General features: G+C 60.3%; 51 protein-coding genes and 7 pseudogenes (2 of these 58 cut by a window edge). 31 read left to right on the forward strand and 27 right to left on the reverse strand.

Annotated features, from left to right (window positions below; translation table 11 throughout):
- The 14 genes and pseudogenes from LB543_RS08830 to LB543_RS08895 form a co-directional block, all read left to right on the forward strand.
- Window positions 1-125: the 3' end of a glycosyltransferase gene (locus LB543_RS08830; RefSeq protein ID WP_140810108.1), read on the forward strand. It extends 979 nt beyond the left edge of the window; 125 of the gene's 1,104 nt are visible here — the last part of the coding sequence; the start codon falls outside the window, past its left edge; it ends in the stop codon at window positions 123-125.
- A gap of 23 nt (window positions 126-148) precedes the next feature.
- Complete coding sequence (locus LB543_RS08835; RefSeq protein ID WP_140810107.1) at window positions 149-1,195, forward strand: UDP-glucuronic acid decarboxylase family protein; 1,047 nt, start codon at window positions 149-151, stop codon at window positions 1,193-1,195.
- A 77-nt stretch (window positions 1,196-1,272) separates the two neighbouring features.
- On the forward strand, window positions 1,273-1,470 hold the full coding sequence (locus tag LB543_RS08840; protein WP_224597712.1) for a hypothetical protein: 198 nt from the start codon (window positions 1,273-1,275) through the stop codon (window positions 1,468-1,470).
- 246 nt (window positions 1,471-1,716) lie between these two features.
- On the forward strand, window positions 1,717-2,820 hold the full coding sequence (locus LB543_RS08845; RefSeq protein ID WP_140764693.1) for an inositol-3-phosphate synthase: 1,104 nt from the start codon (window positions 1,717-1,719) through the stop codon (window positions 2,818-2,820).
- Window positions 2,817-3,413 carry a histidine phosphatase family protein gene (locus LB543_RS08850; RefSeq protein WP_140764690.1) on the forward strand — a complete coding sequence of 199 codons (597 nt, stop codon included), beginning with the start codon at window positions 2,817-2,819 and terminating at the stop codon, window positions 3,411-3,413. Before LB543_RS08845 ends, LB543_RS08850 begins: the two co-directional genes overlap by 4 nt.
- A 14-nt stretch (window positions 3,414-3,427) precedes the next feature.
- On the forward strand, window positions 3,428-4,528 hold the full coding sequence (locus LB543_RS08855; protein ID WP_140810106.1) for a glycosyltransferase: 1,101 nt from the start codon (window positions 3,428-3,430) through the stop codon (window positions 4,526-4,528).
- A complete protein-coding gene (locus tag LB543_RS08860) occupies window positions 4,528-5,331 on the forward strand; it encodes a sugar phosphate nucleotidyltransferase (protein WP_140810105.1) in 804 nt (267 codons plus the stop codon). The genes LB543_RS08855 and LB543_RS08860 overlap by 1 nt, the downstream gene beginning before the upstream one ends.
- 2 nt (window positions 5,332-5,333) lie before the next feature.
- Window positions 5,334-6,095 (forward strand): TIGR04290 family methyltransferase, encoded by a 762-nt coding sequence (locus LB543_RS08865; protein WP_140810104.1) that lies wholly within the window; start codon window positions 5,334-5,336, stop codon window positions 6,093-6,095.
- Window positions 6,088-7,020, forward strand: a complete 933-nt coding sequence (locus LB543_RS08870) for a beta-xylosidase (protein WP_140764678.1) — start codon at window positions 6,088-6,090, stop codon at window positions 7,018-7,020. The genes LB543_RS08865 and LB543_RS08870 overlap by 8 nt, the downstream gene beginning before the upstream one ends.
- A 159-nt stretch (window positions 7,021-7,179) precedes the next feature.
- Entirely contained in the window at window positions 7,180-8,244 is a 1,065-nt protein-coding gene (locus LB543_RS08875; RefSeq protein ID WP_140764675.1) for a glycosyltransferase family 4 protein, read from the forward strand.
- Window positions 8,241-9,233 carry a GNAT family N-acetyltransferase gene (locus LB543_RS08880; protein WP_140810103.1) on the forward strand — a complete coding sequence of 331 codons (993 nt, stop codon included), beginning with the start codon at window positions 8,241-8,243 and terminating at the stop codon, window positions 9,231-9,233. The genes LB543_RS08875 and LB543_RS08880 overlap by 4 nt, the downstream gene beginning before the upstream one ends.
- Before the next feature lie 70 nt (window positions 9,234-9,303).
- Window positions 9,304-10,011: pseudogene (locus LB543_RS08885) on the forward strand (class I SAM-dependent methyltransferase); the annotation flags it as partial.
- 222 nt (window positions 10,012-10,233) lie between these two features.
- On the forward strand, window positions 10,234-10,452 hold the full coding sequence (locus LB543_RS08890; RefSeq protein WP_027144326.1) for a hypothetical protein: 219 nt from the start codon (window positions 10,234-10,236) through the stop codon (window positions 10,450-10,452).
- Window positions 10,453-10,614: 162 nt separating this feature from the next.
- Window positions 10,615-10,791, forward strand: a complete 177-nt coding sequence (locus tag LB543_RS08895) for a hypothetical protein (RefSeq protein WP_181182874.1) — start codon at window positions 10,615-10,617, stop codon at window positions 10,789-10,791.
- On the opposite strand, the gene LB543_RS08900 is transcribed toward LB543_RS08895, so the two are convergent.
- Window positions 10,792-11,355 (reverse strand): sigma-70 family RNA polymerase sigma factor, encoded by a 564-nt coding sequence (locus tag LB543_RS08900; RefSeq protein WP_140764462.1) that lies wholly within the window; start codon window positions 11,353-11,355, stop codon window positions 10,792-10,794.
- Between the two features lie 394 nt (window positions 11,356-11,749).
- On the opposite strand from LB543_RS08900, the pseudogene LB543_RS08905 reads away from it, so the two are divergent.
- Window positions 11,750-12,074, forward strand: a pseudogene (locus LB543_RS08905) (pyruvate oxidase); the annotation flags it as partial.
- Window positions 12,075-12,630: 556 nt separating this feature from the next.
- Here the strand turns inward: LB543_RS08905 and LB543_RS08910 are convergent.
- From LB543_RS08910 to LB543_RS08950, 9 genes are all read right to left on the reverse strand, one after another.
- On the reverse strand, window positions 12,631-13,851 hold the full coding sequence (locus LB543_RS08910; RefSeq protein WP_140764464.1) for a cation:proton antiporter: 1,221 nt from the start codon (window positions 13,849-13,851) through the stop codon (window positions 12,631-12,633).
- A gap of 987 nt (window positions 13,852-14,838) precedes the next feature.
- Complete coding sequence (locus LB543_RS08915) at window positions 14,839-15,570, reverse strand: DUF4396 domain-containing protein (RefSeq protein ID WP_140764469.1); 732 nt, start codon at window positions 15,568-15,570, stop codon at window positions 14,839-14,841.
- Between the two features lie 109 nt (window positions 15,571-15,679).
- A complete protein-coding gene (gene cyoD / locus LB543_RS08920; RefSeq protein ID WP_140810101.1) occupies window positions 15,680-16,144 on the reverse strand; it encodes a cytochrome o ubiquinol oxidase subunit IV in 465 nt (154 codons plus the stop codon).
- Window positions 16,141-16,848, reverse strand: coding sequence for a cytochrome (ubi)quinol oxidase subunit III (locus tag LB543_RS08925; protein ID WP_140810099.1), 708 nt, complete (start codon window positions 16,846-16,848; stop codon window positions 16,141-16,143). The genes cyoD and LB543_RS08925 overlap by 4 nt, the downstream gene beginning before the upstream one ends.
- Complete coding sequence (gene cyoB / locus LB543_RS08930; protein WP_140764478.1) at window positions 16,845-18,848, reverse strand: cytochrome o ubiquinol oxidase subunit I; 2,004 nt, start codon at window positions 18,846-18,848, stop codon at window positions 16,845-16,847. Before cyoB ends, LB543_RS08925 begins: the two co-directional genes overlap by 4 nt.
- Window positions 18,838-19,797 carry a ubiquinol oxidase subunit II gene (cyoA, locus tag LB543_RS08935; RefSeq protein WP_224597697.1) on the reverse strand — a complete coding sequence of 320 codons (960 nt, stop codon included), beginning with the start codon at window positions 19,795-19,797 and terminating at the stop codon, window positions 18,838-18,840. The genes cyoB and cyoA overlap by 11 nt, the downstream gene beginning before the upstream one ends.
- Window positions 19,798-20,022: 225 nt before the next feature.
- Complete coding sequence (locus LB543_RS08940; protein WP_140810098.1) at window positions 20,023-22,119, reverse strand: pyrroloquinoline quinone-dependent dehydrogenase; 2,097 nt, start codon at window positions 22,117-22,119, stop codon at window positions 20,023-20,025.
- Between the two features lie 9 nt (window positions 22,120-22,128).
- Window positions 22,129-22,584: a hypothetical protein gene (locus LB543_RS08945; RefSeq protein ID WP_140764484.1), complete on the reverse strand. Its 456-nt coding sequence runs from the start codon at window positions 22,582-22,584 to the stop codon at window positions 22,129-22,131.
- A gap of 299 nt (window positions 22,585-22,883) precedes the next feature.
- The gene (locus tag LB543_RS08950; protein ID WP_181182873.1) at window positions 22,884-26,243 is read right to left on the reverse strand and encodes a DEAD/DEAH box helicase; all 3,360 of its coding nucleotides are present in this window, start codon (window positions 26,241-26,243) and stop codon (window positions 22,884-22,886) included.
- A 241-nt stretch (window positions 26,244-26,484) separates the two neighbouring features.
- On the opposite strand from LB543_RS08950, the gene LB543_RS08955 reads away from it, so the two are divergent.
- Together LB543_RS08955 and LB543_RS08960 are read left to right on the forward strand one after the other, a co-directional pair.
- Complete coding sequence (locus LB543_RS08955) at window positions 26,485-27,219, forward strand: Crp/Fnr family transcriptional regulator (RefSeq protein WP_140764551.1); 735 nt, start codon at window positions 26,485-26,487, stop codon at window positions 27,217-27,219.
- Window positions 27,220-27,237: 18 nt separating this feature from the next.
- The gene (locus LB543_RS08960) at window positions 27,238-27,474 is read left to right on the forward strand and encodes a DUF6894 family protein (RefSeq protein WP_140764490.1); all 237 of its coding nucleotides are present in this window, start codon (window positions 27,238-27,240) and stop codon (window positions 27,472-27,474) included.
- A gap of 1,400 nt (window positions 27,475-28,874) precedes the next feature.
- On the opposite strand, the gene LB543_RS08965 is transcribed toward LB543_RS08960, so the two are convergent.
- Both LB543_RS08965 and LB543_RS08970 read right to left on the reverse strand, forming a co-directional pair.
- Window positions 28,875-29,438, reverse strand: coding sequence for a DUF1003 domain-containing protein (locus LB543_RS08965; RefSeq protein WP_411908752.1), 564 nt, complete (start codon window positions 29,436-29,438; stop codon window positions 28,875-28,877).
- A 222-nt stretch (window positions 29,439-29,660) separates the two neighbouring features.
- Entirely contained in the window at window positions 29,661-30,092 is a 432-nt protein-coding gene (locus LB543_RS08970; RefSeq protein WP_224597684.1) for an FAD-dependent oxidoreductase, read from the reverse strand.
- A 135-nt stretch (window positions 30,093-30,227) separates the two neighbouring features.
- On the opposite strand from LB543_RS08970, the pseudogene LB543_RS08975 reads away from it, so the two are divergent.
- Window positions 30,228-30,374: pseudogene (locus LB543_RS08975) on the forward strand (endonuclease/exonuclease/phosphatase family protein); the annotation flags it as partial.
- 273 nt (window positions 30,375-30,647) lie between these two features.
- Here LB543_RS08975 and LB543_RS08980 read toward each other — a convergent pair.
- Window positions 30,648-30,890 (reverse strand): hypothetical protein, encoded by a 243-nt coding sequence (locus LB543_RS08980; RefSeq protein ID WP_140810096.1) that lies wholly within the window; start codon window positions 30,888-30,890, stop codon window positions 30,648-30,650.
- A 952-nt stretch (window positions 30,891-31,842) separates the two neighbouring features.
- Between LB543_RS08980 and LB543_RS08985 the strand changes: the two genes are divergently transcribed.
- Window positions 31,843-32,142 carry a DUF1236 domain-containing protein gene (locus tag LB543_RS08985; protein WP_140764496.1) on the forward strand — a complete coding sequence of 100 codons (300 nt, stop codon included), beginning with the start codon at window positions 31,843-31,845 and terminating at the stop codon, window positions 32,140-32,142.
- 311 nt (window positions 32,143-32,453) lie between these two features.
- Here the strand turns inward: LB543_RS08985 and LB543_RS08990 are convergent, their stop codons facing one another.
- From LB543_RS08990 to LB543_RS09000, 3 genes and pseudogenes are all read right to left on the reverse strand, one after another.
- Entirely contained in the window at window positions 32,454-32,951 is a 498-nt protein-coding gene (locus LB543_RS08990) for a response regulator (RefSeq protein WP_224613781.1), read from the reverse strand.
- A complete protein-coding gene (locus LB543_RS08995; protein WP_224613782.1) occupies window positions 32,948-35,626 on the reverse strand; it encodes a PAS domain S-box protein in 2,679 nt (892 codons plus the stop codon). The genes LB543_RS08990 and LB543_RS08995 overlap by 4 nt, the downstream gene beginning before the upstream one ends.
- Before the next feature lie 1,245 nt (window positions 35,627-36,871).
- Window positions 36,872-37,907 (reverse strand): annotated as a pseudogene (locus LB543_RS09000) (IS110 family transposase).
- Between the two features lie 154 nt (window positions 37,908-38,061).
- On the opposite strand from LB543_RS09000, the pseudogene LB543_RS09005 reads away from it, so the two are divergent.
- Window positions 38,062-38,752 (forward strand): annotated as a pseudogene (locus LB543_RS09005) (transposase); the annotation flags it as partial.
- Window positions 38,753-38,931: 179 nt separating this feature from the next.
- Window positions 38,932-39,063: a hypothetical protein gene (locus LB543_RS33880; protein ID WP_263498634.1), complete on the forward strand. Its 132-nt coding sequence runs from the start codon at window positions 38,932-38,934 to the stop codon at window positions 39,061-39,063.
- On the opposite strand, the gene LB543_RS09010 is transcribed toward LB543_RS33880, so the two are convergent.
- The gene (locus LB543_RS09010; protein ID WP_181182872.1) at window positions 39,049-39,192 is read right to left on the reverse strand and encodes a hypothetical protein; all 144 of its coding nucleotides are present in this window, start codon (window positions 39,190-39,192) and stop codon (window positions 39,049-39,051) included. The two genes, LB543_RS33880 and LB543_RS09010, sit on opposite strands and share 15 nt — an antisense overlap.
- A gap of 119 nt (window positions 39,193-39,311) precedes the next feature.
- On the opposite strand from LB543_RS09010, the gene ligD reads away from it, so the two are divergent.
- On the forward strand, window positions 39,312-41,084 hold the full coding sequence (gene ligD, locus LB543_RS09015) for a DNA ligase D (protein WP_140810094.1): 1,773 nt from the start codon (window positions 39,312-39,314) through the stop codon (window positions 41,082-41,084).
- Window positions 41,085-41,947: 863 nt separating this feature from the next.
- On the opposite strand, the gene LB543_RS09020 is transcribed toward ligD, so the two are convergent.
- Window positions 41,948-42,076, reverse strand: a complete 129-nt coding sequence (locus tag LB543_RS09020) for a DUF768 domain-containing protein (protein WP_140810093.1) — start codon at window positions 42,074-42,076, stop codon at window positions 41,948-41,950.
- Window positions 42,077-42,079: 3 nt separating this feature from the next.
- Complete coding sequence (locus LB543_RS09025; protein WP_140810092.1) at window positions 42,080-42,175, reverse strand: DUF768 domain-containing protein; 96 nt, start codon at window positions 42,173-42,175, stop codon at window positions 42,080-42,082.
- A gap of 74 nt (window positions 42,176-42,249) precedes the next feature.
- On the opposite strand from LB543_RS09025, the gene LB543_RS09030 reads away from it, so the two are divergent.
- Window positions 42,250-42,558, forward strand: coding sequence for a hypothetical protein (locus tag LB543_RS09030; RefSeq protein ID WP_140764508.1), 309 nt, complete (start codon window positions 42,250-42,252; stop codon window positions 42,556-42,558).
- A 24-nt stretch (window positions 42,559-42,582) separates the two neighbouring features.
- Here the strand turns inward: LB543_RS09030 and LB543_RS09035 are convergent, their stop codons facing one another.
- Window positions 42,583-42,768: a hypothetical protein gene (locus tag LB543_RS09035; protein ID WP_224613783.1), complete on the reverse strand. Its 186-nt coding sequence runs from the start codon at window positions 42,766-42,768 to the stop codon at window positions 42,583-42,585.
- Window positions 42,769-42,863: 95 nt separating this feature from the next.
- On the opposite strand from LB543_RS09035, the gene LB543_RS09040 reads away from it, so the two are divergent.
- Window positions 42,864-43,010 (forward strand): hypothetical protein, encoded by a 147-nt coding sequence (locus tag LB543_RS09040; protein WP_181178801.1) that lies wholly within the window; start codon window positions 42,864-42,866, stop codon window positions 43,008-43,010.
- Window positions 43,011-43,449: 439 nt separating this feature from the next.
- On the opposite strand, the pseudogene LB543_RS09045 reads toward LB543_RS09040, so the two are convergent.
- Window positions 43,450-43,649: pseudogene (locus LB543_RS09045) on the reverse strand (hypothetical protein); the annotation flags it as partial.
- 121 nt (window positions 43,650-43,770) lie between these two features.
- Here LB543_RS09045 and LB543_RS09050 point away from each other — a divergent pair.
- Complete coding sequence (locus LB543_RS09050; protein WP_140810090.1) at window positions 43,771-43,974, forward strand: hypothetical protein; 204 nt, start codon at window positions 43,771-43,773, stop codon at window positions 43,972-43,974.
- Between the two features lie 319 nt (window positions 43,975-44,293).
- Here LB543_RS09050 and LB543_RS09055 read toward each other — a convergent pair whose 3' ends face one another.
- The 3 genes from LB543_RS09055 to LB543_RS09065 form a co-directional block, all read right to left on the reverse strand.
- Window positions 44,294-44,440 carry a hypothetical protein gene (locus LB543_RS09055; protein WP_181182871.1) on the reverse strand — a complete coding sequence of 49 codons (147 nt, stop codon included), beginning with the start codon at window positions 44,438-44,440 and terminating at the stop codon, window positions 44,294-44,296.
- A gap of 1,907 nt (window positions 44,441-46,347) precedes the next feature.
- On the reverse strand, window positions 46,348-47,169 hold the full coding sequence (locus LB543_RS09060; protein ID WP_140810236.1) for a Ku protein: 822 nt from the start codon (window positions 47,167-47,169) through the stop codon (window positions 46,348-46,350).
- A 315-nt stretch (window positions 47,170-47,484) separates the two neighbouring features.
- Window positions 47,485-47,790, reverse strand: a complete 306-nt coding sequence (locus tag LB543_RS09065) for a preprotein translocase subunit YajC (protein ID WP_140764545.1) — start codon at window positions 47,788-47,790, stop codon at window positions 47,485-47,487.
- A 609-nt stretch (window positions 47,791-48,399) separates the two neighbouring features.
- Between LB543_RS09065 and LB543_RS09070 the strand changes: the two are divergent.
- Window positions 48,400-49,005: pseudogene (locus LB543_RS09070) on the forward strand (integrase core domain-containing protein); the annotation flags it as partial.
- A gap of 324 nt (window positions 49,006-49,329) precedes the next feature.
- Here LB543_RS09070 and LB543_RS09075 read toward each other — a convergent pair.
- Window positions 49,330-50,193 carry a plasmid partitioning protein RepB C-terminal domain-containing protein gene (locus tag LB543_RS09075; RefSeq protein WP_140810087.1) on the reverse strand — a complete coding sequence of 288 codons (864 nt, stop codon included), beginning with the start codon at window positions 50,191-50,193 and terminating at the stop codon, window positions 49,330-49,332.
- A complete protein-coding gene (locus tag LB543_RS09080; protein ID WP_140810086.1) occupies window positions 50,190-51,755 on the reverse strand; it encodes a recombinase family protein in 1,566 nt (521 codons plus the stop codon). The genes LB543_RS09075 and LB543_RS09080 overlap by 4 nt, the downstream gene beginning before the upstream one ends.
- A gap of 238 nt (window positions 51,756-51,993) precedes the next feature.
- Between LB543_RS09080 and LB543_RS09085 the strand changes: the two genes are divergently transcribed.
- From LB543_RS09085 to LB543_RS09095, 3 genes are all read left to right on the forward strand, one after another.
- A complete protein-coding gene (locus LB543_RS09085) occupies window positions 51,994-52,311 on the forward strand; it encodes a YMGG-like glycine zipper-containing protein (protein ID WP_140765768.1) in 318 nt (105 codons plus the stop codon).
- Window positions 52,312-52,443: 132 nt separating this feature from the next.
- On the forward strand, window positions 52,444-53,058 hold the full coding sequence (locus LB543_RS09090) for a class I SAM-dependent methyltransferase (RefSeq protein ID WP_140765769.1): 615 nt from the start codon (window positions 52,444-52,446) through the stop codon (window positions 53,056-53,058).
- A 220-nt stretch (window positions 53,059-53,278) separates the two neighbouring features.
- Window positions 53,279-53,485 (forward strand): hypothetical protein, encoded by a 207-nt coding sequence (locus LB543_RS09095; protein ID WP_181182870.1) that lies wholly within the window; start codon window positions 53,279-53,281, stop codon window positions 53,483-53,485.
- Window positions 53,486-54,038: 553 nt separating this feature from the next.
- Here LB543_RS09095 and LB543_RS09100 read toward each other — a convergent pair.
- Window positions 54,039-54,799 (reverse strand): IS5 family transposase gene (locus tag LB543_RS09100; RefSeq protein ID WP_224613784.1). Its coding sequence is split into 2 segments (ribosomal slippage): window positions 54,039-54,460 and window positions 54,460-54,799, totalling 762 coding nucleotides; the frame shifts between segments, so codons are not numbered across the junction.
- 425 nt (window positions 54,800-55,224) lie between these two features.
- On the opposite strand from LB543_RS09100, the gene LB543_RS09105 reads away from it, so the two are divergent.
- Both LB543_RS09105 and LB543_RS33885 read left to right on the forward strand, forming a co-directional pair.
- Window positions 55,225-55,836, forward strand: coding sequence for a hypothetical protein (locus LB543_RS09105; protein WP_224613785.1), 612 nt, complete (start codon window positions 55,225-55,227; stop codon window positions 55,834-55,836).
- 90 nt (window positions 55,837-55,926) lie between these two features.
- The coding region annotated (locus tag LB543_RS33885; protein WP_263498635.1) for a DUF4347 domain-containing protein crosses the window boundary (this coding region is incomplete at its 3' end): on the forward strand, window positions 55,927-57,671 show 1,745 of its 1,883 nt. 138 nt of the annotated region lie beyond the right edge of the window.

A 57,671-nucleotide genomic window follows, 5' to 3' on the forward strand; every position in this document is an offset into this window, starting at 1 on the left:
CAGACCGGGCACGCGAACTCGTCCTTGCCTCCCACACCGGTGTGGCCAGGGCTCGCGAATTCATCACGGCGCTTACGCAAAAAGGGGCGGTGGTCCTCGATCTCAATATCGGAAGTGCAGCATGACCGGCAGACAGGAGAAAATCGCGATGCGACAAACAAAAAAAGCGCCAAGGGCAAAGACGGTGCTCGTTGCCGGTGGCGCGGGCTTCCTCGGATCGCATCTTTGCGAAGCATTGTTACGCGATGACTGGCGCGTGATCTGCGCCGACAATTTTCTCACCGGGCGCATGGAGAACATCAACGCGATCATGGACCATCCGGGTTTCCGGTTGATCGAGCAGGATATCTGCCGTCCGTTGCACCTTGGTGAGCCGGTGGACCGCATCTTCAACCTGGCATGCGCCGCGTCGCCGCCGCGTTACCAGGCCGATCCGATCCACACCACACGAACCTGCGTCATCGGAACGTTGAACCTGCTTGAACTCGCCGCCCGCAAGGATGCCCGATTGCTGCAGGCCTCCACGAGTGAAGTGTATGGCGATCCGGAACAACATCCGCAGAGGGAGGATTATGTCGGCCACGTGAACTGCATCGGCCCACGCGCCTGCTACGACGAGGGCAAGCGCACTGCCGAAACACTTTGCTTCGACTATCTGAGAGCCGCCAACGCCGATGCTCGTGTCGCACGTATCTTCAATACCTACGGGCCGAGAATGGACCCGGCGGACGGCCGCATCGTCTCGAACCTCATCATGCAGGCCTTGGAGAAGCGCCCGCTGACGATCTTCGGCGACGGCTTGCAGACGCGATCTTTCTGCTACGTCTCCGATCTGATCGATGGGTTGATGCGTCTGATGGATATCGCTCCGAATCCGGGAAAGCCGATCAATCTGGGCAATCCCGGAGAATTCACCATTATGCAGCTGGCCGCATTGGTGAAGGCGATGACCGGCACCAAGTCGGACATGACGTTTCTGCCGCTGCCGCAGGACGATCCTCGACGTAGGCAGCCTGACATATCGCGCGCGAAAGAACTGCTCGGCTGGACGCCGAGAGTGCCTCTCAACCAGGGGCTCGCGCGGACGATCGACTATTTCGCTTCGCTCGAAGGCGGCCAGATCGGCGATGAAATACCCGGTCGCGCCACAAGGGCGAGGCCTATGTCAGGCGGGCTGCAGAACCTCCCTGCCTGATAGCCGGCACCGCGGCATCTGCCCATCGAACCGCGGGAACATCCGCTCCAGCTTGTGGTTTGACGACAGGACCAGATATGGAGGACGTCATGCAACCCAAGCGATCCGCGACGGACATCGACAAGATGGCGGAACGGGAAATGGCTGCTTATTTGCGGCGAGCCTCGATCACCTATCTGGAGTGCTGCGTCAGCCTGATGATGACGCATCTGCAGCGGGAAGAAGTGGCCGCTATTCTCGAGCAGGAAGCAGACATGCTGCGAAGGCTGGATTGATGGGCCACGCCCTGGCGTGATCCGGGCCAGATAGCGCGTGAACTCCGCGGCAGTCTCTGTCCGGGCAGCCGTGCATGATCCAGCGTGGTGCCGCGAGACATGCGCTCGGGTCGCTCCCTCCTTAAGCTGTCGTGCACTCTCGGTCCGCTTGTGGTCACAATTTTTCAGTCGAGCAAGGGAACATTCCGGCAGGGTGGCGGTTCGGCGCAAGGAACTTACCTTTGAACAGCATAGGGCGGCAGTTTCGTGGGATCGAAAAAGATTCGTGTTGGCATCGTTGGAGTCGGCAATTGCGCGTCGTCCTTGGTGCAGGGTCTCTCCTATTATCGTGATGCGAAAAGCAATGAACCGGTCCCGGGCCTGATGCATGTCGATCTCGGTGGCTATCACGTCGACGACATCGAAATTGTCTGTGCATTCGATGTCGCCAAGAGCAAGGTTGGTCGCGACGTCGCGGAGGCGATCTACGCCGCCCCGAACAACACATTCCGTTTTGCCGACGCACCGACGACCGGTGTTCGCGTCGAGCGCGGGCCGACGCTCGACGGGATCGGCAAATATCTGCGCAACGAGATCGAAGAGGCGCCAGAGCCGGTTGCCAACGTCAGCGGGATCTTGCGCGACAGCGGAGCCGATGTGCTGGTCTCATACCTGCCGGTGGGTTCGGAGGAGGCGACGCACTTCTATGCTGAATGCGCGCTCGAGGCCGGCTGCGCCTTCGTCAACTGCATACCGGTTTTCATCGCCTCGCGTCCGGAATGGCGGCGGCGCTTCGAGCAACGCGGGCTGCCACTGGTAGGCGACGACATCAAGAGCCAGGTCGGCGCGACGATCGTGCACCGGCTGCTGGCCAATGTCTTTCGCGAGCGCGGCGTGCGCATCGATCGCACTTATCAGCTGAATTTCGGCGGCAACACCGACTTTCTTAACATGTTGGAACGTGAGCGGCTGGAATCGAAGAAGATCTCCAAGACGCAAGCGGTGACCAGCCAGCTGGATGTTCCCCTGGAGCCCGGCAACATCCATGTGGGACCCAGCGACCATGTGCCTTGGCTCACCGACCGCAAATGGGCGTACATCCGTGTCGAAGGCACGACCTTCGGCGGCGTGCCGCTTAATGCCGAGCTCAAGCTGGAAGTGTGGGATTCGCCCAATTCAGCCGGCGTGGTGATCGACGCGGTGCGTTGCGCCAAGCTGGCGCTCGACCGCGGCATCGCCGGAGCGCTCACGGGTCCTTGCAGCTACTTCATGAAGTCACCTCCCGAACAGTTTACCGACGCCGAAGCCCGACAGCGGACGCTCGCCTTCATCGCCGGCAAGGACGAGCCTTTGCTGGATGCCGCGGAATGACGACGACGTTCTTCTTGATCCGCCATGCTGCGCACGACAATGTCGGCTCTTATCTTGCCGGGCGCATGGCCGGCGTTTGCCTTGGCGAGACCGGAAAAGCTCAAGCAGAGCACCTTGGCGGGCGCATGGCCCGAGAGACAATCGCCGCCGTCTTGTGCAGCCCACGCGAGCGCACGCAGGAGACGGCGCTACCGGTTGCTCTCGCCTGCGGTGTCGGTGAAATCGCGATCCGCGCCGAACTCGACGAAATCGACTTCGGCGACTGGTCTGGAAAGACCTTCGATGAATTGAATGACGACGCCGGTTGGCGGGCGTGGAACGACCAGCGGCAGGAGGCAAGGACACCGAGCGGCGAGACCATGCTGGACGTCCAGCAGCGCATCGTCTCGCTGATGAACGACGTCCGCGAGCTGCGTCAGAACCAATGCATCGCCCTGATCAGCCATGCCGACGTTATCAAGGCCGCCGTCTGCAAGGTGCTCGGCTTGTCAGTCGGCGATTGCTTTCGCTTCGACATAGATCCCGCCTCGATCACGACGATCGTGTCGGGCGACTGGGGCTCAAAGCTCCTGCGAATGAATGAAGTTGCCTGACGAGGAAATTCCCCATGCGGATGGTCATTTTCGGTCTCACCGTTACATCTTCATGGGGGAACGGCCATGCCACGTTATGGCGCGGGCTGATCCGCGCCCTCGCCCGGCTGGGCTGGTCCATCACCTTTTTCGAACGCGACACTCCCTACTATGCCGGGACCCGCGATCTGGATCAGCTCGACGGCGGCAACGTCGTCATCTATCCGGACTGGGAGGACATTCGCCGCGTCGCGGAACGGGCAATGAAGCAAGCGGATGTCGTTGTCGTCACCTCCTACTGCCCCGACGCCGTCGAAGCTTCCCGCCTTGCCCAGCAGGCAAGTCGCGGGCTGCGCGTCTTCTACGATCTCGACACTCCAGTCACGCTTGCCCGCGTCGAGCACGGCGAGCGTCCGCACTATTTCGGACCAGAGGGCCTTGCCGATTACCATCTCGTCCTGAGCTACACCGGCGGCTCGGCGATCGAGGCGCTGAAGACGGTTCTGGGTGCGCGTCACGTAATGCCGCTCTATGGGCATGTCGATCCGGACAGGCACCGGCCGGCAGAGAAGCGGGCCGAATTCGCCGGCGATCTGTCATATCTCGGGACCTACGCGGCAGATCGCCAGGCCGGCGTCGAAAAGCTGCTGGTCCGCCCGGCCATGCGCCTGCCTGATCAGCGCTTCATCATTGGCGGCGCGCAATATCCGCAGGAATTCCCGTGGAGCGACAACATCTTCTTCGTCAGGCATCTGCCGCCCGCCGACCATCCGGCGTTCTTCTCATCGTCGCGGCTGACGCTCAACGTCACGCGGGAAGCGATGGCGCAAAAAGGCTGGTGCCCGTCGGGACGGCTCTTCGAAGCGGCTGCGTGTGGGGCTGCCATCGTTACCGATGCATGGCCAGGCCTCGCGGACTTCTTCGAACCCGGCCGCGAAGTCCTGCTGGCGCATGACACGGATGATGTGGTCGCCGCGCTGCAATTGCCGGAGCTTGAACTCGACGGCATCCGAAGGCGTGCCCGCGAGCGGGTCTTGAGCGAGCACACTTCCGCCAAGCGTGCAGCGGAACTGGATAAAATCCTGGTCGACGCCTCGCAAAATCCGGTCGGCGAACCGATGGAGGAAGCAGTCTGATGTTGGGCATTGTGCCCGCTGCCGGACGTGGCAGCCGCATTCAACCGCTCGGTTTCTCGAAGGAGCTGCTGCCGGTTGGCAGCCGGATCGACGGCCAGACCGAACGTCCCTGCGCAGTAAGCGAGTATCTGGTGCGGCGCATGGTGCAGGCCGGCGTCGACAAGATCTGCTTCATCATCGGATCGGGCAAATCCGACATTCTGGAATACTACGCAGCCGGCTACGGCGACGCGACGGCCCTCTTTGTGGTGCAGCCCAACCCCGTCGGCCTCTGCGATGCGATTTTCCGGGCAGTGCCCCTCGTGGCGTCCGACGAGGTCGTCCTGGTCGGTCTTCCAGATACGATCTGGTTTCCCGAGGACGGTTTCTGTCATTTGCCCGACGATCAGCTTTCATTTCTGCTCTTCCCCGTTGACCGCCCGGAATTCTTCGACGCCGTCTGCACCGAGGACGACGAGCGCGTGATCGAAATCCAGGTCAAGCGACAGGATGCCTCCACGAACTGGGTTTGGGGCGCGTTCAAGATGCCCGGTCATATCCTGCATCGGCTTGCGGTACTGTGGCGCGAGCGGGACCGCCGTGACGAATACATCGGCACATTGATCAACGCCTACCTTGCGGCCGGCGGTGTGGCCCACGGTGTCAAGGCTGGGTCCGCTTATGTCGATGTCGGTACCTTCAACGGCTATCGCACAGCCCTACGGTTGCTTGAAGACGGCGTCCCATCCGCCCCTCACCAGCCCGCCGCGATCATGCCCGGCACGCACTCGCATGTTCCCGTTGTCCCGGGCGAAGGAGGCTGACCATGTTGCATTCCCAAGCCGAAATCCGACGACGCATCGACGCGCTCGGCCCATGGTTCCACAACATGGAACTGGCCGGCGTCGAAACTGCACCCGACCACTTTCTCGGCAATTACCCCCTGATCAAATGGCGCAAATTCGCTGACGCCATACCTGCCGATCTGGCCGGCAAGACCGTGCTGGACATCGGCTGCAATGCCGGCTTCTATTCAATCGAGATGAAACGGCGAGGCGCCGCCCGTGTCCTCGGCATCGATTTCGACGAGGGCTATCTGGCGCAGGCCCGCTTTGCGGCCGAGATCGCGGATTGCGAGATCGAATTCCAGAAGCTATCGGTCTACGACGTTGGTGCCCTGCGCGAGACATTCGACGTCGTGCTGTTCATGGGGGTGCTTTACCATCTGCGCCACCCCTTGCTCGCGCTCGACTTAATCCGCGAGCACGTCGCCGGCGACATGATGATTTTTCAGTCCATGCAACGCGGCAGCGCGGATCTGTTGGAGCTGGAAGAGAATTATCCCTTCTGGATGCATGATCTGTTCGACCGGCCAGAATTTCCCAAGCTGCATTTCGTGGAGCAACGCTACGCGGATGATCCGACCAACTGGTGGATACCCAACCGGGCCTGCACCGAGGCGATGCTGCGCAGCGCGGGTTTCGAGATCGTTCTGCATCCCGAACAGGAGGTCTATTTCTGTCGCGCGGCCGGCGATCCGGCCGGCGGCGGCGCAATTTACCCTTCGAAAGGAAAGCTCCATGATTGAAGCCGCGATGATCTGGAACGAGCCCAACAACAAATCGCACTGGGACCCCGAGCTCGACCCCGATTGGAGCCGCTTTGCCAGGATGGCAATTCTGTCGGCGGATGCGATCGCATCCGAGAACCCGGCCCTGGCAAAGGTGCTTGGCGGCATCTCGCCAATAGACCCCGACTTTATCGCGCACATGAAGGGATTCGGCGTACTGGACCACGTCGACGCCGTTGCGGTACACGGCTTTCCTCTTGACTGGAACTTGTGGCAAATTCAGGAATGGCCGCAGAGGATCGGCGAGATCGCAACCGTCACCGATCTTCCCATCTGGGTCAGCGAAGTCGGCATATCGACCTTCGGGGCCGAGGAAATACAGGTCTGGGGCCTCAAGCGCACCGCCGAATTGCTGCTCGGCAACGCACCACGAATTCAGTGGTATAGCCTCTACGACCTTCCGCGCGAATGGGGGGCAACGACGCGGCATCGCGAAGCGGAGGGCTCCTCCTATTATCGTCATTTCCACATGGGGCTGCTGCGCCAGGACGGTACGCCGAAGCCGGCGATAGAAGAATTCCTGCGCCACACACCTGCAATGGGGCTGGTACAGTGGTTTCATTTCGAGGACCCCCGACTGGACGACGCCGTCGCATGGATGAAGCGGCTCGGCGTCACCAACGTGCGCACGGGGCTTTCCTGGGCCGACAGCTTCAGGCCGAATGCGTTGGACTGGTTCGACCGACAGATGGAAGCCCTCGCCCCTTTCGATGTCACGGTCACCTTCTGCTTCACGCCGGAACATCGTGGAATGATGCCTCACCACACCAGCCCTCCACTGGTGCCCGAGGAATTCGCTGAATTCTGCGCATCGATGGTCCGCCGCTACGCGCCCAGCATGACGTCCGACTCGCTTCCGACGCAGCGGGCCTCGGCGGCGTGAGGCTCTCATGCGATCCGGTCCGCGATCAACGGATGCGCTGACGGAAATCGTGGCCCGCGGTTGCCACGCAATTCGCCGCAATTCACTGCCTTCGAGCTTCGAGGACATGCGGCCGGTCGCAAGCGCCCTCGCCCATCCCTCACAATCGCTCGGCCGGCCATGACGCTTACCGTCCTCAATGTCGCCTATCCCCTCGCGCCTGTGGGACCGGACGCGGTCGGAGGTGCCGAGCAGGTCCTGTCGATGCTCGATCGGGCACTGGTTCACGCGGGTCACCGGTCTGTCGTCGTCGGCTGCCGGGGTTCCAGCGCGAGCGGCACCCTTCTGGAAACACCGGCGGAACGCGGCGTGCTCGACGAAGCGGCAAAGGGCCGCGCGCAGCAGGCTCATCGGACCGCGATCGCCACGGCCCGCGCCACTTGGCCGATCGACGTGGTTCATCTGCATGGCATCGACTTCGACGCCTACCTGCCAGCCGATGGCCCGACGTTGGTGACCCTTCACTTGCCATTGGACTGGTATCCGGCCGAGGCACTGCGCCCGACGCGCGACGACCTGTGGCTCCACGCCGTCTCGGCTGCCCAGCAGAAAACCGCGCCTCCCGGCGCCAGGCTGGCGGCGCCAATTCCGAATGGCGTCGACATAGAGGCGCTCAGTCTGCCGCTAGCTAAGCGCGACTTTGCACTGGTTCTGAGCCGGGTCTGCCCGGAAAAGGGCATTCACCTGGCGCTGGAGGCAGCCAAACGGGCGGGTGTGCCACTGGTTGTCGGCGGCAAGGTCTATCCCTACGAAATGCACACGCGGTACTTTCGCGACGAGGTCCAACCTCGACTCGATGGCCGCCGCCGCTTCCTTGGTCCGATCGGTTTCACCGCCAAGCGACGCTTTCTCAACGCAGCGCGCTGTCTGGTCATCCCGAGCCTTGCCGCCGAAACCAGTTCACTTGTCGCCATGGAGGCACTGGCCTGCGGCACGCCGGTCGTGGCTTTTCCAAATGGCGCGCTTCCCGATGTGATCGAGCATGGCAGGACCGGCTTTCTCGTCAACTCTATCGACGAGATGGCCCAAGCCATCATTGCGGCACCCAGCCTGGACGCCGAGGCATGCCGGACCGAGGCGCGGCGGCGGTTTTCGCTGCAACGAATGATCTCGTCCTACATGGATGCCTATCAAGCACTGGCGCGACTTGGCACCGATGCCGCGCGCCTCGCCACCACACCGTGAGCGAGCCTGTGCTGCGTAGCGAGATCATCGATGATCCGGCGCAATTCGATAGCCTCGCGCCGCACTGGTGGAAACTGTGGGAGCAGAGTTCTTCCGCGACGCCGTTTCAATCTCCCGCCTGGCTGGTGCCATGGTGGCGTACATTCGCGCCGGGCGACCTGGCGACGGTCGCGGTCTGGCACGGAGGCGATCTGTTGGGACTGGCGCCGCTCTATCTCGAGCACGGGGTCGCGGGCTCGAAATTGCTTCCGGTCGGGATTTCGCTCAGCGACTATCTGGACATCCTGTGTGTTCCCGGCACCGAAGCCCTGGTCGCAGCCGCAATTGCTGAAAAGATCCTCTCGGTTGAATGGTCGCAATGGGTCTTGTCGGATTTGCCGCAAGACGCTGCCGGTCTTGCCATGATCCATCCCGACCTGAAGGCCGGGCGGCCAGGCCTTCATGGCGTTTGCCCCGTGCTCGCTATCGCCGGCGACGAAACCCTTGCGGGCTGTGTGCCCTCCCGACGAAGGCGCCAGTTGCGACGGGCGCGACAGGCCGCAGCCAGGCGCGGCCGGACCGCGTTGTCGTCGGCACGCGGCGAACCCCAAACCTTCCTCGATCAGTTGATCCGCCTTCACGACGCGCGCTGGGCCGGACGCGGAGGTGGTGTGTTGGCCGACGTCGCCGTAAAGCAATTCCACAGGCACTCGCTTCCCTTGCTCGACGCTCGTGGCCTTGCCCGGTGCTGGCTGCTCGCAATCGACGGCAGAACCGTCGGCGTCTATTACGGCTTTCATCATCGCGGTCGCGCCTATGCCTATCTCGGGGGCTTCGACCCTGCTTATGCCGAAGAGAGTCCAGGCGCGATCCTGATCGGCCACGCGATCGAGGAGTCGATCCGCGAGGGGGCGCATGAGTTCGATTTCCTGCGCGGTCAGGAAGCCTACAAATATGGCTGGGGCGCCATCGACAGGTGGACGATGCGCAGGGTCTGGACGCGGAATTGATACCATGATCGCGACCGGCCCAAAATCGGCCCAGAGCCGGACAGCGATGAGATCGGCCGTCGAAGACTGCATGAAGGATGGCGTTTGCGCCGAAGCCGTCATCGCCAGGCTGGCGCTTTACCTACAGACGAGGATCGGAGCGGCGGAATTGGCGGAGATCGTGCTGGATCTCATCCCGTCGGTTCCTCAATACGCGGAAAGACTGCAAGAGGTAGCCGGGCTGCTTCGCCGCAAACCAAGCGCATTCGCCTTGTTACGGGCCACGGGCGCGGCCGTTCGGCACGCACGCGACGAGGACGAGACAGATGCCGCTGTCGTCACGCGATTGGCATCGAGCTTCGATGCGGCGGCAGCGATTTCGGGAACAGCAAGCGTCCAACTCGCATCCCTCGGCGATGAGGACAGGCTGTCAGCCACCACCGACGAAATCGCTGCATGGCTCAAAGAGCAGGATTTCACCGGCACCGGCCGGGACGTCCTGGACATTGGTTGCGGCATCGGCCGTTTCGAAGGTGCGCTTTCCAACTCCTTCAACCGGATGGTCGGCATCGACATATCCTCGCGGATGATCTCCATCGCCTCTGAGCGGTGCGCCGCGCTGGGCAATGTCGAGGTGCGGCGAACCTCCGGTCTCGACTTGACCGAATTCGACGACAGCAGTTTCGATTGCGTGCTGGCGGTCGACTGCTTTCCTTATCTCGTTCTGGCCGGCATGGCTGAGCGGCATTTCGAGGAGATTGCACGCGTTCTGAGACAGCCGGGGTGGCTGGCCCTGCTGAACTATTCTTATCGCGGATCGCTTTTTTTGGACCGCGCCGATATCAGTCGTCTGGCCGAAGCTCACCAATTGCGGGTCGTCATCAATGGCGAGAAGCCGTTTCGGTTATGGGATGGCGATGCCTTCCTGCTTGCTCGCGGCGGCGGAACATTACCGCGCACCGCCAGTTCGGACGTCGAACCAGAAGCGCTGAAGAACGTCACCGATCCAAAGGAGAAAGTCATGGCATCCGGCGACAAAAAACATTTCGGCCGCGGCACACAGGGCAAGGGTACCGGCGCCGGCGCGATGACCGACCTGCCCAAGGACAAGGTCGGAGAAAACGCCGTTTTGTCCAATCGCGACAAGAAGCAGCACAGCGAGGAGCGTGGACTGGATGGCAATCGCATCAAGTCCGATCAATATCAGGACCATGCCGCGAACCAGTTGCCGAAGGATTGAACGCCGTCACACCCCATTCTTGGCCCGCGGCGACATAGGGCTAAGGAAATAAATCTGTGCAAGGCTAGCCAGCAACCGTGCCGGCGGCGAACCTCACCTTGTAATGTCGAGCATTCGTCACCACACTACGACCAAGGGACTGCTGTCTATCAAGAGAATATGATGTCTCGTTCGAGCGATGATACGGTGGACCCAGAATTCGGTCTGGCTATGGATCGGGAGATCACTTCTCTCCTATCTGCGATTGAGCAGGAAAGGATACCGGACCGGCTGACCAAACTGGCGATGGAGTTGCAAAACGCGCTGGTCGAGAGACGTAAACGTCACGTGAAGAACTGACTATCTGCGGCTGTCACCGTCGATATCGAGCTGACCGTCCGACAGATGGTTTCGCCTTTCCACCAATGTCTGCAGCGAACTCTCCCCAAGCAATTCGAGAACGTTGGCCCGGGCACGGTTTAGCCGACTTTTGACCGTCCCCACCGCGCAGCCACATATCTCGGCCGTTTCCTCATAGCTCACCCCTAGAACACCGATCAGCATCAGAACCTCGCGTTGGTGTTCGGGTAGCTTTTGAATCGCGCGGTGAACTTCCTTGCCCTGAACGCTCCATTCCTGGGTGGCTTCCGAAGTCGGTTTGGAAGATGCACAGTCGAGCAGGCCTGGCGCTTCCCGGGCAGCGATCTTTATCCGGGTGTAGTAGGTGTTGCGCATGATGGTGAAGAGCCATGACTTCATGCGTGTCCCGGGTTCGAACTTGTCGATATTGGCGAGGCCCTTGGTCAGTGTCTCCTGCACCAGATCGTCGGCATCATCGGGGATACGGCAGAAGGTACGGGCGAAAGCCCGCAGGGCGGGGATCAGCTCAACGATGGAAACTTCATTGGTTTCCTGGTCGCCCAAGAGGTAGCCTCCGGATGACAATGGTCCAGCTCCCAGAAGAAATAGTGTATGAACGCAGCCTGCTAAATGCATGGAACTTTGGTTCGTTCCTCGTGCTGGAGACGACTCTTCAGAAATTCCGCAGGTCGAAATAGCTGTCTTCCAATCAGTGGATATCATCGCGCGGAAGGCGCCTCTTTTGAGTGGGGGTCCTCGCACTCACAAGCGTGTCAACGACGGCTGATCGCCGATGTTTCCTCACATCTGAAGACACTTCATGCCCCCCGAAATGTCCCCCACAACTACAGAAGCCCGCTTGGTGCAGACGCTCCATGACCCTTGCGGTTACGGTTCGGGATGAGCGGGGTTCCCCGGCAAGGCGCCCGGCGGCCGCTTTCCAAGATGTCACGATTTCAATCAGATCGCCTGCGAGCAGATGAGTTTCTGGGCAACCCGCAATTCGGTTGCGAACTGCAGGCGATCGATTTTGCCCAAGCCGCGGAAACGATGGGGGAAGCGGTTTTCGCATCAAGCGGGGCCGATCAGATCGAGACCGTGCTCGACGAGGCCTTCGCAGCCGAAGGTCCTAGCGCTGGTCGGTGCCTATGAACCGCTGATGCCGCCCAGGATGCCTCCCGACTATGCCAAGAACTTCCGCCAGGCTTTGCCACAGACGCCGGCACGAACGCATTGAAGAACATATCGGCCGAGAGCCGTCGAAGTCGATGATGGACGCCTAGATGGTGGCTTCTTGTAGACTGTTGCATGAAGGAAGCCGATGCGCAAACGCCAGTCCGGCAGCCGCCCATGCAACTGCTGGCCGCCACGGGAGGGCGGATGGCGCCTACTTGATCGCCTGTCGGCTCATCCGAGCCTGCTGCAATCGCCGGCTCGGAAGGGCTTCCAAATCGTCGCCAACCGAAGAAGGTCCAGCCTTCGGCAGCGCTCCGAAGCACTGGCTCGTTTGTTGCAGTTCTGCATGTTCGACTTGCCCGGCCGCTGTTAGCGGCGGGGCTGGCTGTTCAAGGGCGGTTGATTGCTCGAGCACCGTCCCGATCGGTTTCGCCAGGCACATATTCGCCCGCATTTGCATCGAAGCGCAATCCCCGCGCGGGGCCAATGCCACAGCCGGGTCAATCGGCCAACGATGGCGCCGCCTCACAGTTCTGTTTTGTGGAGTGACATGCAACATGTGTGAACGGGCCAATGCTGTCCCGGTCCTGGCATCGTCGTTCCAGCCCCGGTCACATCCTATGGCCACATTAGTCACAAATACGAGAACGCCGTCGGGCCTCTTCATCGCCTGCTGCGATCGCTTGTCGCGGAACCCGCGTTTTCGGCGGTCAACCCCATCCATCTGATAAGCCAGGGCATGGTCAAGCCCTGGACGAAAATGGAAAAGGCAACGACCGCAAATGCGGCAACGATTATTTCACCGCGCTCTGCAACGTTTTCAGGAAGTGCGAGCGCCAGGGCCAGGGCGAGCGCGCCGCGCAGCCCACCCCAGACCAAAACGTGCTGGTAACGGGTATCCACCTTCAAGCGCGTGGCGGCAAGCAGGGCACCGAAGGGATAGATGGCCAAGCTCCGACCAAACAGCACGAGCACGACCGCGACTGCCGAGGTGCCTGCGAATATTCCAAGTGGCTGATGAGCTTCATGGCCGCCGATCAAGATGAACACGATCGAATTTGCCAGGAAGGCCGCGTACTCCCAGAATGCCAGAACGTGACTTCTTGCGTTGGCGGAAATAGCGCCTTTCCAACCGACATTGCCCACAATCAGGCCCGCCGTGAGAGTGGCCAGCACGCCGGACATGCCAAGATCCTCCGCAAGCAGGAACGAACCGTAAGCGACGATGGTCGTGAGGGTTATCTCAACAAGATGGTCTTCGGTCCGGCCGGCGATCAGAAGGAGCAGGGCTGCCACTGTCGCGCCGGAGGCAATCCCACCCGCGACCGTCCAGAACAGCGACCCGACAATGCTCAGGGGCGTTGCGTCGGCGCCTGCCAGGATTGCCGCCAGGATGCCGAAGCCAACAGCGGCTGCGCCGTCGTTGAGCAGACTTTCAGATTCGACAAGCAGAGCGAGGCGGGGTTGAACCTTCATCTCCTTGAAGGCCGCGATAACCGACACCGGATCGGTGGCGGCTATCAGCACGCCGAACAGCCCGGCACCGATCCAGGTCCATCCGAGCAGTAGATGCATGCCGCTCGCAACCACCGCAGCGGCTATCGCGACGCCGGGGAACGCGAGCAGAATGGTGACCGGCAGGTTCAGGCGAAAACGACGCCATTCGATCGCGAGTGCCGCCTGGAAGATTAGCGGTGGCAAAAACACTGTGAAAATCAAATCCCGACTGAGGGGGAGTGCGACAACGCCGGGCGTGAAGCCAAGGGCGATACCTGCCGCGACAAGCCCGACGCTGTAAGGAAGCCGCAGCCGTCTGGAAATCATCGCCACCAAAGAAGCGGTAAGCAGGATCATTCCCAGGGTGAGGATTGGAAGATCGTTCATAGCAGCCTCAGATACTATCTGGTCAACCTGGCGAGGCTCCACAACTAGGGAAATGAGCCCCTTTGGAACCGCCGGCGTGAAGAAGTTCGAGCAACTCGAATCGGAGACGTGCCGGCAGCACGCAGGATCTAATTCCGATGCGCTCAAGCCAATCTGGTCGCAGAAACGTCGCCGACCGCCCAGGAGACGCTGACGCTCCGCAAACCTCCGACCAGAGAGCGCTGCCCATGCGTCGCCTGGGCTCATTCTTGCTCGGAACCGGGGATCGAACAGCTCTTTTCAAAACTCAAGCACTGGCTGAGAAAGGCAGCAAGCCGCACCGTCCAAACCGTTTGCGACGCGATCGGCCAAATTCTCAACCGCATCACACCGACAGAATGCTCACACTATTTCGAAAACTCCGGATATGACCGAAACTAATCTCATCCCGCTCATAGCCTGACTGGGACCGGCGTGCGGATCTGGGATCGTGGGACACAGAGGACCGACGAAGATTTGCAGGCGATCGCAACCTATCTGAGGTCACTCCCGGCTACCGCGCTGGAAAGCACTGAGGTTCCAGACCAGGACGTCGTTAGTGCCGGACAGGCAGTCTATGCCGCCCAATGCTCGGCATGCACCAAGCGGGGGCGTCGGCGTGAAAGGACTTTTTCCATCGCTCAAAGGCGACGGCATCGTCCAGTCCGACGGCCGCTTTCTCTCTTGCGCATCATCCTCAACGGCGGGCACGCTGCGTCCACGCCTGAAAGCCCGAACTCACTGGCGATGACGTCATTTGGATCAAACTTTCGGACGGTCGGATTGCGGCAGTCGCCAGCTGCCCGGGGCAGCAAGGCGGCGCGGTGACCTCAGACGAAGTGCGAGACCTGCGCAAGTCGGTCGAGTCTGCCGCGAGTTCCTATCAGGTGTTCTGCATCGACATCCGCGGTCGCGAGGATCGGACCAAGCATCTGGTTGCAGCGGCAGCGGACCATGGCTTGCGCCCGCCTACATTACTTCCTTTACGCCTTTTCTGAGGAGCCACCAATTAACGGGATAACTGGTTGCAAAGCCGCCCAGCATGGCCAGTTGCATCAAAAACCAGAACTCAGGCGTGTTGGCTTCCAGCCGTGTTCCGAAGGCCGGTTCAAAAATCAAAAGCTGCCCGAGGCCCATCAGCCCGTACATGCCAACCTGCCAGGCCGTCAGCGACAGAGCGTCGGCCTTGAGCGCTTGTAGCAATCCCTGCGTCACAGACAGCTGTCGCATCGGCTTGATGGTAAAATATTGGAAAGCTATGCCCAGGACAAAGGCGAAGATGTAGTCCAGGATCCAGATCGAAATCGTTCTTTCAGCAAACAGGCTTTTCCAGCCCAGCCACAACAGGACGGTCGGGAACGCAAGCGCCAGCGTCTCGGCGATGACATCGCCCACGGTGCAGCCGGCTCCGCAATGAAAAGCAGCCTTTGCGATCGCCATCGGCGAAAGAACCGGCTTGTCGGAGCCTGCCCTTCTTGCGCCGCCCGGCCGCTCCCCTCTGGCCTTCGAACCTGACCGGCCGGCATGCAGATAGACGAAAAGAACGAAGCCGGAACCGAAGAGGGCACAGACCGGCCAAACGAGGTTCATGATCCACATCTCTCGCGGATTTCGGAACTCGTCTAGTGCTATCCAGATCGAAGATAGAACGCCGGCCAGCAACGAAAGCAGGGACACCCAATGCAGCCATTCGGGGATCATCAGTTCCTCCTTCACTGTTCTTCGGGTCGAACGTCGATGCGTCCTGTCGTTCTCCGGTTCGCCGCTTGCCATCCAATCGTTTCGCCTCTGCGACGGTGTCTTGCTCTTATCAGCCCGCCGGACGGGCCATGGCCGACGTCAGCCGAAGGCGTACGGCAGAACAAAGGGGTAGTAAGGCAAGCTGTTGCGACTTCATCGGCGCCATGTTCTGGTCGAGATGTCCCATGATCCAGATGGAACCGAGTACTATCAGCGCGACGATCAACACTCCGAAGGCGAGGGCCAGAATGTTGTTTGTGTTGTCTGGTCCGCTCGTCAGATGCAGGAAGAAAACCAGATGCACGCCAATCTGTGCAAGGGCCAGCACGACCAGCGCGGAAATCACCGCGGGCTGGTAGATCAACTCCGTCCTGGCGGCGATGAAGGACCCCACAGTCAACAAGGCCGCGAGGCCATAGCCGAGTAGATATCCCGGCAGTCCAGCCGCGGGCTCGTTGCGCGCGATCGTCTCCTCACCGGGGGCGGTATCGCGGGTGTCCCTGGAGGCGTCGGATGAGACGGTCTCGTCTGTCATTGTGATGCTCCCAGCAGATAAACCAGGCTGAAAATGGCGACCCAGATAATGTCGAGGGCATGCCAGAAAAGGCTGAAGCAGTGGAGCCTGCGTAAGATCTCGACCCGAAAGCCCTTCACCCAAAGCTGGGCCATCATGGTTCCAAGCCACAGGATCCCAAGCCCCACATGGACGCCATGGCAGCCGACCAATGCGAAGAAGGCCGACAGGAACGCACTTCGGGCGGGACCGGCACCCTCCCCGATCATGGTGATGAATTCCTGTCCCTCGAGGAGCAGGAACAACGCGCCAAGCACGCCGGTGACCAGGAGCCACGCCTGTGTGCGGATCATCGAACGTCTTTCGACCGCCAGGGAGGCCAAGCCTGCGGTGAAGGTCGAGGTCAACAGAAGTCCGGTCTGAATGGCAACGCGTGTGAAGTCGAACAGCTGTTTGCCGGTCGGCCCGTTATCGGTTGCATTCGCTAGCACCGCGTACGAAGCGAAAAACGCCGAGAACATAATGATATCGGACAGGAGAAAGATCCAAAATCCGTAGGTGACGGTTACAAATTTCGAGGCGGGACCGCCCTCGCCGTGTCCGGTGGCACCCTGGTGTCGTGAGCGCCCTTCTCCCTGCCCGCTCGAACGGCCCAGCACGTAGGGATCGCGTCTGGCACTTCCAGCGGCGATGTCGCTGGGCATCGTGTCGAAGTGGTCACTCATGTCAGTTGTTCCCTGCGCCGCAGCCTGGCGATTTGCGCGGCCGTGCGATCGCGGTCGATCCGTTCGACCTCCTCGGCCGGGATCACGATCTCGGCCTGGTCGCGCCAGGCGAACACGACAAATGTGGCATAGGCGCCGAGGAACCCGAGGATTGACAGCCACCATATGTGCCAGATGAGTGCGAACCCAATGATCGTCGCGAAGAAGGCTGACACGAAACCCGTCGGGCTGTTCTTGGGCATGTCGATCGGCTCGTACTGCCTGTCCGTCTTTGGATCTTGGCCTTCGATCGCGTGTTGTTTCATGCTCCAATAGGGCTCCTGGTTTTCAACATGCGGCTGGTGCGCAAAGTTGAATGGAGGCGGAGGCGACGGTGTGGACCACTCCAGCGAGCGCCCGTCCCAAGGGTCGCCCGTGTCGTCGCGAAGCTGGTCACGGTCCCTGATCGACAGTAAGAGCTGAGCGATCTGGCACGCCGCTCCAACAAGCATCACCGCGACACCGGCCGCCGCGATGACGATCCACGGTACCCAGGCGTCCACCTCGATATGCTGCAACCGGCGCGTCATGCCCTGCAGACCCACCACGTAAAGCGGTGCGAAGACGAGGATGAAGCCGAGCAGCGTGAACCAGAAAGCCGCCTTGCCCCAGCCCTCGTGAAGGCGAAAGCCGAACGCCTTTGGAAACCAGAAGGTGAAGCCGGCGAACGCGCCGAAGAGAACGCCTGAGATAATCACGTTGTGGAAATGCGCCACCAGGAAGAGCGAGTTGTGAAGGACAAAGTCGGCTGGCGGGACGGCAAGCAGAACGCCGGTCATTCCGCCGATGGTGAATGTGGTGACGAAGCCAAGCGCCCAAAGCATTGGGGTGTCGAAGCGGATCTTCCCGCCATACATGGTGAAGAGCCAGTTGTAGATCTTCACCCCCGTCCCGACAGCGATCACCGAGGTGGCGATGCCGAAGGCCGTATTTACATTTGCGCCCGCGCCCATGGTGAAGAAGTGGTGCAGCCAGACCATGAAAGACACGAGACAGATGAACATCGTCGCCGTCACCATCGAGCGGTAGCCGAACAGCGGCTTCGACGAAAACGTGGAGAAGATTTCGGAGAACACACCGAAGGCGGGAAGCACCAGGATATACACTTCCGGGTGGCCCCAGGCCCAGATGAGATTGACGAACATCATCTGGTTCCCACCGGCTTCGTTGGTGAAGAAATGAAAGCCGAGGTAACGGTCGAGCGTCAGCATCGCCAGCGTTGCGGCAAGGATCGGGAAGGCAGCCACGATCAGGAGATTGGCGGCCAGCGATGTCCAGCAGAACATTGGCATGCGCAGATAGCCCATGCCCGGGGCACGCATTTTCAAGATGGTGGTAACCAGGTTCACGCCGGTCAAAAGGGTCCCGACGCCGGATATTTGGATCGCCCACAGATAGTAGTCCACACCGACCCCGGGCGAATATGCGAGCTCGGAAAGTGGCGCATAGGGCAGCCAGCCGGTACGCGCGAACTCGCCGACGACCAGGGACATGTTGACCAGGAGGGCGCCCGTCGCCGTCAGCCAGAAACTGACCGAGTTGAGGGTGGGGAAGGCCACATCACGTATTCCCAGTTGCAGCGGCACAACGAAGTTCATCAGTCCGATCATGAACGGCATCGAGGCGAAGAAGATCATGATGGTCCCGTGGGCCGAGAATATCTGATTGAAGTGCTCGGGCGGCAGGTAACCGGGTCCGTGAATCGCAAACAGCTGCTGAGTACGCATCATGATTGCGTCAACGAAGCCACGCAGCAACATCAGCATGGCAAGCACGATGTACATGACACCGATGCGCTTGTGATCGACCGACGTTATCCAGTCATGCCACAAATAAGGCCAGTATCCCTTAAGCGAGATCCAGCCCAGCACGGCGAGGCCGGCAATAAACACGATCAACGCCGCTCCAAGTGGGATCGGCTGGTCAAACGGAATGGCCGACCAGTCGAGCTTACCGAGCATCGTTCGCCTCCTCTCGTTCCTGCGGTGTTGGGCTTGCCGAACCGGTGGGCGACGGCGCTGCCTTGGGCCTGATGGCCGGCTCGCCGCCGGACTGGTTCTTGGCCCGACCGGGGCCCGGGGGCAGCGCCTGGCGCACGATGGCATCAAACAAGCCTTGTTGTGCATGACCAAACACGGACGCCGGCACTTCGGAGCCTTGTTGCGCCAGCTTGCGGTAGAGGTCCGCGTTCAAGACGCCGGTATCAGCCTTCAGGCCGGACAGGAACGCGCCATATTCCCGCGCGGGAACCGCATGCACCAGGAAATGCATGTCCGAGAAGCCGTCGCCGCTGAAATGCGCCGACTGCCCATAGTAGGTGCCCACATGGTCTGCCTGCAGGTGCAGCTCCGTCCGCATGCCATTCATGACGTAGATCATGCTGCCGAGCTGGGGTATGAAGAACGCGTTCATGACGCTGGCGGAAGTCAATGTGAAATGCACGGGCACACCAGCCGGGATGACCAGATTGTTGACGGTGGCGACTTGCTGGTCGGGATAGATGAAGAGCCATTTCCAGTCGAGCGCCACGACCTGGACGTTGAGCTGCGGCTTATCGGAGGCTATCGGCGTGCGCGGATCGAGGTGCTGTGATCCGTAGTAGATAAGCCCCCCCAGGAAGAGGATCGTCAAGGTTGGAATACCCCAGACGATCAGCTCTATGCGACCGGAGTAGACAAACTCGGGATCGTAGCGGGCTTGGCTGTTCGAGGCTCGGTATTTCCAGGCGAAAAAAAGCAAAGCAACCAATGTCGGGATCACGATTACCAGCATGATGGCCAGGGAGTTGAGCAGGATCTTGGCGTTGCCGGCCGCGATTGGTCCCTGCGGGTCCAACACCCCTCCCGAACACCCGGTCAAAATCGCCGACATGCCCAACAAGGTGGGGACGGCTCGCGAGATGCGCGCCATGGCGGCTTGGTGGCAATCGCACGTTTCCCAGGCGCGTCCTTCGACCTCGCCCCTGCGCGCCCTGCACAGCGCCATCCCTGCGCTTTGGCGGTTCCCAGCTCTCATTCGAACCAACCCTTCACGGCCTCCCGGCGTGGCCGATGTTGAATCCGCGACACGATCACAGCGCTGCAGCGCCCCCAACATGGGCTTGCCAACGGTCCCGACAAGACCGGCATTTCGTGGCTACGGCCCCGGGAGAGCGTAAGCGGCAACCTGATCACCGACCTGATGCTTCAGAATGGTGTTGCCGCCGGCAACGAACACGACGTATTCGCGGCCGTGATATTCATACACGGCCGGATTGGCCACGGCGGGCGCCTGGACGATGTCGGACCACAGTTCCTTGCCACTGGCGAGCGAATAGGCGCGTACCTTGGCGTCCATGGAAGCGCCGATGAAGATCAGACCACTTGCCGTCACCGCGGGGCCGCCAATCGTCACGGAGCCGAGGTCTTCGGGCATATAGAAGCCCCACTTTTGCGACGCCCCCATCGGCCGGCGCCACTTGATGTCGCCGGTGGTCATGTCGATGGCCGCGATTTCTCCAAAGGGCGGCGCCCAGCAGGGCATGCCAAGCCAATTGAGAGCGTTTCGCAGTGACATGCCGTACGGTGCGCCCTCCTGTGGATAGTAGCCCTGCTCATTGCCGGAATTGCCAGCAAGCCGCTCGTATTCGGCGCGGGGATAGAGCTTTATGGATTGGACGACGTGCGAGAAATTGACCACCGCAGTTTGGGTGTTAGGATCGAATGCGACCCCACCCCATTGCACTCCGCCCGCCGAATCCGGGTAAGCCAGCACGCCGTCGCCTTTGAGGGTGGGCGGGCTGTACATGCCACGGTACGAAAGGCTGTCCCATAACCGGCTGCACTCGCCCAGGCCGACGACATCAGCTATTCGCCAGATTGGTGGCTTTCTGGACTGGTCCAGCAGCGGCGCGGGTTTGGTCGGAAATGGCTGGGTGGGGGCGTAGACCTCCCTTTGCACGGCACCGTCTCCGGCAGGCACGGGGCGCTCCTCGATCGGCCAGACGTCTTTTCCGGTGCGCCGGTCGACCACGAACAGAAAGCCCATCTTCGTCGCCTGCATCAGGGCGGGAATCTGTTTGCCCGCAACAGTGATGTCCATGAGCGTGGGCGCCGAATTGATGTCGTAATCCCAGATGTCGTGATGAACCCACTGTCGCGACCAGACGACCTTGCCGGATTCCAGGTCCAGGGCGGTGGTGGACGTTGCAAGCGGTATCGGGTCGGTACGGTTGCCGCCCCAATAGTTCGGCGACGGGCTGGAGACTGGCAGGTACAAAAGCCCAAGCCCTTCGTCCACGGACATTGCCGTCCAGACATTGGCGGTGCCGGTGCGTCTGGCGATCCGCGACGGCAGCGCCGAAAACGACCACTGTCGCGCGCCCGTCTGCGGATCCAGCGAGAACACCGTGCCGGGAGGCGCCTCGGCATAGGCCCAATCCTTGCCGGCCCAGCCGATGATGACATGATTGCCCGCCACGGTCGGCGGCTGCAAGAGCGACAGCGGAAACTTGGCATTGACATCGTTCCACTGGTTCACGTCCAGCACGCCAGCCGAGCCGAATTTCTTGCAGAGCTGTCCGGTATCGGCGTCCAGCGCGAAGAGGTGCGCGTCCATGGTGCCGAGATACACGATCTTCTGACAGCCCTCGCCCGCAATGGGCTTCTTGCTCTCCCAGTAAGCGACGCCTCGGTTCTTGAGAGCCGGCTGTGTCAAGGCTTTCAAGGTGGTTTTGGACTCGAACTTCCACTTGATCGCCCCTGTGCCGGGATCGAGCGCCAGCACCCCGTAGAAGGGGGTCCCGATATAAAGCGTATCATTGGCGAAAATGGGGGTTGCGGACCAGACGGACGCCGGCAATGCGCCTGAGCCATCCGACATATCGCCGGTATGCACCTCCCATACCTTACGCAGCGAGCCGACGTTTCGCACGGTGATCTGGGTGAGCGGCGAATACTTTTGGCCGTTGAGTTGGCCGTGAAAGCTGTTCCAGGTCGGTCCAGGCGGGATCAGCGGAATTGGCTTGGGCGCAGGCAGCGGGGCTGTTGCCGCCTCCTTCGGCGATCCTGGATCCACGGCCGAAGGATTGCTGCCCCCGCTCGTCTCTTTCGGCTGTTTAGCGGCATCCGGTATGCCGCCCGGTTGTGACTCGGGTGAATTGTTGTCATTTTGGGCAGAGACGGGATGAAGGCCAAACGCCAGCAACAGAAAGACGGCAAAGCTCAGGGCCGAGCGGAAGACAGCAGTTCTCATGGTTGTGTCCTAAGTCTTGGTCTGGCGGAAACCTAGCGTGATCAACAGTCCGGCCAGCACAACGGCAACGACCGCCACGAGCCACCAAGCGTGGAGAAAGACGGCGGCAGTGAATGTGCCGAGCGCTCCCAGAAGGCCCAAGATCCAGGCCAGGATGAAAACGGGCCCGCTATTTCTGAAGCGCAAGACGAGGCCGTCCAGCGCAAGCGCCAAGCTGGCGATGAGCACGAGCATGGCTCCGGCGGATCCGGTTACCCCGGTCAACGGGGCCGCGAAGTAATAGAAGGCGATCGCGGACGCCAGCACCGCCGCCGTGATGATGACGAGCGGCCCACTAGCGGTGACGTGCGGCAGTTGATGGGTCTTCATGATCATTCCTGCGAGGTCTTGGGATAGCCGCCCGCGGGCGTCTTGCGCCTGCGGCGAGGCAAGTTTGCTAACCTGAAGCCGGACGGTCTGTTCCAACCGCGGCTTCAAGATTTGGTGAGCGGCGGAAGCGCGCGGCTGTGCGTAGGCCTCAGCGCTGGGCGGCCCGCGCCGCACCGAGGGCGGGCACATAGGCGAGCAATTCCGATAGGAAGATTTTTCTGGGTGGCTTCAGTTACCGCCATCGGCATTCGCGTCCGTTGGAAGGCTATCGCAGCCAATTCCTTTACATCAGGCATAGCGCGATCGGTAACGGCGATCGGGTTATCACCGTGGAGACCGGACGCGCCTTCGTTATCCATCGATGTTTCCCTTGGTCGACAGTCCCTGCCTCGGCCTTAGTCGCCCGGGAACCGATCGCGCCTGGATAGTCGGCTGGCGGCCCTGGCACGCAAGGCGCCGAGCACCGCGCGGACGGCATCGATATCTGAACCGCGAGGCGGGATCGATGGCCTGAAAATCAATCGACCGTTGCGGAACTCGAAGCCCTGTGCGTTCTTGAAGCGCCATTCGGATGCCACCGGTTTCTTACGGAAGGTGATCGCGATGGCTTCGGGCCCCACATCGATCTTGCTGACGCCCAGTTCCGCCGCGACTATGCGCAACCTGGTGAGTTCCAGAAAATCCGCGACTTCGCCGGGAATCTCTCCAAAGCGATCCTCAAGCTCTTCGCCGAATGCGTCGAGGTCCGTCTCCGAAGTCATGTGAGACAGCCTCGCATAAAGGCCGACACGCACCGTGGGCTCGCTGACGTAGCTTGCGGGAAAGGCCCCATTGCCGGGGCCGTTGATGTCGGCAAGCTGCTTGTCGGGATTGGCCCCACCTCCAGCCAGCGAGACAGCCCGCTCCAGAAAATGCTGATAAAGGCCCGCTCCGATCAGCTTCATGTGCCCGGCTTGATCTTCGCCGAAGAGGTCTCCTGCCCCGCGCAGGTCGAGGTCTCTTTGACTGATCGCGAGGCCGGAGCCAAGCCGATCGAGCGCAATCATGGTCGAAAGTCGAGCTCTTGTGCCTTCGGCCAGTTCGACGCCAGGCTCGGTCAGAAGAAAGGCAATGGCCTGCACCGCTCCCCTTCCGACTCGGCCGCGAAGCTGGTGCAACTGTGCCAGACCGAATCTGTCCGCCCGCCAGATCAGGATGGTGTTGGCCCGCGGTACGTCGAGGCCGCTCTCGATGATGTCTGTGCTCAACAGGACGTCGCCGTCACCGTCAGCGAATCCCACCATGATTTCGTCTAGCCGTCTCCCTTTCATTGCGCCATGCGCCGTCTTGACCGCGAGTTCCGGCACCAGTCTGTTTAGCTGCTGGCGAACCGGATCGATGTCTTCGATGCGCGGAACCACTAGGAAGCTCTGTCCGCCCCGGCGAAATTCGCGCAAAAGGGCGGCTCTAGCCGAAGCTGGATCGAAGGGCGCCAGGATCGTGCGGACGGGGCGTCTTTTGGCGGGCGGAGAGTTGAGGACGCTGACCTCCTGGACACCCGACATCGCCGATTGTAGCGTCCGCGGTATCGGGGTGGCGCTCATGCTCAGCGTATGAAGGCGGGGCGCCATGTTCCGCAGCGCCTGCTTCAACTTGACGCCGAACCGGTGCTCCTCGTCGATCACCAGCAGTCCCAGATTGGCGAAGATGACGCTCTTGGCAGCCAGGGCTTGCGTACCCACAACCACGGCGAGCTGGCCGCTCCGCAGCCGCTCCTTGACCGTTCTCGCCTCCGCCACTCCGATCATTCTTGAAAGGTGGGCGACCTCGAGGCCAGTTCCCGCAAATCGGCGGCTGAACGTCTCGTAGTGCTGCCGTGCCAAGACCGTTGTCGGCGCTATTACCGCAACCTGTTTCCCACAGAGGGCTGCGGCGGCGCAGGCACGCAGGGCCACTTCAGTCTTGCCGAAACCGACATCGCCGCAGACAAGCCGGTTCATTGTTCTCCCAGACGACAGGTCGTCGAGCACGTCGTGGATGGCGGCAGCCTGGTCGGGAGTCTCCGTATAGGGAAATTTCGCCGCAAACCGGGCCAGGTCCTGGCGGGAAGGTTTTATGATCTCGGCTGGCTGGCTGGACCTGGCCTTGGCAAGGCCCACCAGGCCCCTGGCTAGCCTGTCGATCTCGCGCAACGCAGCCTTGCGTCGGCTGAGCCACCCGTCGCTGTTCAAGCGATCGAGCGGCACCGCACCGGGCTCCGACCCGTAGCGCCATATAAGCCCAAACTCATCGACCGGAACCAGCAAGGAAGCTCCGCCATCGTATTCCAGCCTGACGACATCCTGTTGTTGCCCGGCCAAGTCGACCTGTTCGACCGCCACGAGCACGGCCAGGCCATGGTCCTCATGGACGACGACATCGCCAATGCGCAACTCGGGTTCGAGCAGGCTGGCCGCGCTGCCGTTTGCCTTCAAGGCAGGACCAAATAGGTCGGTCGCCGTCACCACCGCGACACAGGATTGCTCGTCGACAAACCCGTCGTCGATGACGAATTCAGCCTTGAGAAGAGAGCCGCTTTCGGCCGAACGGATTTGCGGCCAGTCCGCCGCCGCTTCCATGCGCCGGCCAAGCTTCCGATCGAGCAGACGATCCGCTCGGTGCAGTTCAGGGGCCTCTCCCGTGAACACCACGCTGACGCCCGACCTTGTCTGCCTTTCGACGAACTCGGCGAATTGATCCCGGGATCGCGCTTGCTGATAGAATTTGGCAACTCGGGTGGCCGAAACAGTAGCATTTGTTCTGCAGTGTTTTCGAACTACGGCGTCCCATTCCCCACGCGACAGGTAAAACTGTGCCGGCAGGGGCTTTTCTGGCCCGGTAACCTCTCGCCTGGCACGACGTGCGTCTTCGATCAGGTCCAGGAACCGATCGAGCGGCGGGCCCTCGAGACCTTCTGGCAAGGAGACACAGGCGCTGGATGCCAGATCCAATACTGATGGCATACCGACATACAAGGCGACAAGGCGATCTTCCATCGACGTCGCGCGCATGGCCGCCAACTCGGGATGGTTCCCCGCTTCAAAAATCAGTTCGGACGCCGGTCCAACCGTGATCGACTCACGCGGTCGTTCGCTAAGCTGGCTGATCGGGTCGTATGTCCTGAGTTCTCGGATGCGGCTATCCGGACCGAGGACGACGCGAACGGGGTGATGGGCGCCGGCGGGAAAAATATCCATGAGGTCGCCCCGAAAGGCTATCTCTCCCGGTTCATCGACTCTCTCGTCGACACCGTATCCGACCGCCTCGGCTCTCGTTCGGAAATCATCCGGGTCGAACCTTTGTCCGGGCTCCAGGATTGTGAAGCCGCTGGCGATGACTGGTGCGGGGGGCACTCGCTGCAGAGTGGTCTCGATCGACAGAACCACGACGCGCGCACGTTTGGGCTCGCTTGCGATCTCACGGAGCGCGCAAAGCCTCCGCCCCATATTGGCGCGTGTCGGCCACACCCTGTCGTAAGGCAGACAGTCCCATGAGGGCAGGAAGATGATGTCCGCGCTCGGCAGAAACTGATGCAAAGCCCCGGCGATTTCTTCGGCGCTGCGTTCCGAGGCGGTGATATGGACCAGATGTTTGTTCGGACCCTCCTCCAGCGAGTCGGCCAGCGCCGCCGCAATTGCCGCAGAAGGCGGGACGCCCTGTTCTCCCGGACGTTTTCTGTCATTCGACGGATGATCGGCCTCCTCGATAGTTTCCGTCCGCGAAATCGGTCTGTTCACTGAAACCTCACCTTGCACCCAGTGGTGAACGTCAGCGGAGCAACCCTGTTCCTGTGGTGCGCATTGAAGGGGCCAGGCAGTGGAGGCGCGTACGATTGATCGCGTTCCGTCAAACAGATCCTAAGAGGAAGCGCAGAACTGGGACCCCACGCGACGGTAGCCGGCTCGGAAGCCTTCACCGCTATCCGGAACTTTTGGCATGGATAAAAGTTCGGTAGGCAAAATCAGCTAGGTGGCCATTTTGTCTCCCACTTCATCCTCGGATGTACTTGTCCGCAAGCTTCAGACCATCTCGGAGATTCGAGAGGCTGAAATTGCGATTTTGAAAAGCATACCGATCCAGGAGAAGGATTTTTCGGCCAATTACGACCTGGTGCGGGAGGGCGACCATCCCGTTTACTCGTTTGTGGTTCTGGATGGTTTGGTCGGCTCCACCAAATACACCGGCGATGGAAAGCGACAGATCACATCTTTCTTCGTCGCCGGGGACATTCCGGATCTGCACGGGCTGCATCTGTCTGTCATGGATTGCAATTTCTCGACCCTGACGCCAGCCCGAATGGGCTTCATGCGACACGACGTTCTACGCAACCTTTGCGACCAGCACCCTCGCATCGCTACCGCTTTCTGGCGGTCGACGCTGATCGACGCCGCAATATACAGGGAGTGGGTTACCAATGTAGGGAGACGGGAGGCTTATCCCCGCATGGCTCACATTCTATGCGAACTCATCTTTCGCTTGCGATCGGTCGGACGCATTCAGGATCACGTTGCGGATATTCCCATCACCCAGGCAGCCCTTGGCGATGCATTGGGGTTGTCAACGGTTCACGTCAACCGAACGCTTCAGGAATTACGACGTGAAGGCCTAATCGCCACCACGGGGTCGCGAGTGCATGCAACCGACTGGCCCGGCCTCACCCATGCAGGAGATTTCGACACGACCTACCTGCACCAAAAGAACCCCGCAGCTTAGTTGTGACGGAAGCTCTCGATGGCACGTTTTTTCTTCGACAGCGGCGATCGCGATATAGTCTTGCAGGATGAGATAGGTGTCGAATGCGGTGGCATCGAAGAGATCCGCCGCGTCGGATTCGAGGGCCTTGTCGATCTGACGAGAGATGCATTGAAAAGCGTCGACGGAGAGCAATTGTTTGTCGAGGTGCGTGACGAAAATGGCGACAAGATTCTGCGGTTGAGCCTCTCACTTGAGATCAGATTGATGAGATGAATTCAAACCCGATGTCCGCACCGCGCCGCGGTTGCTCAACCGCTACTGTTTGTATGCATGAAAGGGAACCATCAGCGGCCCGCCAAGTTCGAACCCACGGACAAGCTCGGGTTCCAACATGGAAGAAATCGGCAAGCCGCAACAGAAGGCAATAGCCCGTCTTATACGTCAGTGGATTTCGTCGGACGCCAGCCGTCGCCAGCTTCGCCAGTTGCTGGATCTGCCGACTGATGCGGACATGCCCCGCGAGCATCGCTCACGGCTTGACGAACTCGACCGAAAGCTCGACGAGCTTGCCTGCAGGAAGACAAATCCAACTGGCACTCTATCGCGACGTGTACTTTCCAGGACGGTCACGAGGCGGAAGCTCTGAAGACGGAGACTAGTCCTCACCTTCCCAGGGGTTGTCGGGAAAGCTGTTCAAGTTCGTTCTCGTCCGTGATCCCGGCTTGATAATAAGCCAGGATGCGATGCGCGCTGTTCTCGCTCGGTTTCGGTCTCGTTTTTGAGATTGCTGCGTGCAAGGACGCGGCTCAGTACGGCAAGTTCTGTTGGGGTGAAGGCATCTCTATGCATCGCATCTCAACTCCCGCGCCATCCGCTTCGGACGGGGCCGAGGCGGCCTGAAGCTGTTGATACCAGCCTCTGATGCCGGAGAACAAGGATTGTACAACAAGCATTGTCCGGCGCGCGCCCTAACGCTGGACGGCAAAGAATGTTCCTCACGTCTTCGTAGAACGAAGCACAAAGCCAAATCGACCGGAGTAAGCCGCTTAGTGAACAGTCAGAGCCAAGGTCCGATCCCGGGGTGTGAGGTTCCAGACCTTGGTGCGCCTTTACAAATTGAGAAAAACCGCGCTGTCCCCACTGATACCTGGCATTGTCGAGTTGGACCTCCATAATGCCGAGCGACCTCCACCCCGAAGCGGATGTCGGTGAGCACGGCCTCGAACCTCTTGGGATTAGGCCGAATGCAGCCAGCGCCTCGGCCGCTTTTTCGCTGTCGACCTGGAAGCCAGGTTCTCCAAAGCTGACCCGAGGTCGAGCAGGATCATCGTCCCATCTTCGACGATCAGAACAGCGCCATCGCTCATCGGGATTTCCCCAAGTCGCACGACCACGACTTCGGCGTCAACTTGGTTCCATCTGACACGCATCGGTCTTTTGTTAGCTGAATTCGAAGCCTTACCCGCCGCAGGTTCGCGACGGAGCCACGAAAGCCCGCCTCGGGCAAGGCCGAGGCGGGCTGAAGCTGCTTTGTCAGCCTCAAGGCCCAGACAATGATGGAGGATTGCAGGCCTGCAACCGAACCTTGAACTGCAGCGAATGTTCCTCGCGGTGAGCTCTCGTTGGATCAGTCTCTGCGGCGCCCCACCCGACCCGGGCATTGTCGTTTTCGCTCAAGGTTCCTCCTGATCTCCGGAAGCTTGCTGGATTTGCGTCATCACCTGCCGGGGATCGACATTCTCGGCCAGTTGCGGCAGCTCCTCGTCGGCGGGTGTCGAAACCTTAAGACGCTCCGTCAACGCAGCCACCATTTCGATGAGCCGGGTGGTTTCATGCTCGTTGAGAAGGCTGATCTGCAGGTCCAGCTCCGCTCGGCGTTCGCTGTGTTCAGACATTCTGTTCTGATTGATGAGCACGAAAGTGGACAGGAAGATTGCCTCGACCGAGGCGGCCATGGCCAGGATTACGAAAGTCGGATCCCAAGCTGGGACGGCGGGAATCGCGCCAAGGTTCGCTACAATCCAGACGACAAGAATTGCAAGGTGCAAATAGACAAAGGTCATGCTTCCCGCGAAGCGCGAAATGGCGCCTGCAATTCGCACCTGAACGTCTTCGTGCTCCTCCTGTTGTCGCCTGTCGTCGACAAGCGCCTGTATGTTCTGGTGAAGCACCGACTGCATGTCGGCTGGAGGTTGGTCGGTCATGTCAAAGTCCGGCTGCAGGCCGTCAATCTCCATCAGACACCCGTCCGCCCGGCCGGCAAGCGCCCGTTTGGCGCGAACGTGATTGATCCGGCAAGTGCCGCCAATGCGGCAAGAAGCAGCACGGTCGAGAGCTTCGGTCCATCTCCGTCGAACGCCATGTCAGTGCCTGCGAGGAACTGTCTTGCTCGGTGCCCGCCGTGCCCAACCTTCGGGATGACAGCTTGTTCCCCAGACAAAGACAATGCTTGATACCGCTCAAACGGCAGGGAGGGTAAGCTCTCTATGGACATGTGACGCAGCGATCGCAGCCTGTCCAAAGGCGACGGCTATCTGGTTCAGCGCTTTTACAACATCACCGATGGCGTACATGCCGTCGACGGAAGTCCGCTGGTGCTCATCGACGGTGACGTAGCCCTCCTCGCGACATCTCGCGCCGACAGCAAGGGCGAGTTGGGAGCGCACCTTGCACCCCAATGCCGCGAAAACTGCATCGAAGCGGCATATCGCTCCACCTTTCAAAATCGCCGCACAACCGTCAGCAGCCGGGCTGTACCTGTCGAGAGTGTGATGGATGGCTATTCCTCTTTCGCCGGCCGCACGACGCGTGCTGGTTGAAAAGTCCGATGCGTGGGTCGCCAGCATCGCGACATGTGGTGTGAATCGACTGAGGAAAATGGCCTCTTGCAAGGCACTGTCACCATGCCTTCAGCCGCCACGGACGGGCTGCAGGCAATGAATGAGGATCTGAGGCCGCGCAACACGGGATTGCCGAACTCGCCAACGGAGAGCGCCATTTATGAACAGGTCGCCTTAAAGCTTCTGATGACCCGAGTCGCGACCTTGAACGTGAACGGCGTCAACGGTCGATTGCCGGTTCTGCTCAAATGGCTGAGCGAAACGCACTACGACATCGTTTGTCTTCAGGAATTAAAGACATCGGACGAAAGATTTCCAGCCGATGCCATCAGGAACGGCGAGCTCGACTCGCCCCGGTGACTTAAGAAATCCGGGCTCGAGCCGGACCTCATGACGTACGTTCGTCGCTCCTTTGGACCGTTCCGATTCCCCTGAAGCGGCGACCAGATCGAAATCCAGGTGTGACAACGAGATAAGTCGCCTCGTCGTAGATTTTCGTCACCCAACTGGTCGGGCCCGCGCCATCTACATCTCCGCAAGCATGGCTTCCTGGCTGAACGCTTCGCCTCTCTGGGGGCCAGACCGTGCGCACCTGACCGTCGGAAGTCAGGCTGCGTTGCTGCCTTCCATTTTCCAGTCGCCCTGACAACGCGCGCGCACGGCAATCATCAGCATGGCCGAATCCGTCATGCCATTCTGGAAAAGCCTGATCAGTTCTCTCGCGATGGAATGGGCCGCCGAGGCGTCCGGCAGAATGGCAAACTCCCGGCACATCGTGTCGAAGACCGCACGGAGCGTATCCAGGTCGTTCGGGTAGAGGGTGTCCGTGCGAATTGTGCGGTCAAGCATCAAACATCTCCAAACGAGCGAGAGCGCGTGATCTCCCAAGCAGCGGGGCCCGTTACATGCCGCTGACCTCACACTTATGCGACACAGCGCACAATGTGTCGCTAACCTTTGATGTACCGCGCGAAGTTTGCGAACAAAGGATTCAGGCTCTCGCTCATCCCCTGCCGCGCCCAACCACACGGAGCGGTTTTCCGGGTCCAAGAGCCCACCAAGCACAACGAGACGAGTTGAGGAAGGCGTCGCTTCTAGACACAAAACGCTGGCAGGCCACCTTCTGGAGCGACCTGTCGAAAACAGAGTCGACGAGGCCGCCATCAGCACACAAAGCGGCCGTGATCTCTGATGTTTTCAGAGAATTCCCGTGGTGAGGACTACGACGATTCCGATTGCTGCTACGGCCATGATCAGGATCATTGCAGCCTCGAAGCTTCTTCCGGCTCGGCCAATGTAGGCTATCATTTCGCGCTCCCGATGCGCCACACCTCTTCCCCATCTTCCTGAAGAAACACCCAAGGCCTGCTAAAGCCGAATTACCTATGTTAACGATGTGTAAAGAATCCTTGGCGCCTCTTCTAGGGCTCGCTCGCTACACTTGCGAGCAGCGGGCGAGCCCTATCCGCGCAGGAAGGGACATAGCTGCGCAGATCTCGTGGCCCCGTCAAACAAGGGCTATGCCGACCGCCAGGAAAGTAATCGCCATCGCGAATACGGGTGCCAGCAACCAGCGTGCCTGGCCAATACTTTTTTCCATGAGCTTCCTCCCCAATTGCGACTGTCAACGCCCCCAGTCATATGGCGGTTCCCTGGTTTTGCTGAACGCAGACCTTTGCAGCATCATTCCAAGCCCAAAGTCCGGGATGGAATCAGGCCTAAAGTGTGGGCTTGGAACGTTTCGGATTCGCACACGTTCGACCCAGGGCGATTGTGCCCAAGCTCACAGGAAGGCTTTCACATGAGAATGCATTTCACCGCTGCCGCCGCCTCGTTTCTGCTCCTTGCCGGTGTCGGCGTGGCTGCAGCCCAGGACGTCGTTATCGCCCCTGAACAGGACACGGTCATTCAGGAGTACGTGCACAAGCAGCCCCTCGCTTCCGTGGAAGTCCCCGGCGTCGAACTCAACATTGGCGCCGCGCTTCCCGACACCGTCGAGCTTCGCGAGGTTCCCAACGTCAAGTATCGCTATGTCGTGGTCCACAACCGGACAGTCCTCGTGGAGCCGAGCACCCGGAAGATCATCAAGATCTATAACTAATCAAAGTTCTGGTAGGCCCGTCGCTGAATGAGGCGACGGGCTGTGCCCGATTCAGAAATGATGATCGTCATATCGAACCGGTCAACGTCGCATACCGTGCAAAACAGGTGACCGAGCTCTAAGTCGGGTTGCAAGAAGCGCAGACGTAGAGGAGAATTTAAAACTTCAAAAGCTCGCCGCAATTGAAGGTGCGTCTGGCCAAGGTTCCAGGATGATCACAGCGGCGGCCCGACATGCCTCGTCGGTCGACCCCGCCGAGACGTGACAGCCGTCATGTACTCCAGCAATGTTGCAACTAGGTCAGCCGCTACTCAGTTCTGTTGGTCGAGCTCTTGAAAACCATTCCGGATGGCCTCGACCAGCACCATTATCGAGTAGGGCTTTTGCACCCAGCCAAGCGGCCTTGCCGCTTCGGCTCGGAGCTTCACTTCATGGTCGCCATGCGCCGTTGTGAATATGCTTCGTATGCCGTGGTCCCGATAGAGTTCCAGTGCGGCATCAATTCCGTCCCGCTTTCCCAGCAAGCGGATATCCATGAGAACAAGGGCAGGCCTTGTCGAGAGCGCGATGCTGACAGCTTGGTCGGCGCTAACCGCCGTTCCTGCCAGCGAGAACCCCGCCGCGGTCAGTCCGGCTTCCGCGTCGAGCGCAATCAGGTAATCGTCTTCGACGATCAATATCGACCTACCGGCCATGCGCGTTGCCGGGCCGGCGCCCATGTCGTCTCGCGAGAAAGCCAGCCGGGGTTTGAATGCTCGGTCGAACTCTCCGGCGGAGCTAACTTCGGTCATCACGGTTTCCGTTCTCAACGCCGATCTCCAACGGGGTTTGAGAGAAAAGTCACCGTGCATCGACATGGGCCTCGATGAACCTCGAAATTTCCGCCGATCTGCCGCGCGAGGCCCTCGACCAGCCGCAGTCCCGAGGACGTCCCGCGTACAGAGTTCAGGTCGAAACCGGAGCCTTCATCCTCGACCACCAGAGAATTGCCCTCCCCCTTCTTTCTGATGCTGACGTGGACGGTCCCGCCGACGCTGCCGTTCAGGCCATATTTCACCGCATTCGTCAAAAGCTCGTTGACGATGAGGGCCAGCGGCATCGCCACGTCGTTTGGCAGTTGAATACTGTCAGCTTCACAAACCAGCCGTACATTCTGTGGAAACATTTGCTTGGCAGTCTCGCAAACCGCCCCGAGGAAGGGCTGCGCGCTGAAGTTCCCCACGTCGGCGGTATCGTAAAGAACGCGCTGTGCCGCCGCCATCGCAGCGACCCGTTTGCTTGCCTCGTCTAGGATGTCGCGCGCTTCCGGGCTTCGGCTCGTCCTCGCCGCCACGGAAAGCAAGGACTTCAGCATCATCATGTTGTTCTTGACGCGATGGTTGAGCTCGTCGAGCAAGATCCGCTGCTGGGTCTCGGCCTGCTTTCGTTCGCTGACATCGACCAGCATGTTGATGCCGCCAATGACGTTCCCATCCGCGTCCCGCATCGGTGTCGGATAGGGGATGAACGGGATCCTGGTTCCGTCCGGCCGCTCGGCAACCGCTTCGTATCCGCGGACCGGCTTACCTTCTCTCAACGAGATCGCCATCGGGCATTGATCGTGGGGAAGCGGCGTGCCGTCGGGCCAGAAGAGCTTCCAGCTCACGCACCATTCGTCACTGCCGATTACCGGGGTGCGCCCGGCAAGTGCAACCGCGGCTTCGTTGAAATAGGTGATCTTGCCATCGCGATCGGTGGTGTAGATCGCGGCAGGAATGGCGGCGAGCAGATCCTGAAGGTGACGCTGGCTGTCGCGTACCTTGGCTTCAGCTATTTTTTGAGCGGTTATGTCGCGCGCGATCTTGGAAGCACCGACGACACGGCCGTTTGCGTCTCGCACCGGCGATATTGTGAGGGAAATATCCACCAGTGTCCCATCCTTGCGGCGGCGCACCGTTTCGAAGTGGTCGACGAGTTCACCCCTGCGGATGCGGCCCAAGATCAGCGGTTCCTCGTCCAACCGGTCACCCGGGATGACAATGGTGATGGGCTTGCCGATCACTTCCGCGGCCGAATAGCCGAACAGGCGTTCGGCGCCTCGGTTCCAGGTCGAAATGATGCCGTTGAGATCTTTGCTGACGATCGCATCGTGGGATGACTCCACGATCGCTGCCAATTGTTGGGCGGCATTCTGTGCCTTCAGGCGCTCGATTCCAAAACCGAGTTGGCGAGCGATTGTGCGGGCGACCTCGACCTGGTCGGCGGAGCAATCCCATGGCTGGTCGAAGTAGGCCATGAACTTGCCAAGCAGTCGCCCTCCCTCCGCTATCGGAACGAAGCAAACCGCGCCGATGCCCTCGGCTCGGATTGTCCGCTTCAGTTCTTCCGGAAGCTCGGCTTTTTCCGTATCGCCCAGGCAAATCGGCTGAGGATCAGCGCAATCCGCCGGCCAGGGCGAGTGACCTTCTACCGCGGCGCGATAAGCGTCCGAGAGGCCTCGCCAAGCGACAAACTTCATGACCCCATCGTTCAACAACAGGATCGAAGCGCGCTGACAACCCAGCGCACGCTGGATTGCGTCGAGCGCAGGCTCATGGACGTCAGCCGGTGTGCGGGCATGCTGCAGCCTTTCGGTGAATCGATGCAGCGCAGCCTGCTCCTCCGCCCTTCGGGCAAGTGTGGCTTCTATCGCCTTGCGCTCGCTGATGTCATGCTGCACGCGCACCGCATAACGAAACTGCCCCTTGGCGTCGAAGACGCTGGAGGACGTCACGAGCGCCCAGAACAGCGACCCATTGTTGCGAACGAATCGCTTCTCCATCGTGTAGCTTTTTATCTCTCCAGCAACTTGTTGCCGGTACTGCTCGCGGTCGGATTTCACATCAGCCAGGAAGGTCCGATCAAAAATCGACCGTCCAACCAGATCCTCCGGCGCGCAGCCCAACAGGTCGCACAAGTGGGCATTCACCCGAAGCAGCCGGCCTTCGGCATCCGCCTCTACAATGCCCGTCCCAGCGCTTTGATAGGTGACAGCGAGCCTCTGCTCGTGTTCTCGTAACAACTCTTCCGCGTTGACCTTTTCGGTGACGTCAAGGCTAATGCAGCGCGTGCTGAGGAACCGCCCGCCAACCGCACGCACGTTGGATGTGATCTCCACCCAACGCACGGAACCATCCTTGGCCCGCAGCCTGGCGCGGTAATTTTGAAGGTCTTCGCGCCGCGACAGGCGGCTCAAAATTTCGTCGATCGCGGCAGGATCAGCATGAAAGTCACGAATGCTGCGGCCGACATATTCGTCAGCCGTGTAGCCGAGCATGTCCAGTTCGGCGCGGTTGGCGCGAAGAATGGTTCCGTCATTCGCAACCAGGTGGAGAGGGACTGCCGCATTCTCGAAGAAATCCTCGAACTCGCTGGTTACGACAAAATCGGAGGCCTGCCGTTCGCGGCTCTTCTCGTCGGCGAACCCCTTCACAAAGGCTCCGGCACCCAAAACCCTTTGTTCCATATAGATCTCGAACCCCTTTAACCTCCTTAAATTCACGAGCCGAAAAATCGTTCCGAATTAATACCGAGAGTGTTGGCCAGTCAGGAAGAAATGCGATTTGTACGCCAAGGCCAGCCTCGTCCGAAATGTCCTCATCGCTAGCGCGGCACGACCAATCCCCGATCTCTTGTTCGATTGCTTGATTTGGGGTTGGCCATCTGGACTGCCGATCCACCGCGCGCATCGCGCTTTTAAATATCAACCCGGCTGCGAGACGACGAAGCCGGCGCTGGCATCCGTCGGACATCGGCTTCCTGGCTGCCGTGCAAGTGTGAACTGGAACATAAACGCGCAGGGCAGGTTGGATAGCAAGAAGGAGACCTCAGTGATACGCTTACTCGATCAACTCGGTGCCTCTGTCTGGGTACAAGTTCGGCATACAGATTGGCGGGTGAGCAGGCCGTCTTTCACAAACGGGCCAAACTGTACGCCGCTCGTTTTCGGAGCTGGTACGCCACAGACTGGTGAACCCAAATAGTAAAGCTAGCGCCTCGGACCGCAGAGCGCACTCTCCGTGGTATGCGCCGAGCGTCAGCGCGGTGATGACGGCGGTGCTTTCTCAGCCTGGTAACCGCCGAGCAGCCGACGGTGATCACGCCGCCGCAGTGAATCCGTACCGTCAACTTGTCGGCTTCGCGATCGATCCGGATGATGTCCCAAACAAGAACGACTCTATCTCCAGCGCGGGTTTTAGGTGGCGGGTCGACCGAATAGGGCGGGTCATACGATGGAATGCTTACTTTGGCGCGTCCGCTAGGTAGGATCGTCGTGACCGTCCCCGTCAACGCGACCTCGTCACCGATCTCAAATTCCCGAGGCACGCTATAGGGGAGCATAGGCCTCCTCCGGCGCTTTCCGATATTAATGCCGGCAAACTGAGTTGGTTGCGTGAACTCGTAAGTCTCGCCCCTCGCTCTACTAGCTAGCAGGCTTCTCTGATTGGGGTCGTTGAGGTCAAGCTCCTCCTGATATTTTTCCGGATCATGTCGCCCCGCGGGTCACTCGCTTCTCTTCGCGGTCGGCGCGGAGCCGCCGCATGATGGGGTCAGGGAGAGCGAGGCGTCTCAATCTGTTGAACGACCTTGGAGAATTCCCCAGGATCGTGCCTGCTAACGAGATCGCCTTGCCCATCGTCCCACGGGAACGATCCGGATCACCCTCTCGGGCGAACTACTGTCTGTGTTCGTTTTTGTTCCTTGTTCTATTTCATGCCAATGTGGGGCCGGCGGCTTCCTTTCCAAAGCGGAATTCGGTTGCGTCGGCCCACATGCGATGCAGGATGACGGCCAGCTTGCGGGCTACCGCCACGCGGGCTCGCGCCATGCCGCGACGTTTGGCGATGTTCATGCCCCAGGCGCGCAAGCTCGACCATTTCTTCGAGCGCACGAGTAGCGAATGTGCTGCCTCGTAGAGGGCGGTGCGGGCGAGTTCGTCGCCGCAACGGCTGACCTTGCCCTGAATGTCGGTTTCACCGGATTGGTATCGCGCTGGCGTCAGGCCCAGATGCGCTCCCACTGCCCGCGAGGAGCCGAACCGCTCCGGCCGGTCGATCGTGGCGCGGAAGGTGAGCGCGGTGATCGGCCCGACGCCGGGCGCGCTCATCAGTCGCCGACAGACTTCCTCCTTGCGGACGATGTCGAGAACCTGCTTGGTCAGGCGGGCGAACTCCTTGAGCATGGAGCCGAGGATCGAAAGCAGCGGCTCGACCATCACCATCGCCTCGGCGTCGGCGCCGACCAGCTCGCGCACGCGATCAGCAAAGGCGGTGCGCGAGGGCGTGCCGAGCTTGATACCGGCCTCGCGCAGGATGGCGCGCACAACATTCTCTATGCTGCGCATCTCGTTCAGCACGGCGGGCCACCAACAGCGCGCGCCACAACCGGCATTGCCGGCTCTTCACATGCACCTGCCGATACCAGCCCGTACGCATGATCTGCGCAAGCGCGCGGGCATCGTTGCGATCCGTCTTGTTAGGCATCGTCTTCATGGCCGCATTGGCCTGGCGCGTCTCTATACAGATCGCAGGCAGGCCTTCGGCGCACAATCCATCGTGAAGCCAGGCCGTCAGCGAGCACGCTTCCAGCCCGATGCGCTCCAGCGGCAGATCGAGCTTCCGCAACGCCTCGGACAAGGCCTGCGGTTCGCTCGCCGCTCGTGTTTCCTTCACGATCCGACTGCTCTCATCAATGACGCAAATCGCGGTCTCTTCCAAAGATACGTCTAATCCAGCAAAATACTTCATGGCTGCTCCTTCCCGATGTTTGTGGCGCTCCAAGGCGACCACGTTCTAACATCCCGACAGGAGTAGCCGCCCTCAATCTGGCTCGGGCGAGACCCCAATCACCCCATCTGTTGAAAAAGGGCTCGCGACAGTCCCAGGTTCGTGATTCACTCTGATCACGAAGAGTGGAAGTGAATCGTGCGGGGCGGGCGGACAGGCGGGCGAACTGTTCAGCTACGTGGACCTGGAGGCGCGGGTGCGGCGGGATCACCCTTTGCGCCGTATTCGGGGGATCGTGAACGAGGCGTTGGCGGCGCTGGAGCAGGATTTTGCCGCGCTGTATTCGGGCGACCATCGATCCCGCCGGGGAAGCTGCTCAGAGCGATGCTGTTGCAGGCGTTCTATTCAATCCGCTCTGAGCGACTGCCCATGGAACGGCTGGAATACGACCTCCTGTTCCGCTGGTTCGTGGGCATCGGCATCGACGATCTGGCCTGCATTCGGTGTTCGCGACCGGCTGCTGGAAGGCGACATCGTGGCGAAGTTCCTGGCGGCCGTCCTGGCGCAACCCAAGGTGAAGAAGCTTCTGTCCACGGATCACTTCTCGGTCGACGGCACGCTGATCGTGGGCATCGATGAAGAGCGTGAAGCTTCCATGGCCAGAAGCGATCTAACAAGACGCATGCATCGACCACCGATCCGGATGCGAGGCTCTATCGCAAGGGGCGGGGCAAGGAGGCGAAGCTCTGCCTCATGGGGCCTGGGCTGATGGAGAACCGCCATGGCCTGCTGGTCGATGCTTGCCTGAGGCAAGCCGACGGCATGCCGAACGGGTGGCGGCGCTGCACATGGTCGAACCCTATGGTCGGCCGCTGGCGGATCGTCGAGGCCGATCTTTGGGATCGCGATCATCCCGACCTTGTCGATCCCGCCACTATCACCATCGAAGCGGGCAACCACGGTGAGATCGCCTTTCGCCCTGTAATGGCGTCGATCTCAGCTATGGCCCCAATATGGTATTCTTCACATGGGCCGGCTTCGACAAATGGACGAGGTCACTGGCGAGGCTCTTGCTGAATTGCTTGACGACGGCTCGATCGAGATCACATTCGCCTACCATCATGGCGCCGAGGCGATCCTCAAAGCCAAACGAGATATTTCTTCAACAGCCCGCTAGGCCGGCCATCCGCTCCTGGTAGGCCGGCTGCAGGGTTTGCGCAGATATGCTCACGCTCGCCATGCCGTCGTCCAGCACCTTCAGGATTGTCACGGTGAGTGTCACTTCATCGCCGATCTTTACTGCCATGGCGGCTGTCCATTTCGAGCTTCGTCGTCCCACTCGGCTTAACATTCAATTTTGCTAAAATGCTCCGGAACCGATTGCCGCCTTGCGGCTTGAGTCGCGGTTCCCGGTGTCGCTGATGCATGAGTAACGCCGCAGACCGGCTTTCATTTATCGAGTTTCAATCGCCCACGCTAGTCGAGAGGGCGCCTAAGGGCAGCGACTGGCTTCACGAGATCAAATATGATGGCTACCGAACACAGCTAATAGTCGAAGGCCATTCGGCACGCGCCTTCACGCGCCGCGGTCACGACTGGTCGCATCGCTACAAGGGTATCGTCCAGGCGGCAGCGAACCTGCCGGTTAAAGGGGCAATCATTGACGGGGAAGCTGTCGTCCTCGGCGAAACCGGGTTGCCCGACTACCAAGCCCTGGAGCGGGAGTTGGGCAATCCAAACTCGCCGAAGATCATCTTCTATGCGTTCGACCTGCTGCACCTCAACGGGCGCGATCTTCGGCAGCAGCCACTGACGAAGCGGAAGGCCGCGCTAGAGCAGCTGCTGAAAGACGCGGCGCCGACACTGACCTTTGCCGAGCATCTGGAGGTGAGCGGCAATGACGTGTTTGAACATGCATGCCGGATGGGCTTGGAGGGGATCGTGTCCAAGCGAGCGGACGCCCCGTATCGCTCAGGTGTCCAGGCGAGCTGGCTCAAGGTGAAATGCATCAAGAGCGACACTTTTCCGATTGTGGCTTTCGTCGAGAAACTCGGCGCCCAGCCCCGCCGTATCGCATCGTTGTACATCGGCCGCCGCGAGGGCGACCGGTTGCTTTATGCCGGCAAGGCCCAGAGTGGATATACGCTGGAGGCGGCGCGGCGTGTCCGTGAGCGGCTTGACCCGCTGATCATCGAAAGGTCGCCGTTATCGATAGCCGTCGACAAGCCGAAAGCGACCTGGGTGAAGCCGGACATTCTGGCCGAGGTGCAGTTCAGCGGCGCCACCGATCGTGGGATCCTGCGCGAGGCAGTGTTCAAGGGCCTGCGCGAAGACCTCGTGTCGATCCCGGCAAGGCCGCCCGCTCCATCAAAGAGACGAGAGGCGGACCGGGACCATGGGGTTCCTCGCGAGAACATCCTGCAGCTGCTCCCCGATGCGGTTTGCCCCTCGAAGGAACAGCTTGTGCGCTACTGGGAGCGGGTTGCTGATCAAGCACTGACCTATCTCGGCGAGCGACCGCTGAAGCTGGTCCGCCATACGCGAGGCGCCACCTTTTACCACAAGGGAACGCTACCGAGGATCCCTGCGGCCGTGCATCAGTTGTGCCTCCGGAAGCGCGAGGGCGGCGAAGGCGTTCGTGTGTGGGTGGACGACCTGGCAGGCTTGCTCGGACTGGTCGAGATGGATGTCGTCGAGGTCCATCCTTGGAACGCTACCGTAGACGATATCGAACATGCTGATCGCGTGGTCCTGGACCTCGATCCCGGCGAGGGCATCGAATGGGCGGAAGTAATCGAGACCGCGCAGGCCCTCCGGGAAATCATCGCATCGGCAGGTCTGGAGAGCTGGCCGAAGGTAACGGGGGGCAAGGGCATCCACCTGATGGCCCCGCTTGAAACAAAGATGACCCATGACAGTGCCCGGCAATTTGCCAAGTCGCTCGCCCAGTGCCTCCTCGATGCACGTCCCGATCGTTATCTGCTCTCGGCCGTCCCAGACGCCCGAAGAGGCCGCATCTTTCTTGACTACCTTCGCAACGGGCGCGGCAACACAGCGGTGGGCGCCTTCTCCCCACGAGCCCGACCGGGATTGCCAATCGCTCATCCTGTAACCTGGAGCCAGGTTGAGCGGGGAATTCGGCCCGATAGCTTCACCATCGACCACCCGTTCCGAGCGGCTGCCCGAAGGGCGGCGTAGCCAGAGGGAACGGCAAGCGTTGTTAGAGCGAACTTTTCCGGCGGCGAGGAACCAATGGGTGCGGTGACAAAACGCTCCAACAGACCTCGACATTCCCGGCGAAAGGCTCGCGTTTTGAAACGCGCCCCTCGAACGCCGCCTCGATCGTTCTTCGTCGAATATGAAGATCCGGCTGGCCGTCGTCGCCTTCGCCACGTGACTCGTTGGTCAATCGGAATGAACTTGGCCTGGTTTGGCAGCCGCAGAATCATCAGGACACCGAGCCCGGCCGGCGCGCCCGGAGATGGAGCACACTCGCAACGTGCTGCCCGCGAAAGCAGCACCGCACGACTGCTGGCTGACGCGCGACGAGGCAGCAGGCCGCCGCGCTAGCCCTCAGGCGCTGCGTCGGTCTCCATCACTCCGCCTGTTCTCGTCCGCGTTAGAGAGAGCCGCCTGCAATCGTGCAGCGGCCAGGAGAATGTCAGGTATGTCGCCGGTGGGGTTTTCCCGATTGTTCCACGCCGGATAACGCAAAAAGCCTGCCGGCCGGAGCCAGCGGGCTTTGAAACTCAGTTAGCTAGGTTATCAGGCAGCTAGAGATGCAAACGGCGACAACTGCCGTCAGCCTCGCGCGCTTCACCAGCGCCGGCTTCACGTAGTTCTTTTTCATAGGTATTCCGCCGGTTGACTTCTCAAGGCGCGCGAAATTGCCTCACGCCGCCGAAGTCTGTCAAGAAGCCCCAAGGGAATAACCCTCTCCAGGGTGAGGCGCGGGCTGACCAGAGATTGAATCTATGGTCAGCGACAGGCCTGTGCACGCTGTCGCCGAATGGCTCAATCTGCTGGGATTGACATACTGCGGATTTTGCATAAGCCGGGACTTATGGGAAGGCCTCGGGTAAACTGCCATCGCCGTGCCGCATCGCCTCCGCGATCACTTCGAAGACGCTGCCGACTTCCTCATAGATCTCGCTTACCGCGATGCCCTCTCGGTCCGCAGCTTCCATCACGGACTATAGATCATTTATCGCGGCCGGGTCGTCGGTCACCGCATCAGGCAGATGCTCTGCGATCCACCGGTCGAGGAAATTGGCGCCGCGTGTGCTCATTTTTCCATAAGCAGCCGGCCCATATTAGGTTCCGCTTATCTTGACTCCGCAGCGAGCCGCTCCAGACTCACGCCATGGCGAAGGGCATCAACATCGGCGATGAGGTCGCAATCACCGCGACCGTTCGGCGGCGGGTGACAGAGGATCGCGTGAGCGTTTCCATCCCCTCCTATGGTCAGCCCCATTCCATTATCGATCAGTCAACGAATGTGCGGAAAGGCCAGCACATAGAGCTGATCGGCAACGTTACCCACCTACTCGACAAAAACCGCGTGACGGTGAACCTGGGCGTTCCCGTCACTGTCGATGCCGCTGTCGTCAGGCTGGTGAGCGCATACAGGCTGCCGACGAGAAAAAAGCCGCTGGTGGACAAGCCGACATGAGGGGCGGCAGTCCTTGGGGCCTCGCTAGTTCTCCGAATGGCTGAAGACGACCATCCCGTTGTCCCTGCGCACCTCAACGCATATGACCCCGTCGTCACCTCTTCGAGTTTGGAACATTGCGATTGCATGATCCTTAGCCACCTTCTCAGAGTCAAAGGTCAGCTCGTCGATGATGCCTTTTCGTCCATACCAGATGACGGTGAATGCCATTGAAGGTCCCATGCTTCCCGCGAAGCATATAGGAGTTCAGGCCGGATCGCGATTGGTTCCGGGAACCTTTAGCAAGGCGGGATGTTGCTGGCCCCATGACGAAGCTTTCAGACCTTGGACCGCCCATCAAGGGCAAGCCGCACGAGCCCTCCGACGAGGGCGACCACTTCTATAAGTGCAAGATCTGCGGACAGCCGGTCGACATGTTTCCCGGCAGGGCTATCCAGCAGATTTCTAGCTGACGCCGCTTATCGCGACAGAGGTTTGTACGCTTTCGGACACCGAATTACGAGTCAGGCCGCCCATCGGAACCACAGGCCGACCCACGGCTTTTACGGGGATCTGAGGTAAAGCAAATGGCTCGACGAGCAGTGCGCAACATGATGAAGGTCCACGCCGAGTCGGACCGGGCCTCAAGGGAGATTCAAGCGGAGGAGCGGGCCCAGCGCGAGGCTAAGACTGCCCGTTTGAAGGCACAAAGAGAAGCTCAGGAAACGGAAACGAAGCCGGCAACAAAAAGCCCGCCGGCCGGAGCCAGCGGGCAGCTGACAGAAGTGGACGGCCGCCCGGAGTAGGCGGCTGGCTCCCGAACCTTTGTCGGTGATACATGTTCCAGCTCGCAATAAAAACCCCGCCCCGAGCGAAGCCGAAGTTCGCCGGGCCGCGGCCGCTGCACGCCTGCTGTGTGCGCACTAGGGCGTCGAAGATGGTGCGGTAGAGGCTGTCGACCTCTTCGTCGATCTCCTCCCGCTTGATACCGACTTGGCATCGGCGATGAGCTTGTGCGTCAACTCGTCGACCGAGATGACATCCGCGTTTGTGGTCTCAGGGACGTTGTTCGCGATCCATCGGTCGAGGAAGTTCATGCCACGCGTGCTCATTTCGACACAAGTCGCTTGGGGATATTAGGTTCCGCTCATACTGAAGCGCCGGACGAGCGAACCGGAACCAAAGCGCAATATGTCGATTTCCTAATGGAAGGGAACGCAACGGACGAAAACAATGGCTGAAATTTTGGAGCTGGAGCTTGCCAAGGCCAGGCTGAGTGTAAACCAAGCTGAATCCGAACTCACTCGTCTCGAACGGATGCTGGACAAGCGATATGGCGTGAGCATCGACATTGCCCTCTGTGACACCATACGAAACGCGCAAAGACGGGTCGCTGAAGCCAGAGAGCAGCTGATGAAGGTCAAGGCTGGTGCCTAAGCTCGCCGCCGGCTCATGCCGTCCGAGAAACGTAAGCGAAGGTTCGCTTTTCGCCCTTGGTCTCCGCGACACGCAGCCAGTGTTCCTCCTGGCGCCATAATGTGACAGACTTGCCGATGTATGCCTGGGCCGCCTTGAAGGAAGCTGCGCCATGAGCATGCGCCAAGACACGACCGATTCCCCGGCCATGATCTCAACCCGATATTGTGGCATGTTGCGCCACCCAGCGATTGCTATACCGCGATTCGATCAGCTTTAGCTAAAATAGCTCCGGGAACTTTTACCATCTCAGCATGTTGCTGACCCCATGACAAAGCTTTCAGACCTTGGCCCGCCGATCCCCGGCAAGCCGCACGACGGCGAGCCCGCCGACGAGGGCGAACATTTCTATAAGTGCGAGATCTGCGGACAGCCGGTCGACATGCGCGATCTGCGTCAGGTGATGTGGCACGAGCAGCCGAGCCATGAGCGGCTGGATCCGCAAGATGGCGCAACGATCCTTTTATTCCCAGGGCTGCGGAAATAGCTCCCCTGTGCAGCACCCATAAACCCGCAAGGCGACACGGAAGAAGCCGCTGGTGGACAAGCCGACATGAGTGGCGCGGGACGAATTTGCTTCCGTGAAGAGCAGCATCCGCAGTTCATCATCACGCCCGTTTGACGCCCATTCGTCGGGCGCTACATTGGCACGCGGCGGACCTATCGGACGCCAGCGGCCGGCGCTCATTCTAGACCCTGAAGTCCCCCGCCCACTGAGCGCCGGCCGACCTTTTTCGATCAGCTCCCGCGATAGGCGCGGTATCCTGTCCCAGTCCGCGGCCGGCGGGTCTGCTCGGGCGAAAACCGACATTTGAATCCTTCTGAGCACTGCATTAGATTCGGCTTGTTAAATTGTAGCTATTGGGAGGTAGCTATGATCGAAAGCCGTACAGACATCGCGCGGGCGGTGCTTGACGCCAGTTTGCTATTGCAGCACCACTCCAGGGCCTACATTACCTCAATTCAGGGTGACATAGCCCAAACCCGGCGTGCAATCGCAGCGTCGCAGGAGCTTCTGAAGCGGTTTCGCCGGCGCAAGATGGACGAGGCGCTCAGAGATGAGCGGCACCGCGTGTCCGCTTTCCATGCAGACATTGTCCGGTCTGTATTTCGAAATTTGGTCTCGGAAACTGACGTGCCTAGGTGTCAATGGCGCAACCTGGCTAGGAGCCTCATCTTCGAGCTCACGGGGTGCGAGCGCCCTGATGCTGCCTTGGTGGATTGGATCATCAGGAAGTAAGGCGCCGACCACCCGCGACGCCCGTGGGCCCGCCTCACTGGCGGCGAAGCGGGCCCGGCCAGGTCTTGGGGGACCTGACCGGCAGCAGGGGAGCTGCCGCCTTTCGAACCTGCCGAGAAATGCCAAGTTCCCACATAAGCGCACAAAAAGCCCGCCAGGTCCGCTCATGTCCGGTATCGGTCGTGAGGGATCAGCCTGGTCATGGCAGGACGAACTTTGTTAGCCCGGAATGTTCCCCGCTCCGTGGGCCCGCCTCGGGGTGGCGGGGAAGCGGGCCCGGCCAGGAGGGAGCCGGACCAGCAGCACGGAGGCTGCCGTCATTCGAACCTGCCGAGAAATACAAGTTCCCACGTTGCGCAAAAAAGCCCGCCGGCCGGAGCCAGCACACCAGCATGAGGCCCGCGCCCCACCCAACAAAGGCGCGCGGGCCGGCCAGCGTCGCGAAAAGACCCGGACGCGCCGCCGCCTTCGCCCGAACTTGCGACTAGTCGAGCTGTTCCCGACCCGAACACTAAAAAGCCCGCCGGCCGGAGCCAGCGGGCAGCTGACAGAAGTGGAGAGACGCCAGAGAAGGCGGTCCGCTCCCGAACATTTGTCTGTGCCACGTGTTCCAGCTAGCAATAAAAAACCCGCCACTGAGGGGACGGTTGCGGGTTTTGGTTGAAAGCTGATCAACAGCTCTCTTGCGCCTCTAACTGAGGGAAGGTGTTAGGGGCGCCAGGGGATAGCTGAAAGGATGGAGGACCGCCCGGACAAGGCGGCCCGCTCCCGAACCTTGGTCTCTGACACATGTTCCAGCCGCCCGGCAAAAAGCCCGCCAGCTTCCGGCAGCACCTTTCGAAAAGACGGGAGAAGCTTAATGGTCAAGGTCTTTCGCCTGTCGCAGAGACCGGGCCTCTCTGATGATCGACGCACGATTTAGCCCGACAAACGAAACAATCTCTCCCGGTCCCGTCATTGCCGGCCGCCCCATTCACGGCAGCGGCGGGCGTCCCCTAAAGGTGCCCGGGGCGGAGGGCCCAGGTTGAGGGGCTAAGCCGCGAGGCGGACAAAGAGCCCGCCTTCATTCTCGACGCTTGACAGCGCCCGCATCACTACGCCGACTTTCGGCCCTTGGATTTGGTGCCGCCCTTGATGCCTTCCTTGGCCAGGCTCTTGCGAAGCACCGAGGCCAGGTCGATGACGTTCTCTTTTGGCGCCGGCGCCGGCTTGGGCGGTGCTTTGCCTTTGCGCTTGGCGTCGATCATCGCAATCAACGCATCCTCGTATGTGTCTTCGAACTTCGACGGATCGAACTTGGTGACTTTCTTGTCGATCAACAGCCCGGCGATCTCAAGAAGGTCTTCGTCGTATTTGGGGCTTTCCAAGCTACTGAACACGGTCTTTTCCGACGTCATCTCGTTGTGAGTGCGCAGTTCGGTCAGCAGCATCCCGTTTTGGAAGGGTTGGATCAGCACCTCGCGCCCGCGCTGGTAGAGCACCACGCAAGAGCGTGCAGCCACCCGCTTGTTCGCCATCGCGTCGCGTAGGATGGAAAAGGCTTCGAGGGAAGCTTCGTCCGCCGGGATGAGGTAGTAAGGCTTTTCCAGATATCGGGTGTCGACATCTTCGATTGCGACGAATGAATCGACCTCGAGCGTGTGCGCCGATGTCAACTTGAGTTTCTTGATCTCGTCCGGCTCGATCTTGATGAAATGGTCCTTGTCCACCTCGTAACCCTTCACCTGGTGCTCGCTCTCGACGACATCCCCGGTCTCTTCATCCACATATGCGCTTTTGACAGGCAGGCCGTCTTCACGGTTCAAAATCTTGAAATGGATCTTGGAGGCCTCGCTGGTCGCACCCACAATCTTCACGCCGCACGAAACCGACCCGACCTTCAGGAACCCTTTCCAAACCGCACGGGGTGCCACCATGACCTTGCTCCTTTGCTGCCGCGAGTAAAGAACACGCGAAGTCGTCACCCGTTCCGTCGAAGTGTCACGAGACTCGGGCGAGGTTGGCGATGGCATCGCCGCCGCGAAAATGCTGTCAACTTCCTCCCGTCTCTGTTGCCGATATCCCCTTCACGGCATTGCCGATCGCGTTCACCGGTTCCGCCGAGATCCGGCGTGGCCGCCGCTCATAGGAAGGCGCCTCGGCTTCGCTCTGGTGAACCCACATAGCAAAGCTAGCGCTCTCGACTGCTAACCACTGCGAGTTGCGCGGCAGACATCGTGGCGCACTCTGCGTCAGCGCGATGAAGAGCGCCGGTGCTTTCTCAGCCTGGTAATCGCCGAGCGTCCGACGGTGACCACGCCGCCGCAGTCAATCCGCACCGTCAACTTGTCGGCTTGGCGATCAATGCGGATGACGTCCCCAACAAGAACGACTTTATCTCCAGCGCGGGTTTTAGGCGGTGGGTCAACCGAATAGGGCGAGTCATAGGACGGAATGCTTACTTTGGCCCGTCCGCTAGGCAGCATCGCGGTGACCGTACCCGTCAGCGCGACCTCGTCACCGATCTCAAGTTCCCGGGGCACGCTATAGTGTAGCATAGGCCTCCTCCGGCGCGTTCCACATATTAATGCCGGCAAACTGACTTGGTTGCGTGAAATCGCAAGTCTCTGCCCCGTCGGCTCCATCGGGCCGAGCACCCTGCGACCGGGCCCAAGGACATGCAGCGGCTGGGATCATCGGCCGCGTGAAACACTTGCAGGGCGAGGAGGATTTGCGGCACGCGTCATTGCAGAACTTCAGGGAAGTGGAATAGGTGGCCGGCGCGCCAGATGCAGCGGCCGTCTACCCTAACGCCAATGGGCCGTCGTGATCAGTGTTCCAAGCGGCAACCATTCTGAACCTGCCACCATTTCTTGTGACGGCAGGTTGCTTGCCCCCGCCGCTGATCGCAAGACACAGCGCGGCGGATGTAATGGCTTGCACCTCTGTACCGCGAAACTCTGGAAGACTGCACTGCTGGTTATCGCACGCTATACTAGGATCCATGATGTGTCGTTGTCTGGGTCTAATTGTCTGGTCATAATCTCAGTTACAGCCATTTCCCCAACCCTAATCCCCGACTCACATTTATATTCGTGAGCGGAAATGTGCAATCTGTGTAGTTTCCTCGGTCGGGAACATATCTAAAGGGCGGCGCATACGGCCGCCCGCCGCCGGTCAATGCAAAGCCGAACGCGCGCTGGTCGCTGGATTTCGTGCATGACCAGTTCGCCTGCGGCCGGAGGTTCCGTGTGCTCAACATCGTCGACGACGTGACACGCGAATGTCTGGCCGCGATCCCGGACACCTCAATCTCCGGCCGTCGGGTTGCCGGTGAACTGACGGAACTGATCGCCCAGCGCGGCAAGCCGGGCAAGATCGTCTCCGACCACGGCACCGAGTTCACCTCGAACGCCATCCTCGCCTGGTCGAAGGATTACGGGATCGAATGGCACTACATCGCGCCGGGCAAGCCGATGCAGAACGGCTACGTCGAATCCTTCAACGGCCGGAGGCGCGACGAGCTGTTGAACGAGAGCCTGTTCTTCGGCCTCGACCACGCCCGCAGCGCCATCGCCGAATGGCGGGAGGACTTCAACACCGCGAGGCCTCATTCCTCGCTCGGCTACCAGACCCCGGCGGGATACGCCGAGGTCGTCGCCGCAACCGGCTCCGACGCTGTGCTGATCGAAGGCTCCGCGCCTCCGCCGGTTGCTCAACCCGCGCCAAACGGCGTAACAGAAACGGCCAAGGTTCTAATCGCCGCTGGATGAATGTTCATGGCAGGTCACCTGGTGCACGAAATGCTCGCATCACGCCATGGTAAAGCCGGAAGGGCTGATCCGGCGTTACGGCAGGGAAGCCCTGTTCAGCTCGGTCGAACGGGCGCTTTTCTGCACGAACTGCGATCGGGGCGGGCCGGTCCGGCTCGAGGTCCACAGCATGCCACGAAACTGAGGGTGATGACCGATCCCTTACGGCCTGGCTTGCATCGCAGCGACGCTGTCGTCGGCGCCTGGATCAGCCAGGTCGTGTAGCTGCTGGGAGAAGCGCGTCATTTGGTGCGAGCGGGCAGCGTCTTGCCCGAAGGCGCCAACTCAGAAGACAAAATGCGTGCGCTTTAGCCCGGTTTTTACCGGTTGGCTCGTCAAAGCTTCCTGACCCGCTGGAATGTCCAGTATCATTTGGAACCTTGCGAGCTGCTCCGGAAAATCCCGCGCAAGGTGTCTAACCACCCGCGCGTTTTCCATCAGCCGGTCGAGATAGAGCCTTGCCACCATCAACTCCAGCGCCCAGGTGCCACAAAGGCTGGCGCAGTACAGAAATTCTTCGTTCAGCAAATCAAACTCAGCTTCCATGGCGGCCAGCTGGTCGGCTGTCACCCCGACAAACTTCTTTCTCGGCCTGGAGGGATCCACCAACTGCGACGCCGGAGTAAGCGTTGAGAGGAGTTGCGCATAGTGAAAGCTCACTCTCTTCAGGGCGATCATGAGCCTTGCCGCTTTGAGCTGCCTTTCCGGAACCATCTTGCGCAAGGAAGCGAAGACCTGTGGCGGCACATTCCAATCCTGCAAAAGCTTGAGAGCCTCGGGAGAAACTCCATTGACCAACGGGCTTGGCGCTGAACTCTCCGCAAGCAGGTTCAAAGTAGGTCCTTCAGCCAGGGCCTTCGGCACGAAGGCCAGGCTTTCGGCCGATAGCAGGCGACGGAACGATTCCTGCTTGATCGGATATCGAAACACCTCGGCGATCGTCTGCAGCAGATGCCGAGAGATAATAGCTTCGGCGATCATGTCCCGCGTTCGTTGGCATTCCGCCTGATAGGTTCTGCACAGCCAGGGACCGGTGAACCATCTGTTGGGCTCTTGCATCTTTTCCAAAAGCGCCGCATGTCTTGTGCGGTTATTCTGCAAAAGAAGGTCGGCGGCTTCCAAGCCTAAAACTGTGCGGCGCTCCCTCATGTGGGGCTCCCGACGAATGTTCGCTCAGCCAGCGCAACGAGCGGATCTAGCGATCGGAAAAGAAACGCATCCAGCTTCATTCCATTGTTGACATGGAAATCTCCTTTGAACCCGGAAATTTCATGCGTCGGAGCGATCAGGTAGTCGCGAATGATCAGATTGCCCGGCTGCATGCGGATCAAGACGAAAATACCCGCCCTGGCCTCTCGCACGGCCCGCGAAGACCAGCGGGGATAGGCAGAATGCGAAACGCGACACCTGGCGATCGCGAGCGCTACGGTCAACTCGCCATTGATGCGGATGATCTCCGTTTCAGGGTCCTGGGAAGCGTGGCCGGCTGCCTGTTCAATCGCGACCAGCAGGTCTTCTAATGCATGATCGCGGATAGCCTTGAGGCGCCTGTCAATTTCGATGAAATGAGACTTTCTGGGCGGCAGGCAACCGATCAGCTTGTATGCGCCGAGCAGACCTCCGAAATGCGCGCTATAGCGATAGGCCGAAGGGCATTCGGGCGCTGCGTTGATGATGTCGGACGACAGTTTCCCATGACGTTTGTAGAGTCTTCGTAGGACTGCCAGCATCTCGTCATCGCTCATGTGAAGATAAAGCGATTTCAATATTTGCTGTGCTTTGTCGAATAATTGGCGACTGATGATAGGCTCAAAGGCGTTGTCCGCTCTGACCCATTGGTCCGGGGGATTGTACACAACCTTGGTTTTTAGTTTGGTGCAGCGTCTATTCCAGACGTTGTTGCCGATATATTTCTCATTGGTCAGGACACGGCGCACGCCATCGGCTTTCCAAGGCCGACCGAAGTCGTTCAGGATCCCCCGGTCATTCAGATATTTTGCGATTTGAGGTTCGTTTTTGCGTGACCGGACAAACAGGCGAAAGATCAATCGAACAGTAGCTATCTCTTCCGGTGGCCCCGGCACGATGATCACCCGGTCTGTCTGGAAGTTCTTGTATTCATAGCGGGCGAGGATGAGTTTGGGCCGTCCGAACTGGTCAACCATCAGACGCCTTAGTCCAAGCCCCTGGATGCCGCCTACGTGGAAGCCCATGCGGGCCATCCTCACCTGGCCCAAGAAGACCCTCTGTGACAACATCCGGCTGTACTCTGCAGCCATGCTGCGCTTTATGGCCTTGAGTACATCGGATCCGACGGTGCCATCGTTCGCGAATTGCTCGGCGCAAAACTCAATCCGAACACCCGCCATCTGACATCGATATTCGTAGGAAGCGCTTTCATCGACGCTTTGGAACCGGCCCCATCTGCTCACGTCATAGACGACGACAGTCTCGTAATCGGCGAGGCCGTGTTCAATGTCGAACAGCAGCTTCTTGAGCCCGGGCCGGCCTTCTATGTGCAACCCGCTACGGCCGGGGTCTTCATAGGTGGCGACGATGTCGTACCCCATGACCTCTGCATAGCTGCGGATTGCATCCTTCTGATTCTCGAGGGAATAAGTCTGGTGCTCGGTGGACATTCGTACATATTGAGCCGCGCGAACCCTTCGCCTCTCCGTAGGAGGTTCGCGGGCCGCAGCAACCTTGTCCATCGCCTTGCACCATCGGGACGAATGTCAATTCTAGCGGGCAGCGCATGGCAATTCCAGTCGAGATTAAATCGAAGCGTCCGCCCGACTACTTTTGCACTTTGGAAACCATGGCTTTCAACTCATGGGAAACCCTGACTCACTTCGTGAGAAGCCGCGCCGCCGTTCCGCCGCAATGCAACCGCATCGGCTTCGTTCGCCCCTGTCCGTCAGTCCGCGGGGCTTCAGAGGAGTTCCAGTGATGATCATCAAGAAGGCTATTCTGGCGGTGCTGATCACCGCAGCACTTGCGGGTTGCCAGTCGCAGACTGAAGGCCAGCAGCGCGCCACCACCGGTGCGCTATTGGGCGGCGCCGGCGGCGCGCTCGTCGGCCAGGCTATCGGCGGTAACACCAAGAGCACGGTCATCGGCGCGGCCAGCGGCGCGCTGCTGGGCGCCGTCGTCGGCTCGGCTACAACTCCGCAGCGCCGCGAGGACCAGCTCTGCCGCTATCAGGACCGCTACGGCCGGATCTACACGGCGCCTTGTGACGACCGTTACTACAACGGCAATTATTGACGAGCTTCTGCAATTATTGACGAGCTTCTGACTGTGTGAGCCGGCGCGTTAACGCCGGCTCCCTCACACCGTCATTCTTTTGTACGCTTTGCGGGATATGACGGTTTTGCGGCGGGCAGGAGGAGGTCGAGAATGACAAGCCTTGCCGGTGCCCTGAAAAACCGCGGCAAGCATGCAGTGAAGCGGCTGCTTCGCTACGACAGCCGCAACTGGCTGCGCATCCGCCAGATCGAAGCCTTCACGGTTTTCCTCGAAGCCGCCAACCGCAAGTCGCGCGACGTGATCGAGATTTCGCCGGGCTGGAACCGCTACTGGCGGGCGCTGTGCCCGGATTACCGGTCTGTAGATTTTCCCGAGTTCGACATCTGCAAGGACCGCACCGACGAGCAATATTCCATCGTCATCGCTGACCAGGTGCTGGAGCATGTGCAGCGGCCGCAAGCGGCGGCCGCCAATATCCACGCAATGACGAAGCCCGGCGGCTGGGCGATGGTGGCAACACCTTTCTTGTTTCGCGTGCATGCGCGGCCGCACGACTACAACCGCTGGACACCCGCAGGGCTGAAACAGCTGATGATCGAAGGCGGCTTCGCCGAGGACGACGTGCAGGCATTTGGGTGGGGCAACAAGACTTGCGCCAAGGCCCATATTGGCGGCCCGGTGCGAGCCTACGGAATGTGGCGGGATTTGAGCAACGACGAGGAATACCCGCTGATGGTTTGGGCGTTCGCAAAAAGGGCGTCGTAACGTTCGATCTTTTTCCGCCATTCCCACGGCGCGGTGAACGAAACAGTCCAGATGCCGCGCCGCGCTGCCATAGCTCACGCTGGGCTTGAGCATAGAAGCCAGTGCTGTACCGGCGTCAGCGAGCGCATGACCCTGACGCCCATCCATTCCCGCCGGCGGCGCAGACTGCCACCATGCGCCTGAACTGATCGCGAGCGACCTCGATGCAGGATGTCGGGCAATGCGCCTCGAGAAAATCCGCCAGCGCGAGAGATACCTTTTGCCCGCAAGGATATTTCTTGCCGACGGCGTCAATGCAGAGCTGCGCGCGTTCGGGCGCGTCAATGCCGTTCAACCGAATTCGCTGCCCGTGAATTTCGATGGTGTTGCCGTCGATGACAAAGGGACTCAGCGGCGCGGCCGTGGCAAGCAGAGGAAGGAGAAGTAGCGCAGCCGTTAAGAGGCAGGCGCCGCTAGGCAATTGCTCCTGGCTTCGAGGTCGATTCCGATTTTGGCGGTCAGACGCGCCTGGTCCGACGGGCGAAGAGCAAATCGCGTGCGTGGCATGGATACTCCCTCTTCGAATGTAGGACGCTTGCGACGCTGCCTATCGGCAGAGGCCAAGCGCATGGCGAGCGCCTTCGAGCACGATAATCTCAAGGGAGCGTTGGTGCAAAAGACCGTCTTCGAGGGACGGCATCAGCCGCCGATCCGTCCCGGTCGCTTTTCCTGACGACATCTTCAACTGTCCATTCAGGAGAGCGGCGATCCGGCGTCCGAATGCGAAACTGACTTAGTCTCGCAGGATGGGTCTTGAGGGGCGGCGCTCCGCCAGCTCATTCCGTCGGGCATAGCTCCTGGCGTACCGTTTTTTGGTGCTCTCGGCCTTTGACTGGCGTCCGCCATGTTCTTGGCAAGCCCGACAAGACGCAGGACCGCGCGCTTTGGATTCGATTCAAGCCAGATGCCTCTGATTGAACTAGGGCGTAGTGACGATTTAACTACCTGAGCCAGATGGCGATAGCTGCAAGTTTGACAAAGCCCATGAAGTTGGCGAGCAGCTTGTCGTATCGAGTTGCGACGCGGCGGAACTGTTTGAGTTTGTTGAAGAAACGCTCGATGATGTTGCGCTCCTTGTAGAGATCAGCGTCGTAGGGACGCTGATGCTTTCGATTGCGCTTGGGCGGGATGACGACCTCGGCGCCTATTTCTGCGATCTTTTCAAGCAAATGGTCGGCGTCATAGCCCTTGTCGGCGATCGCTGCGCCGGTCTCGAAGCCGTCGACGAGATCATGCGCGAAGGCGATGTCATTACGCTGCCCTGGGCTTGCGATCAGGCGAACCGGTAACCCAAGAGCATCGCCTGCCGCATGGATTTTGGTGCTCAGGCCGCCGCGAGACCGGCCCAGACCTTGGGCATCCGCCCCCCTTTTGACCGGCGCGCGCCGGCGGCGTGCTGATGAGCGCGCACAATGGTCGAGTCGATCATCAGCCATTCCAGATCGGCTTCGCGCGCAAGAACCAGAAGCATCTCATCGAGAACGCCCATTTCGATCCAGCGATAGTAGCGCCGCTTCACGGATCGATAGTCGCCGAGCCGCTCGGGTAGATCACGCCAGCGCCCACCCGAGCGGGCCATCCACAGCAGGGCATCGAGGAACTTCCGGTTGTCGGTGCGCGGGCCGCGCTTGCCCTTCGTACCGCCAGGCACAAAGCCCTTGATCCGTTCCCACTGATCGTCTCGAAGCGCATCGCAGTCCATCGCTGACCTCCAAAAATCAGCGTTGAATCTGATTTGCCCTTCCTTGGGAATCCCAACCCGTTAAATCGTCACTACGTCCTAGGTTCTCAAGAACAATTTTCAGCAATTGCCGATAAAGAATGGCCGGCGCCCGCCCCTTGATCAATTATCCGTCCGCTTATAGTTTACAAATCCCTAATTTTTGGTTTACTAATATACAGCGTTGAGTGCACTCGCGCAGTTTCGCGGGTGGGTTGGCGTTCTTGAGAGGGTTTTAGGAGTTCTGGAGTAGCTAGGCCCCTTCGCGGCTGAAGCAGGTGCGTTCGCAAAGCGTGCGCTGCCGCGCATATGTTTGTCCTTCTTCTGGAGGCGGACGGGTTCCCGTTCCGGAGTTCCCTCTCGAGTTTTCGCCGCGACATCGGCGTGGACGTGACGGGAGTGAAGTCGTGAGTTGGGTAAAATCGCGTGCGCATCGCAGGAAGAGTGAAGCCTTGGCTTCGCCACCCCCCAACCATTCGCGGCCGGACCTCGGAACCGATCTAGGGATCGGCTATCGGGGCTGCCGTTTGCCAGTCGAACAAATCCAAAACCAGCGCAGCGCGCCGTCGGAACACGTGGTGCACAACGGTGCCCGGCGTCTGCCCACCCACCCACCAGACCGGCCGCGTCGCGCTCGGTCGGGCGCTTCTAGAAGACCGAACACGAAAGGCGCGGCGCAATCGTCGCTGACCGAGGAGGAAATGATGAGCTATATAGAAGGGTTTGCGGTCATGGAAGTTGCCGTTAGAGGCGTCTTGCCCATCGGCGACTCGACCGAAAGCGTGCCTTATTTGATCCTGGACACGGCCAAGAGCGCCATCGTCGGTCAGGTCATTCTTCCCAAGGCCGTCAAGCGAAGCCTCGCCGTCGCTATCACCGTCAAGGTTCCGGCCGCAGCCGGCTCACTTGCGATTGGCACGTTTGACGATGGCGGGAATTTCCAGGTCGCCAGCTTCCTGCGCGTAGAGACCCCCGCCGTAGAACGTCCCGACGGTGCTGTCGGGCCGTCCGGAAGATGACGCGTCTCAAGTTGTTGTCCTCAGCGCTCGCCAGCCAGGCCGGTGGGCGGTTTCCGCTTGAATAGAATTCGAAGCCAACAGGAGCCAGTCATGGCCCGCGCCTCTGAAATTCTTTTTGTCGACCCCTCAGTCTCCGACCTCCAGACCGTTCTCGGCAACGTGCGACCCGAGGTTCAAGCGATTGTGCTCGACGGCCGCTGGCCGGCGGCGCAGCAGATCGCTGCGGCGCTCGCAGGGCGCGAAGGGCTGGACGCGGTGCACATCATGGCGCATGGCGCGCCGGGGCGGGTTAGCTTCACTGCAGGAGAGTGGTCGGTCGCCACGTTGAAGGAAGCGGCTGACGATTTTGCCGCAATTGGCAGGGCGCTTGCCGCGGACGGTGAGTTGCGGTTGTGGAGCTGCGAGACGGCGGCGGGCGACACCGGCGAGAAATTCGTGGCGGCGCTGGAACGGGCCGTCGGCGTGGTTGTTTGTGCGTCCAGGTCGATGGTGGGCGCGGCCGCTTTAGGCGGTGCGTGGGATCTGGTTGTCCATGCGAATGCGCTACCGCCGCTGAGTCCCTCCGGGGTGGCGCGTTACGCCGGATTGCTTTCGTCAGGTAATCTGACGTTGACGGGCACTATTAGCGGTAGCACCAGTAGTAGTATCAATACGTTCTATGTGATAGATACTTCTGTTAGCCCACATTTGCTCGTGGGCAGCTTCGTTTTACCGCCTGGTCCTATTGATGGTGCTACTCAATTTTCGGTTACGGTGACAATACCAACTGTTGGCGATACGTATGATGTCGTCAGCAATGGCAATGATGTCTATGCAATTCTTACACAGACTGGTCCTACCACATATAATGTTGCGGATGGCTTTAACCCCAACAATGGACATTTAAACAATGGTGTAAATGGAGACAAATTCGTAACAGGGTCCGTCGATGTCACCCAAGTGGGGCAGACCGGCCCGACAGGACCTACAGGCGCGACTGGAGCCACAGGCGCAACCGGAGCGACGGGTGCGACCGGCTCGACCGGAGCCACGGGTGCAACAGGCGCCACAGGTTCTAGCGGCGCAACTGGCTCGACCGGAGCCACAGGTTCCACCGGTGCGAGCGGCTCGACGGGAGCGACTGGCTCGACTGGTGCCACGGGCTCGACTGGTGCAACCGGCTCTACCGGAGCGGCTGGTGATACCGGAGCCACAGGCTCCACGGGTGCGAGTGGTTCGACGGGACCGACTGGCGCGACTGGTGCAACTGGGGCGACGGGTACGACCGGCGATACCGGCGCGACAGGCTCAACTGGTGCAACCGGCTCGACGGGTGCGACTGGTGATACCGGAGCCACGGGCTCAACCGGTGCGACCGGCACAACCGGCTCGACCGGTGCGTCTGGCTCGACAGGTGCAACCGGCTCGACTGGCGCGACGGGCGATACCGGTGCAACTGGCTCGACCGGTGCGACCGGCGATACCGGCTCGAACGGTGCTACAGGCTCGACTGGAGCAACGGGGTCGACCGGTGCAACTGGCTCGACAGGTGCGACTGGTGATACCGGAGCAACCGGCTCTACCGGTGCAACCGGTGATACGGGCGCTACCGGCTCGACTGGTGCAACGGGCTCGACTGGTGCCACAGGTTCGACCGGTGCAACGGGCTCAACTGGAGCGACTGGCTCGACCGGTGCGACTGGCGACACCGGCGCAACAGGTTCGACGGGCGCGACGGGTGATACGGGAGCAACCGGCTCGACCGGCTCTACAGGTGCCACTGGCTCGACAGGTGCCACTGGCTCGACCGGAGCGACTGGCTCGACCGGTGCGACTGGCTCGACAGGTGCCACTGG

Origin of the sequence: Mesorhizobium sp. ESP7-2, assembly GCF_020164715.1 — a bacterium.
In the GTDB taxonomy this organism is placed as follows: Bacteria; Pseudomonadota; Alphaproteobacteria; order Rhizobiales; family Rhizobiaceae; genus Mesorhizobium.

Coding starts and splice junctions, on each gene's coding strand:
- cyoB (WP_140764478.1), bottom strand. CDS start 18,848: ATGCTCGGTAAGCTCGACTGGTCGGCCATTCCGTTTGACCAGCCGATC.
- LB543_RS09085 (WP_140765768.1), top strand. CDS start 51,994: ATGATCATCAAGAAGGCTATTCTGGCGGTGCTGATCACCGCAGCACTT.
- LB543_RS09055 (WP_181182871.1), bottom strand. CDS start 44,440: ATGGCTCGGCTGCTCGTGCCACATCACCTGACGCAGATCGCGCATGTC.
- cyoA (WP_224597697.1), bottom strand. CDS start 19,797: ATGGCGCGCATCTCGCGAGCCGTCCCCACCTTGTTGGGCATGTCGGCG.
- LB543_RS09030 (WP_140764508.1), top strand. CDS start 42,250: ATGGCGAAGGGCATCAACATCGGCGATGAGGTCGCAATCACCGCGACC.
- LB543_RS08960 (WP_140764490.1), top strand. CDS start 27,238: ATGGCACGTTTTTTCTTCGACAGCGGCGATCGCGATATAGTCTTGCAG.
- LB543_RS08835 (WP_140810107.1), top strand. CDS start 149: ATGCGACAAACAAAAAAAGCGCCAAGGGCAAAGACGGTGCTCGTTGCC.
- LB543_RS08980 (WP_140810096.1), bottom strand. CDS start 30,890: ATGCTTGACCGCACAATTCGCACGGACACCCTCTACCCGAACGACCTG.
- LB543_RS08870 (WP_140764678.1), top strand. CDS start 6,088: ATGATTGAAGCCGCGATGATCTGGAACGAGCCCAACAACAAATCGCAC.
- LB543_RS09090 (WP_140765769.1), top strand. CDS start 52,444: ATGACAAGCCTTGCCGGTGCCCTGAAAAACCGCGGCAAGCATGCAGTG.
- LB543_RS08910 (WP_140764464.1), bottom strand. CDS start 13,851: ATGAACGATCTTCCAATCCTCACCCTGGGAATGATCCTGCTTACCGCT.
- LB543_RS09065 (WP_140764545.1), bottom strand. CDS start 47,790: ATGCTACACTATAGCGTGCCCCGGGAACTTGAGATCGGTGACGAGGTC.
- LB543_RS08840 (WP_224597712.1), top strand. CDS start 1,273: ATGGAGGACGTCATGCAACCCAAGCGATCCGCGACGGACATCGACAAG.
- LB543_RS08940 (WP_140810098.1), bottom strand. CDS start 22,119: ATGAGAACTGCTGTCTTCCGCTCGGCCCTGAGCTTTGCCGTCTTTCTG.
- LB543_RS09080 (WP_140810086.1), bottom strand. CDS start 51,755: ATGGACAAGGTTGCTGCGGCCCGCGAACCTCCTACGGAGAGGCGAAGG.
- LB543_RS09050 (WP_140810090.1), top strand. CDS start 43,771: ATGGCTGAAATTTTGGAGCTGGAGCTTGCCAAGGCCAGGCTGAGTGTA.
- LB543_RS08875 (WP_140764675.1), top strand. CDS start 7,180: ATGACGCTTACCGTCCTCAATGTCGCCTATCCCCTCGCGCCTGTGGGA.
- LB543_RS33880 (WP_263498634.1), top strand. CDS start 38,932: ATGGACGAGGTCACTGGCGAGGCTCTTGCTGAATTGCTTGACGACGGC.
- LB543_RS08915 (WP_140764469.1), bottom strand. CDS start 15,570: ATGATCCCCGAATGGCTGCATTGGGTGTCCCTGCTTTCGTTGCTGGCC.
- LB543_RS08865 (WP_140810104.1), top strand. CDS start 5,334: ATGTTGCATTCCCAAGCCGAAATCCGACGACGCATCGACGCGCTCGGC.
- cyoD (WP_140810101.1), bottom strand. CDS start 16,144: ATGACAGACGAGACCGTCTCATCCGACGCCTCCAGGGACACCCGCGAT.
- LB543_RS09040 (WP_181178801.1), top strand. CDS start 42,864: ATGACGAAGCTTTCAGACCTTGGACCGCCCATCAAGGGCAAGCCGCAC.
- LB543_RS09060 (WP_140810236.1), bottom strand. CDS start 47,169: ATGGTGGCACCCCGTGCGGTTTGGAAAGGGTTCCTGAAGGTCGGGTCG.
- LB543_RS09010 (WP_181182872.1), bottom strand. CDS start 39,192: ATGGCAGTAAAGATCGGCGATGAAGTGACACTCACCGTGACAATCCTG.
- LB543_RS08995 (WP_224613782.1), bottom strand. CDS start 35,626: ATGGAACAAAGGGTTTTGGGTGCCGGAGCCTTTGTGAAGGGGTTCGCC.
- LB543_RS08860 (WP_140810105.1), top strand. CDS start 4,528: ATGTTGGGCATTGTGCCCGCTGCCGGACGTGGCAGCCGCATTCAACCG.
- ligD (WP_140810094.1), top strand. CDS start 39,312: ATGAGTAACGCCGCAGACCGGCTTTCATTTATCGAGTTTCAATCGCCC.
- LB543_RS09075 (WP_140810087.1), bottom strand. CDS start 50,193: ATGAGGGAGCGCCGCACAGTTTTAGGCTTGGAAGCCGCCGACCTTCTT.
- LB543_RS09025 (WP_140810092.1), bottom strand. CDS start 42,175: ATGAGCACACGCGGCGCCAATTTCCTCGACCGGTGGATCGCAGAGCAT.
- LB543_RS08850 (WP_140764690.1), top strand. CDS start 2,817: ATGACGACGACGTTCTTCTTGATCCGCCATGCTGCGCACGACAATGTC.
- LB543_RS09095 (WP_181182870.1), top strand. CDS start 53,279: ATGCGCCTCGAGAAAATCCGCCAGCGCGAGAGATACCTTTTGCCCGCA.
- LB543_RS08985 (WP_140764496.1), top strand. CDS start 31,843: ATGAGAATGCATTTCACCGCTGCCGCCGCCTCGTTTCTGCTCCTTGCC.
- LB543_RS09035 (WP_224613783.1), bottom strand. CDS start 42,768: ATGGCATTCACCGTCATCTGGTATGGACGAAAAGGCATCATCGACGAG.
- LB543_RS08895 (WP_181182874.1), top strand. CDS start 10,615: ATGTCTCGTTCGAGCGATGATACGGTGGACCCAGAATTCGGTCTGGCT.
- LB543_RS08890 (WP_027144326.1), top strand. CDS start 10,234: ATGGCATCCGGCGACAAAAAACATTTCGGCCGCGGCACACAGGGCAAG.
- LB543_RS08965 (WP_411908752.1), bottom strand. CDS start 29,438: ATGGAGATTGACGGCCTGCAGCCGGACTTTGACATGACCGACCAACCT.
- LB543_RS08925 (WP_140810099.1), bottom strand. CDS start 16,848: ATGAGTGACCACTTCGACACGATGCCCAGCGACATCGCCGCTGGAAGT.
- LB543_RS08855 (WP_140810106.1), top strand. CDS start 3,428: ATGCGGATGGTCATTTTCGGTCTCACCGTTACATCTTCATGGGGGAAC.